We start from the raw sequence: 55,769 nt of genomic DNA, 5'->3' as shown, positions 1-55,769 counted from the left end.
CCCGCACCCACGGACTCCTCGACGCCGCCTACGCCCAGGGCGTGCGCTACTTCGACGCCGCCCGCTCGTACGGCCGCTCCGAGGAGTTCCTCGCCGGCTGGCTGAACACGCGGTCCGACATCGAGGACGTCGTCGTCGGGAGCAAGTGGGGCTACACCTATACGGCGGACTGGCGCACCGACGCCGAGGCGCACGAGATCAAGGACCACAGCCTCGCCACGTACGAGAGGCAGCGCGCCGAGACCGCCGAACTGCTCGGTGACCGGCTCGACCTCTACCAGATCCACTCGGTGACCCCGGACAGCCCGGCCCTCACCGACAAGGAACTGCACGCCAGGCTGGCCGAGGCCGCGGCGCACGGTCTGACCGTCGGCTTCTCCACCAGCGGCCCCGCCCAGGCCGACGCGATCCGCACCGCGCTCGCCGTGACGGTCGACGGCGAGCCGTTGTTCCGAACCGTCCAGTCCACGTACAACGTCCTGGAGACCTCCGCGGGCCCCGCGCTCGCCGAGGCGCACGACGCCGGGCTCACCGTGATCGTCAAGGAGGGCATGGCCAACGGCCGGCTCGCCGACCCGCACGCGCCGGACGCCGTACGCGCCATCGCCGAGGAGGCCGGCCTCGGCTCCGACGCGGTCGCCCTGGCGCTGGTCCTGCGGCAGCCCTGGGCCGGTGTCGTCCTCTCCGGCGCGGCCACCGCCGTCCAGCTCTCCTCGAACCTGCACGCCGCCGTGGTCGACCTCGACGACGAGCAGCAGTCCCGGCTCGACGCGCTGACCGAGGAGCCGGTGGCGTACTGGGAGCGGCGCGGGCAGCTGCCCTGGCACTGAGCCTTCGCAGGCAGACCTGCCGGCGGTGAGCGTCACACGCTTCGAATGAGACATTGGTGTCTCATATGGGTTATGGTTGTCTCATGGCTGTCGACCGTGACCACGTGCTGCGCAGCGCAGCCGCCCTGCTCACCCGGAAATCCACCGCCACCATGGACGAGGTCGCCAAGGCGGCCGGGATCAGCCGGGCCACGCTGCACCGCCAGTTCGCCGGGCGCGACGCCCTCGTTCGGGCGCTGGAGGATCTAGGCATCCGCGAGTGCGAGGCGGCGCTGGACGCGGCTCGGCTCGACGAGGACACCGCCCCGGAGGCCGTACGCCGTCTCGTGGGGGAGATCGAGAGCGCCGCCGGGCTGCTCGCCTTCCTCTACTCCGAGAACCAGCTGTTCGAGGGCGAGGAGCGGCACGAGGGCTGGGCCCGGCTCGACACGCGGATCGCCGCGGTGTTCCGGCGCGGCCAGGAGAGCGGCGAGTTCCGCATCGACCTCACCCCGGTCTGGCTCACCGAAGCCCTCTACGCGCTCATCGCCTCCGGGGCATGGGCCGTGACCGAGGGCCGGGTGGCCGCCAACGACTTCCACCACATGATCGTCGAGCTGCTGCTCGGCGGCGCGCTACGGAGAGAGGAATCATGACCAGCACGGTGCGGCCGGCGTTCGCGGCGGAGACGGAGAAGCGTCCGGGCCGCTGGCTCGCGCTCGCCGTCCTCGTCCTCGCCGTGCTGCTGGTGGCCGTCGACGCGACCGTCCTCGGTCTCGCGACCCCCTACATCAGCGAGGACCTCAAGCCCACCGGTACGCAGCTGTTGTGGATCGGAGACGTCTACTCGTTCGTCATCGCGGGCCTGCTCGTCTCGATGGGCAGCCTCGGTGACCGCATCGGCCGCAAGAAGCTGCTGCTCATCGGCTCGGTCGCGTTCGGCCTCGTATCCGTGCTCAACGCCTACGCGAGCACGCCCGAGTTGATGATCGTGGCGCGGGCACTGCTCGGTGTCGCGGGCGCGACCCTGATGCCCGCCACCCTCGCGCTCATCCGCAACCTCTTCCACGACCCGCGCGAACGCAGCCTCGCCATCGGCATCTGGGGCGCCACCGCCTCGGCCGGCACGGCGGTCGGCCCGGTCGTCGGCGGCTTCCTCCTCGAACACTTCTGGTGGGGCTCCGTCTTCCTCATCAACCTCCCCGTGATGGCGGTCCTCGTCCTCGTCGGCGTGAAGCTGCTGCCCGAGTCCCGCAACCCCGAGCCCGGCCCCTGGGACCTGATGAGCGTCGTGCTGTCGCTCATCGGCATGGTCGGCATCGTGTACGGGATCAAGGAGGCCGCCTCGCACGGCCCGAACGCCACGGCGGGCGCCGCGGGACTGCTCGGCGCGGTCGCGCTCTACGGCTTCGTACGTCGTCAACTCGCGCTTCCCATACCGCTGTTGGACATGCGGCTGTTCCGCAACCGCGGCTTCTCCGGGGCCGTGCTCGCCGATCTGCTGACCATCCTCGGCCTGTCCGGGCTGGTCTTCTTCCTCTCGCAGTTCCTGCAACTCGTGCAGGGCAGGGGGCCGTTGGAGGCGGGCCTTGCCGAACTGCCCGCCGCACTGGGCGCGGTGGCGGCGGGCCTGGTCGCGGGTACGGTCGCACGCCGGTACTCGGTGCGTGCCGTCACCGCCGGCGGGCTCGCCGCGATCGGGCTCGCCCTGGGCGCGCTGACCCTGCTCGACGAGTCGACCGGGTATCCGCTGCTCGGCGGGGCCCTGCTGGTCGTCGGCGTGGGCGCGGGCTTCGCCTTCACCGTGACCGCCGACGTGATCCTCTCCAGCGTGCCCAAGGAACAGGCGGGCGCCGCGTCCGCGGTCTCCGAGACGGCGTACGAACTCGGCGCGGCCCTCGGCATCGCCCTGCTCGGCTCCATCGTCACCGGCGTCTACGCAGGGTTCACGGCCCCGCCGGGCACACCCCCCGAGGTGGCGGCCGCGGCCCACGAGTCCCTCGGCGGCGCGGTGGAGGCGTCCGAGGGGCTGCCCAACGCCGAGCCGCTCCTCGACGCAGCCCGCACGGCCTTCGTCGACGGCATCGCCCTGGCGGCGGGCCTCGGCGCGGCGGTACTGCTGGCGGCGTCGGTGGCGGCGTGGGTACTGCTGCGGGGCCAGAAACTGGGAACCGGGGAGTAGAAGGCACGCCCCTTCAGGGGCGCGGGGCTGTGACATGCGGGGCTGTGACATTGCGCGGCTCCGCCGCGTGGCCGCGACAGGCCACGACGCACCCGCAGCCAACAATCACCCCCGCTCCCAAACCCGCAGGCAGCAGCGCCCTTTAAGCTCGTTTTCGCCCTCACCTGATGGTCTTGGCTCCGTATCCGACGTCGTCCCACACGGCCGAAGGAGCCACCGACCATGACCCGTCGTATCCGTAACCGAAAGACCCTCGTCGGCACCAGCGGCACCCCCTCCGCGGATCCGAGCGACCCCGCGGCAGCACTGTGACCACCGCCGACCCACGCGGTGACGCCACCGACGGGAAGCTCCTCGAAGAGGCGCTCTTCGAGGTCAAGCGGGTGATCGTGGGCCAGGACCGCATGGTGGAACGGATGTTCACCGCGGTCCTGGCTCGGGGCCACTGCCTGCTCCAGGGCGTCCCGGGCGTCGCCAAGACACTCGCCGCGAAGACCCTCGCGCAGGTGGCCGGAGGACGATTCGCCCGGCTGCAGTTCACCCCCGACCTCGTCCCGTCCGACATCACCGGCACCCGGATCTACCGCCCGTCCCAGGAGAAGTTCAGCGTCGAACCCGGCCCGGTCGTCGCCAACTTCGTCCTCGCCGACGAGATCAACCGCGCCCCCGCCAAGGTGCAGTCCGCGCTCCTCGAAGTGATGGGCGAGCACCAGGTGTCCATCGGCGGCACCACCATCCCCGTCCCCCAGCCGTTCCTCGTGCTCGCCACCCAGAACCCCATCGAGTCCGAGGGCGTCTACCAACTCCCCGAGGCCCAGCGCGACCGCTTCCTGCTCAAGGTCGACGTCGCCGTCCCCAGCGAGTCCGAGGAACTCGCGATCCTCTACCGCATGAGCGTCGACCCGCCCAGGGCACGCCCCGTCCTCACCCCCGAGCGGCTCATCGCGCTCCAGCGCACCGCCGACGAGGTGTTCGTGCACCACGCGGTCGCCGAGTACGCCGTACGACTGGTCGTCTCGACCCGTGAACTCGCGGGCCCCGGCAGCCGGTTGGCGCACGGCGCCGGCCCGCGCGCCACACTGGGCCTGGTCGCCGCCGCCCGCGCGCTCGCCCTTTTGCGCGGCCGTGGTTACGTGCTCCCCGAGGACGTGCACGACCTGGCCCACGAGGTCGTCGCCCACCGGCTCGTGCTGTCCTTCGACGCGCTCGCCGACGGCGTCACCGGCGCCGAGATCGTCGACGAGGTACTGGCCGCAGTGGAACAGCCGCGCATCACCCCGCGCCGGGCCGCCACGCGCCCAGAGGGGGCAACGGAGGGCGAAGCGGCATGAGCGGCACCCCGAACCTCAGCGAGCTCACTCCCGAACAGGCCCTGAAACACCTGGAGTTGCTCTTCACCCGCCGCCCCGACGGATTCCTCCAGGGCGACCACCCTGGCCTCGTACCGGGACCCGGCACCGAGGTGTCCGAAACCCGGCCGTACGTCATCGGCGACGACGTACGCCGGATGGACTGGAACGCCACCGCACGCACCACCGTCCCGCACGTCCGCCTCACCCTCGCCGACCGCGAACTCACCACCTGGATCGTGCTCGACGCGTCCGCGAGCATGGACTTCGGCACGGCACGGATGGAGAAACGCGACCTGGCCGTCGGCGCCGCCGCGGCCGTCGCCTTCCTCACCGAACGGGCCGGGAACCGGCTCGGCGCGCAGATCACCGGACCCGGCGGCATCCAGCGGATTCCGCCCCGCACCGGGCGCCACCACCTCCTCACGATCCTGCGGGCCGCCCTGGACCGGCCCCGGGTGGCGGCGGGCGTGTCCGCAGACGCCCCGCACTCCCTGGCCGACGCCCTGCGCTCGCTGCGCACGCTCCCCGGCGGCGGCCTGGTCGCCGTCGTCTCCGACTTCCTGGAGACCGGCTGGGAGCGACCTCTTCGAACGGTCGCCCACCGCCACCAGATCCTGGCCGTCGAGACCGTCGACCCCCGTGAACTGGAGCTGCCGGACGTGGGGTTGCTCGCCGTCGTCGATCCCGAGACGGGCATCAGGCGCGAAATCCCCACCCACTCGCGGAAGTTGCGCGAGCGGTACGCCGAAGCCGCCCTGGAACAGCGGGCGTTGATCAAGGCATCCATCCGCCGGGTGGGCGCGGCCCACCTCCGGCTGCGTACGGACCGCGATTGGGTGCGGGACGTCGTACGCCATGTCGAGGAGCAGCGGCGCAGGTCGGGAGGCGGTGCCGCGTGAACACGTCCGTCGCCCCCATGTCCGTACCCCGGTCCATACGCCCGGATTCCCTGGAGGAGCCATGAGTCCGCTGGAGGTGCCGTGAGTCTTCACTCGCCCGGCTGGCTGCTGCTCCTGGTGCCGCTCGCCCTGCTGGTCGGCGCCTATCTGCTGGTGCAGCGCAGGCGCGGCCGGTACGCGGTCCGGTTCACCAACCTGGAACTGCTGGACAAGGTCGCGCCCCGGCGGCCCGGCTGGCGCCGCCATGTCCCGGCGGCCGCCTTCTGCGGCACGCTCGCGCTGCTCGTCGTGGGCTTCGCCCGGCCGACCACGGAGGTGCAGGTGCCGCGTGAGCGGGCCACGATCGTGGTGGCCTTCGACGTGTCGGCGTCCATGGAGGCCACCGACGTCGAGCCGACCCGCTTCGAGGCCGCCCAGCGTGCCGCGCTCGCCTTCGTCGACCGGCTGCCCGAGCGTTTCAACGCGGGACTCGTACCGTTCAGCGGCTCCGCCACGGTCGCGGTCCCGCCGACCACCGACCGCGGCGCCCTGCGTTCGGCCATCGAACGGCTCACCACCGGCGAGGGCACGGCGATCGGCGAGGCAGTCGTGGCCGCCCGCGACGCCGTCCGCATGCTCGACCGCGAGGCCGAGACCAAGCCGCCGCCCGCGCACATCGTGCTGCTGTCCGACGGCTCCAACACCACGGGCCGGTCCGTCGAGTGGGCTGCCCAGGAGGCGGCCGACGACAAAATCCCGGTCTCGACCATCGCGTACGGCACGGAAAGCGGGACCATTGACCTGCCGTCCGGCGACACGGTGAGCGTCCCGGTCGACGGCCCCGCCCTGCGAGGCCTCGCCTCCGGCACCGGCGGTGACTTCCACGAGGCCGCGACGGGCGAAGAACTCCAGGAGGTGTACGAGGACATCGGCAGCTCCGTCGGGCACCGCACCGAGCAACGCGAGATCTGGCAGTGGTTCGTCGCGGCCGGTCTCCTCACGGCCCTCGCCACCGCGGCCACCTCACTGCTCTGGTTCTCCCGACTCCCCTGATCCGCACCTCTCTCCGGCTTCCGGCACCACCGGGTTCCGCGCCTCGGCCCCTCGGGGTCAGGGTTCCGCGACCAAGGAGGAACGACCGTGTCGTACGACCGATTCCAGGGCCACCCGGGCCCACCGACCCACCCGGGCCCACCACGTCACCCGGACCCACCGAGTCACCCGGGCCCGCCGCGCGGCACGGGCATCCCGGACCACCCGGCTCTCCCGGACGACCCGGCTCTCCCGGACGACCTGGCTCTCCCGGACCGGCTGGGTCTTCCGGACCGGCCTGGCCTGCCGGGCGGTGCGGGCCTCCCCGGCCGCGCGGGGCCTCCGGCGCACCCCAGTCCGACCCGCCCGCTGGGCCCGTCACGCCCCACCGGGCCACCGCGCCCGCCAGGCCCCCTGGGCCCCAACGGCCCCAGGGCGGAAGGCCATTGGGCCGAGGTGGAGCCCGGCGACCCGTACCGCAGCGGGCAGCCACACACCCCCTACCCGGGCCTCGGCGAGCCGCGTGGGCCCTCCTTCCTGCCCGGCCGGCCCCCCTCGGGATTCGGACCGGCCGCGCCGCCGGAGACGCCGTACCCGAGCCCGAGCCCGTACGCGACCCCGACCCCGCAGCCCCCTCCGGCCCCGCCTCCCCGGTCTCCTCGCAAGGTCAGCCCCCTCCTGGCCGCGGTCCTCGCCGCCGTCCTCGCGGGCGGGGCCGCGGGGTACGCGGCCGGGACCGTCAGTGACGAGGAGCCCGCCGCGTCGGCGGCCGGGCAGGACGTCACGGGGCTCGAAGCGGTCGCCGCGCGCGTGCTGCCGAGTGTCGTGTCGATAGAGACGGCGGAGGGACAGGGCTCCGGGTTCGTGTTCGACGAGCGCGGCCGGATCCTCACCAACGCGCATGTGGTGGCGGGGAGTTCGGAGGTGTCGATCGAGCTCCAGGACGGGCGCCGGCTCCGTGCGGACGTGCTCGGCGACGACCCCGCCAACGACGTGGCCGTCCTGGAACCGGAGACCGCCCGTGGGCTGCGCGCCGCCGAACTGGCCGCCGGGGCCCTGACCAGGCCCGGCGTGGGCGACACCGTGCTCGCCATCGGGTCCCCGCTCGGCCTCAGCGGCACCGTCACCTCGGGCATCGTCAGTGCGCTCGACCGGTCCGTGCGGCTCGGTGAGGGCGGTGAACGGCGGCGGGCCCTGCAGACCGACGCGTCGATCAATCCGGGGAACTCCGGCGGGCCGCTCGTCGATGCGGACGGTCGGGTGATCGGCATCAACACGGCCATCGCGACGTTGGACCAGCAGCGCGGCGGTTCGATCGGGATCGGGTTCGCGATTCCGGTGGCGGACGCGCGGGCCGCCGCGCGGGCGATCATCGATGGATGAGCGGTCCGCGGGCCGGCCCGTGCCCGATCGAAGCCACGGGTTCGTTGTGGCCGATCGCGCCCACGATGGGGCCCCCGCTCGAGCGAAGCCGAAAGTGGGGGAGGAGCCGCGAAATGTCACGCCCCGCGCCCCTTGAAGAGGCGCGACTCGGCTCGGCGTTGGAAGGCGGGTGAGGCAGATGAGACTACTGGTCGTCGAGGACGAGGAAGACCTCGTCGTCGCGCTCAAGGTCGGGCTGGTGCGGGCCGGTTACGCGGTGGACACCGCGCCCGACGTCGACACGGCCACGGAGAAGCTGGCCGTCAACGACTACGACCTGATGCTGCTGGACCTCAACCTGCCCGACGGCGACGGCTTCTCGGTCTGCCGTGCCGTACGGGCCACGCCCGGCGGTCCCCGCATCCTGATGCTCACCGCCCGCGACCGTCTCGCCGACCGGGTCCGGGGTCTCGACGAGGGCGCCGACGACTACCTGGTGAAGCCGTTCGCGCTGCCCGAACTCCTGGCCCGCATACGAGCGTTGCTCCGCCGCGAGGACGGCGGAACCGCGGTCGTCGAGGTCGGCGAACTCCGCCTGGACACCGCCCGGTTCGAGGCCTTCAGGGGCGCCCGCCCGCTCCAGCTCACACCCAAGGAGTTCGGCGTCCTGCACTACCTGATGACCCGCCCGGGACGCGTCGTACCGGCCGAGGAACTCCTCGAACACGTCTGGGACGAACACACCGACCCGTTCACCAACACCGTGCGGGTCACGGTCGGTTCGCTCCGCCGGAAGATCACCGGAGAAGAGGAACCGCTCATCGAGACGGTGATCAGACAGGGGTACCGCCTCAAGGAGACACGATGACCGGCAGGACTCGATGACTGGCAGGACACGATGATCGGCACGCTGCGGATCGTCAGGGCGAGGCTCCGCCTCCCGGCGTTCACCCACACCATCCGCTTCCGTCTCACCGTCCTCTACTCCGGCCTCCTCTTCGTCCTCACCGCACTCGTCCTCGGCGGGACGTACCTCGCGGTCGAGCGCAGCGGCGAGGCGCACCCGGTCAGCAAGCAGTTCTCGGCGTCGAAGTACGTGAACGACGAGTACGTCGGCGAGATCCCGGTGGTGAAGGTCCAGGAGGTCGAGGCCGCCGTCAACTACGAGACCCTCGCCAACCTCCGCCGCTTCTCCTTCGCCCTGCTCGGCGGACTCGCCGTCACCAGCCTCGCCATCGGCTGGGTCCTCTCCGGCCGCGCCCTGCGTCCCGTACGCGCCATCTCCCGTACGGCCGCCGAGATCCAGGCCACCGACCTCTCGCAGCGCATCCGCCTCGACGGGCCCAAGGACGAGCTCCGCGACCTCGCCGACACCGTCGACTCCATGCTCGACCGTCTCGACGAGGCCTTCCGTGCCCAGCGCCAGCTCATCGACGACGCCTCCCACGAACTGCGCAGCCCGCTCGCGATCATCCGGGCCAACCTGGACGCGGTCCTGACGGCGGAGGAGTCCGAGGAGGCCGAGCGCGGGGCGGCCGTCCGAAGCGTGGACCGCGCGACGACCCGTATGACCCGCCTGGTCGAGGACCTGCTGGCCACCGCCCGCCGTACGGCACCCGCGCTCGCCGACGCGGACGTCGACCTGGCGGCGGCCGCGGGTGAGGCCTGCGAGGAGTTCGCGCCGCTCGCCGCCGAACGCGGGCTCGTACTGCACCGGCGTCTCACCACGGGCCTGACGGTCATCGGCGACCACGACGCGCTGCGCAGGGCGGTCGGCAACCTGCTCTCCAACGCCGTACGACTCTCGCCGCCGGGCACCGGCATCACGGTCGCCGCGGGCCGGGTGGACGGCTGGCTCTGGGCGTCGGTCCGGGACGAGGGCCCCGGCATCCTCGACGACGACCAGACCCGGGTCTTCGACCGCTTCTGGCGCGCGAAGGGCAACGGCGGTGGCCGCGACCGTCACGCGGGCCTGGGCCTCGCGATCGTCCGCCAGATAGTCGAGTCCCACGGCGGCCAGATCCGCCTCTTCTCAAGAGTCGGCGAGGGCTCGACCTTCGTCCTCTGGTTCCCGTCCCCGGGAGCGGACCACACGAACGCGGCCCCACCGGACGAACAGCCTGTCTGATGCTTGGGCGCCCCTTCAGGAACGCGGCGGGCCCAGCGCCCTGCAGGGGCGCGGGGAACTGCGCGACAAGCCACGACGAACCCGCACGGCACCACCACTCAGGCCCCCACCCCGGAGCCCCCAACAACCAGCGGAGCTAAGCCGCTTCCTTGGCCTTCGTGGCGTACATGTCCACGTACTCCTGCCCCGACAACCGCATGACCTCAGTCATCACCGAGTCGGTCACGGCCCGCAGTACATACCGGTCCCGGTCCATACCCTCGTACCGGGAGAACTCCATCGCCTCACCGAACCGGACAGTGACGCGGCCGGGCCGCGGAAACCCCGCACCGCCGGGCTGGATCTTGTCCGTGCCGATGATGGCGAACGGCACGACGGGGGCGCCGGTCATCATGGCCAGCCGGGCGATGCCGGTGCGGCCGCGGTAGAGCCGGCCGTCGGGGGAGCGGGTGCCCTCCGGGTAGATGCTGAAGACCTTGCCCTCCTCCAGCACGCGCCGGCCGGTCATCAGCGCCGCGACACCGCCACGGCCGCCGTCACGGTCGACCGGGATCATGCCGCAGCCCGTGAAGAACCAGGCCATCAGCCGGCCCTTGATGCCCTTCCCGGTGACGTACTCGTCCTTGCCGATGAAGAAGACCTGCCGGTCGCAGAAGAGCGGCATGATCATCGAGTCGATGAACGTGAGGTGGTTGCCGGCCAGGATGACCGGGCCCGAGCCCGGGATGCGCTCCGCGCCCTCCACCCGTGGGCGGAACATCAGGCGCATGATCGGTCCGAGCACTGCCTTGATGAGCGCGAAGCGGGACAACGTGCCCTCCGGTGTCAAGGGATCGGTATAAGTCTGTGCAGGTGAGGACGATACTCGCGGCCCCCCGGGTCTTGCACATCGGGTTCACCGACTGGATACGCGTTGTTGACCCTTGTTTACCTGCGGTGGCGCCCTGTCGCACGGCTGTCATCCGTACGACACGGTGTGACGAAGTCCGCACCTGTTAGGCCTTCTGGGAAGCCGGGTACCCACCCCGGTCACCTCCACCCACCCGGCCGGTCCGGCGTTTGAGGACACGTCAGTCCAGGACGTTTCCACCGACCCGGCCAACTCACGCACCCCACACGACATCCAGCGTCACCCGCGTGTTCCGTCCAAGGTCTCCCCTCCGTCACCCCCGCGCACCTACGATCGTCCCGCTTTGACAGGTGCAGCGCAGTATGCGGAGGAGCGCACATGGGGACGCAGGAGTCGAACGAGGGACTGAACGGGACCCGCCCGGGACGGCGCGCGCTGCTCGGGGCCGCGGTCCTCGGCGCCGGCGGAGCGGTCCTCGGGGTGCCGGCCACGGCGAGAGCCGACGAGAAGCACGGCGGCGGAGGCTACAGGAGCCTGCCGAAGCCGACGATCATCGGGCACCGCGGGGCCAGCGGCTACCGGCCGGAGCACACGCTCGGCTCGTACCAGCTGGCCCTCGACATGGGCGCGCACGTCATCGAGGCGGGCGACCTGGTCCCCACCAAGGACGGCCACCTCGTCTGCCGTCACGAGCCGGAGATCGGCGGTACGACGGACGTCTCCGCGCATCCCGAGTTCGCGAGCCGCAAGACCACCAAGCTCCTCGACGGGGTGTCCACCACCGGCTGGTTCACCGAGGACTTCACGCTCGCCGAGCTGAAGACGCTGCGCGCCAAGGAGCGCATCCCGGCCAACCGCCCGCACAACACCCTCTACGACGGCCGCTGGGAGATCCCCACTTTCGAGGAGGTGCTGCGCTGGCGCGAGGAGCAGAGCCGCAAGCGCGGCAAGCAGGTCTGGATCTACCCCGAGCTCAAGCACCCCACCTACTTCCGCAGGCTGGGCCTCGGTCTGGAGGAGCGGGTCGCCAAGGTGCTGCGCAGGCACGGCCTGGACAAGAAGAACTCGCCCGTCATCCTCCAGTCCTTCGAACCGACCAGCGTCCAGCGCCTGAACAAGCTGGTCGGCAACCCCCTGGTCGTGCTCCTGTCCGCCGCCAACACCCGCCCCTGGGACTTCGTGGAGACGGGCGACCCGCGTACGGTCGCCGACCTGGTCAAGCCCGCGGGCCTGAAGCAGATCGCCTCCTACGCGCAGGGCATCGGCCCGACCCTGGACCTGATCATCCTGAAGGACGCGAGCGGCAACCTCACGACCCCGACCACCCTGGTCCGGGACGCGCACGCCGAGGGCCTGATCCTGCACCCGTACACGATGCGCAACGAGAACCCCTTCCTGCCCACGAACTTCCGCAAGGGCACCGACGCGGACGGCTACGGAGACCCGTTCGGCGCCTTCAGGACCTACTTCGCGACCGGCATCGACGGGGTCTTCACCGACAACCCCGACACCGGTGTCCTCGCCCGCGAGGACTTCCTGAAGCGCTGAGTCCCGTTGGGTACAGCGCTCGTCAACAGCTGAGCCACCGGCCCCGGTTGGGGTGACAGACGGCCGCCCCGGCAACCTCGTGCCGGGGCGGCCGCGTCGTGCCGCATATGACCCACGACATGCTCGACACGCTGCGTCCACTGCTCGCCGCCGAGGCCTCCGCGGAGGCATATGCCTCGGGGGCGGAGTCCGGCGACCTGGAACAGGCCGTCTGGGTGCGCCTCCTGGAGCGCCTCGGCACGGACGGCCCGCCCGCCGACCCGGCCGGCTGGCTGCGCGGCGCCGTCCGCACCGAGGCCCGCCGCACCCGGCACACCGCGAGCATCGAGCTGCCGTACGCCTCCGAACCCGCCGACGACAGCGGGCCCGGCCCGGAACAGCTCGCGCTCACCGCCGCCCGGCGCCGGGCCCTGCACTCCGCCGTGCGCAAGCTGCCGGGCCGCTGTCCGCGGCTCATGGCCGCGTTGCTGTCCCCGCAGGACCTCACATACCGGGAGATCGCGGGGGAGTTGGGTATCTCACAGGGCAGTCTCGGTCCGGAACGTTCCAGATGCCTGGGTTGTCTGCGCCGAATGCTTACGTCGGAGGTTGCGGCGCACGAACCACGGGGATAGGAGTGAGGGACAACCGGCGGAACAGGTGAGCGGGAGGCATGCACACATGGGCATGAGCGTGACCATCTCGGCGGCGACCGAAAAGGACGCCGAACAGATCCTCAAACTGCAGTTCCTCTGCTACCAGAGCGAGGCCGAGCTGTACGGCGACTACAGCATCGAGCCCCTCACCCAGCCGCTCGACTCCCTCAAGGCGGAGCTCGCGGGCGGCACGGTCCTGGTGGCCCGGCTGGGCGACGAGGTGGTGGCCTCGGTGCGTGCGGCTGTGGATGCGGATGGCACGGCCCGCATCAACAAGTTGATCGTCCATCCCCGGATGCAGCGGCACGGGCTGGGCGGGCGGTTGCTCGACGCGATCGAGTCCCGGCTGTCCGCGGACGGCGGGGCCAAGAGTTTCCAGCTCTTCTCGGGGCACCGCAGCGAGCACAATCTGCGGTTGTACCGGAAGCACGGGTACGAGCCCGTGTCCACGGAGCGGGTGGACGAGCGGCTGAGCCTGGTGACCCTTGCGAAAGGGTCGTCGGCCAGTGTTTTCGTGGCCAGCGCGTAGGTCTGTTTTCGTCCGCGGGGGCGTTGGGGCTGGTCGCGCAGTGCCCCGCGCCCCTGAAGGGGCGCGTCAGGCCCCGCCGTATGTCTATGCAGTGGCTGCCCTGCTGCGGCGCAGCCAGAACAGCGCCGTCACCGGTAGCAGGACCGGGATGAACAGGTACCCCATGCCGTAGTCCGACCAGACCGTGGCGTCGGGGAAGGCCGAGGGGTCGGCCAGGGTCCAGGTGCCCACGGTCAGGACGCCCGCGAGTTCGGCGGCGCAGCACACCAGCGCCGCCTTACGGGCCGTCTCGCCGCCGCGGACGAGCGAGTACGTGATGAAGCCGTAGACCAGTCCGGCCACCGCGGACAGTGAGTAGGCGAGCGGCGCCTTGTCGAACTCCGTCGCGATCTGCAGGGCGGAGCGCGACACGGCGCCGACGACCATCACTCCGTACAGCCAGACCAGCAGGATGCCCGGACCGCCGATGAGCCGCGTCCGCCCAGGCTGCTGCTTCTCGGGCGCCGCCATCTCAGCCTCCCCAGATGTCGTAGAGCCGCACCTGAAGCACGGCGAGGACCACGCCGCCGGCCGCGACCGTGATCGAACCCCAGCGGGTGCGCTCCGCCAGCGACATGAACCCCGCCGCCGGGATGCACGCCAAGGAGCCGAGCAGATACGACACGAAGATCGTCGTGCCCTGCTCCGGCTTCTCGCCGCGGGCCAGCTGGACGATGCCCACCACCAGCTGGACGAGGGCGAGCAGCGTCACCACGGCCATACCGATGAAGTGCCAGTCCTTGGTCGGCTGGTCGCGGTAGGCGGCCCAGCCGCACCAGGCGGCGAGCGCGAGCGCGGCGACGGCGGTCGCGACCGTCAGGGCATCAAGCATGCCGTGACCCTATTACGGGCCAAAAGGCCCGCTGCGATCGCCCCCGGGGTGCCCCGTAGGGTCGAGTGCATGAAGATCCAAGCCGATGCCCTGCTGTTCGACAACGACGGAACGCTCGTCTCGTCTCTGGAGTCGGTGTACCGCTGCTGGACCCGCTGGGCCGAGGAGTACGGGATCACCGCCGAGGAGTTCGCCCGGGTCGAGCTGCACGGCCGCCCCGCCGCCGAGATAGCCGCCGACCTGCTGCCCGCCGACCGGGTGCCCGAGGCCGTCGTACGCATCGAGCAGCTTGAGGTCGAGGACGTCGAAGGCGGTGTCCATCTGCTTCCGGGGACCAGGGCGCTCCTCGACTCCATGCCCGCCGACCGCTGGGCCGTCGTCACGTCCGCCACCCGGCGGCTGGCCGAGGCCCGCCTCGAAGAGGCCGGTATCCGGCCCAAGACCCTGATCGCCGCCGACGACATCACGCGCGGCAAGCCCGACCCCGAGCCGTTCCTGCTCGCCGCCCGCCGGCTCGGCGTGGACCCGGCCCGCTGCGTCGTCTTCGAGGACGCGCCCGCGGGTCTGCGGGCCGGCCGCTCCGCCGGGATGACCACCGTGGCATTGACCACAACACACCAGGCCACCGAGCTGCACGCGGACATCGTCGTCGCTGACCTCTCGGCCGTGTCGGCGCTGGTCACGGACGGGGGAGTGGAGATCTCCGTCGGCGGCTGAGAGGTGTCCACCGCTGTCCGCGATGCGGACAGCGGTTCCCGGTCCCGCGCATACGTCTGCTTTACTTTTCTCATGACCACGACGAGCAGCCGCATCCTTGCGACCGAGGCGACCATGACGCCCGGTGCTCGCTGTATGTGTCGAATGTGCGCCTTCTAGAGGGCCCCCGCACCACCCAGAGCCTCGCGCCCCGAAGCGAGACCGCTCAGGTCTGCCCGTACGACCCTTTCGTACGCGACTGAGCCTGCCCAGCGCACGCAGTTCTGCCGAAGCCCGGCTTTCATCGCCACCGCGAGAACGACCGTGCCGCGCGTTCCGACCGAATGCACCCGTGCCCGGCGCACACCCACGCCCTGCACTCGACAGTGACGGAAACCCCAGTGATTACGACAACAGGCCTGAAGAAGGTCTACCGCTCGCGCGGACGTGAGGTCACCGCCCTGGACGGCGTCGATCTGCACGTCCGCGAAGGCGAGGTGTACGGCGTCATCGGACAGTCCGGCGCCGGCAAGTCCTCCCTCATCCGCTGCGTCAACCTCCTGGAGCGCCCCACCGCCGGCACCGTGACCGTCGCCGGACAGGACCTCACGGCCCTCGCCGGCCGCGGCCCGCGCGCGGGCCGGGAGCTGCGGAAGGCGCGCAGCCACATCGGCATGGTCTTCCAGCACTTCAACCTGCTGTCCTCGCGGACGGTCCAGGACAACGTCGAGCTGCCGCTGGAAATCCTTGGCACGTCAGGGAAGGAACGTTCCCGCAAGGCGCTGGGACTGCTGGACCTCGTCGGCCTCTCCGACAAGGCCAAGTCGTACCCGGCCCAGCTCTCCGGCGGCCAGAAGCAGCGCGTCGGCATCGCCCGCGCCCTGGCCGGCGACCCGAAGGTGCTCCTCTCCGACGAGGCGACCAGCGCGCTGGACCCCGAGACCACCCGCTCCATCCTCCAGCTGCTGCGCGACCTGAACCGGCAGCTGGGCCTGACCGTCCTGCTCATCACGCACGAGATGGACGTCGTCAAGAGCGTCTGCGACTCGGCCGCCCTCATGGAGAACGGCAGGATCGTCGAGTCCGGCACCGTCAGCGAGCTGCTGGCCACCCCCGGCTCCGAGCTGGCCGCCGCGCTCTTCCCGGTGAGCGGCGACGCCTCCGCAGACGACCGCACGGTCATCGACGTCACCTTCCAGGGCGACGCGGCGACCCGGCCGGTCATCTCGCAGCTCTCGCGCACCTACAACATCGACATCTCGATCCTGGGCGCCGCGATGGACACCGTCGGCGGCAAGCAGGTCGGCCGGATGCGCATCGAACTGCCCGGCCGTTACGAGGAGAACGTCGTGCCGATCGGCTTCCTGCGCGAGCAGGGCCTGCAGATCGACGTCGTCGAAAAAGCGGTGCAGGCGCCCGTACTGGTGAAGGAAGGTGCCAAGTGACCTGGGCTGAACTTTCGACGAGGCAGCCGCTGCTGGAGCAGGCCTGTTGGGACACCCTCTACATGGTCGGCTGGTCGACGGTCATCGCCGTCGTCGGCGGTCTGCCGCTGGGCATCCTGCTGGTCCTCACGGACCGGGGCGGCCTGCTGCAGAACACCGTGCTGAACAAGGTCATCGGGCAGGTCGTGAACATCGCCCGCTCGATGCCGTTCATCATCCTCATGGTCGCGCTGATGGGCTTCACCCGCTCGATCACCGGCACGACCATCGGCCGTGAGGCCGCCATCGTGCCGCTCGCGATCGGCGCGATCCCCTTCTTCGCGCGCCTCGTCGAGACGGCGGTCCGCGAAGTGGACGGCGGACTCGTCGAGGCGGTGCAGTCGATGGGCGGCAACACCTGGACCGTCGTCCGCAAGGTGCTCGTCCCCGAGTCGCTGCCGTCGCTGATCTCCAGCACCACCACGACGATCGTCGCGCTCATCGGCTACTCGGCGATGGCCGGCACGGTCGGCGCGGGCGGCCTCGGTGACATCGCCATCCGCTACGGCTACCAGCGCTTCGAGACCGAACTGATGTGGATCACCGTCGGCATCCTCGCCGTGGTCATCTCCCTCATCCAGTTCGCCGGAGACTTCGCCGCCCGCGGGCTGCACCGCCGCGGCGGCCAGTCCGGGTCCGCCCCGAGGCTCAGGTTCCTGAAGGCCGCCACCGCGACCGGCAAGACCGTCTGACACCTACGGGCTCCCACTCCTCACTTCACCCCCGCCGGTCCCAACACCCCTTGGCCCTCACCCCCTTTGTTCTCCCCGCACACCCTCCGCGGGGCCGTCACACCCTCAGGAAAGGCACTTTTCGTGCGTAACACTGCCAAGTTCACCACCGCCGTCCTCGCAGCCGGAGCCCTCACCCTGGGTCTCACCGCCTGCGGTTCGCAGGACTCGGGCGCCGCCGACACGAGCGGCCCGCTGGTCGTCGCCGCGAGCCCGGTCCCGCACGCCGAGATCCTCACCTATGTGAAGGACAACCTGGCGAAGGACGCGGGCCTCGACCTCCAGGTCAAGGAGTTCACCGACTACGTGTTGCCGAACACGGCGACCCAGGACGGCTCCGTCGGTGCCAACTACTTCCAGAACCAGCCGTACCTCGACGACTTCAACAAGAAGAACGGCACCGACATCGTGCCCGTCGTCACGGTCCACCTGGAGCCGCTCGGTCTCTACTCCAGCAAGATCAAGAAGGCCGACGAGCTGAAGAGCGGTGCGACGGTCGCCGTCCCGAACGACACGGTCAACGAGGCGCGGGCGCTCAAGCTCCTGGACGCCAACGGGATCATCACGCTCAAGGACGGCGCGGGCAACGACGCGACCCCCAAGGACATCGCGAAGAACCCGAAGAACCTCAAGTTCAAGGAGCTGGAGGCGGCCCAGACCCCGCGCTCCCTGGACGACGTCGACGCCGCGGTGATCAACGGCAACTACGCCATCGAGTCCGACCTTAAGCCCTCGAAGGACGCCCTCGTCCTGGAGTCCGCGGACAACAACCCGTACGGCAACTTCCTCGCTGTCAAGAAGGGCAACGAGGACGACCCGCGCGTCAAGAAGCTCGCCAAGCTCCTGACCTCTCCCGAGGTCAAGAAGTTCATCGAGGACAAGTACGCCGGCTCCGTCGTCGCGTCGTTCTGAGCCACCCTCCAAGGATCGAGGACGACCACAGATGCGTAAGCCGACAATCCCCGCCGCCGCGGCCGCACTTGCCCTGGGACTCGGGCTCACCGCCTGCGGCTCCGGGTCCGGCTCGGGCGGTGGCGGTTCCGACGGCGCCCTCGTCGTCGGCGCCACCGCCGTCCCGGCGGGCGAGGTCTTGGCATAGGGCGAGGGCCACCCTGCCGAGAAGGCGGGCCTCCATCTGGAGATCAAGGAGTTCGCGACTTCCGAGTGTGTAACGCAGTGTGCCGGTATGGTTACCGCATCAGTCGCGAGCCCTTTGAAGGCACGAACCGGGCACCCCGGGGACACGGTTGTAGTTGGCGCTGACCGGTCTGATGTCGGCGTGGCCTCCTGGAGAGGTTCACGTCGTGGGGCCCTGTCAACGGTCCCGCACTGTGCGGCCCGAAGGGGCCCCGCGGTGAATGCGATCCGTGGCCGTCCTGTCGTAGGGGGCAGCCGGAAGCGCGAATCGATGAGGGCGACGGGCCCGCGTGCTGCGTCGTCCTCGGTCGAGAAGTTGACGGACTACGTCCTGCCCAACTCTGTGAGGCAGGCGGCTGACGCCCCGTGCCCCACGCCAACTACGCGTGGGGCACGGGGCGCTCATTCCCCAATCGGGACGCCGTCCTCCTGGAGTCCGTGAAGAACAACCCGTACGCGAACCTCCTCGCAGTCAAGAAGGGCAACGAGGACGACCCCCGGGTCGAGAAGCTCGCGAAACTCCTGACCTCTCCTGAGGTGACGAAGTTCATCGAGGACAAGTACCGGGGGTCGGTCCTGCCGGTCACCTCCGGCTGACGCCGTCTCGCTCGCACTCATGGGGTCGATTCGTCGACAACGGCGCGGCCCCGTGGTGCAGTTCGGTGCTTTCATGCTGCATGCTGGGCAGTTCAGCAGGCCCGACGGTCCCTGATGGTTATGGAGCGGCGCATGACTAACACCTTCCCCGACATCTCCCTGAGCACGGAGCGGTTGGTGCTGCGCCCTCTTGAGGACGACGACGTTCCGGCCCTCACGGAGATGATGAACGACGAGCAGGTCGTGGCCTGGACCGCCGTTCCGCAGCCCTTCACCGAGGACACCGCCCGCTCCTGGATCAACCGGTACGCGCCCGGCGTGCGCACCTCCGGCCGCGGGCTCGACCTCGCCGTCACCGAGTTCCTCACCCAACGCCTGGTCGGCATCGTCCAGTTGGGCAAGACGAATTGGCATGTCCGCTCCACGGAGCTGTCGTACATCGTCGCCCCCTGGGCGCGCGGCGAGGGATACGCGTCCGAGGCGGCCCTCGCCACGGCCCAATGGCTCTTCGGCGACCAGAAGTTCGAGCGACTGGAGCTGCGCACCGCCGCGGACAACACGGCCTCGCAGCAGGTCGCGCAGAAGATCGGCTGCATCAGCGAGGGCGTCCTGCGCAACGCCTGTATAGCGCGCACCCGTACCGAGGACGGGAGCTGGGTCGCCCTGCGCACCGACTTCATCGTGTGGGGCCTGCTTCCAGAGGACATCGAGGGCATCGCCGAGCAGCTCGCCGACACCGGCGGCTTCAGCTCGTACTCCGACTGGAGCTGACGTCACGGTCGCGCCGGAACCGACGCCGTAGCCGGACGGCCACCGCGCGGAGGACGGCCGCGGACCCGGGCCCCCGTTCCCGGAGGTCACGAGGTACGCTCACGGGGCTCCGCATGCCTGCCTGGCGGCCGCATGCCCATCCGAGACCTGCGAAGACTCCAGGAGACTGACGACGATGGCCGACCGGGTCACGGTGATCGGCTGGGACGGCTCGCCGCTGACCGACGCGGCGCGCTCGGCTCTCGGCGCCGCCACGCTCGTGGCGGGCGCGGGCCATCATCTGGGCCTCCCCGAGGTGCCTGCGGGCGCCGAGCGCATCCGGCTCGGCAGCGTCGCCCTCGCCGCCCGCCGCATCGCCGCCCACCGGGGCACGGCCGTCGTCCTCGCCGACGGAGACCCGGGCTTCTTCGGAGTCGTACGCACCCTGCGCGCCCCCGAGTTCGGCCTGGAGGTCGAAGTCGTCCCGGCGGTGTCGTCCGTGGCCGCCGCCTTCGCCCGCGCGGGTATGCCCTGGGACGACGCACAGGTGGTCGTCGCACACAGGCGCACCCTGCGACGCGCGGTGAATGTGTGCCGCGCCCACACCAAGGTCGCCGTCTTCACCTCGCCCGGAGCCGGCCCCGCCGAGCTGGGTCTGCTCCTCGAAGGAGTCCACCGCACCTTCGTCATCTGCGAGGAACTGGGCACCGCGCGCGAACGCGTCACGATCCTGACCTCCGACAAGGTCGCCGACCACACCTGGCGCGACCCGAACATCGTCATCGTCATGGGCGGGCCCGTCACCTCCTCCGAGGGCGGCGGCTGGATCGCCGGACGCGACCCGGGAACCGGACCGCGCGGCTGGGCCCTGCCCGACGAGGTGTACGGCGGCGACCTCGGCGAGGGCGAGACCGAGGTGCTGCGGGCCGCCCAACTCGCCCGTCTGGGACCGCGCGTCGGCGACCTCGTGTGGGACATCGGCTCCGGCAGCGGCGCCTTCGCCACGGAGGCCGCGCGCTGCGGCGCCGCCGTCATCGCCGTCGACCGCGACCCGAACGCCTGCGCCCGCACCATGGCCACCGCCCGCCGCTTCGGCGTCCAGCTCCAGATCACCCACGGCACCGCGCCCCACATCCTGGAGAACCTGCCCGAACCGGACGTCGTACGTGTCGGGGGCGGCGGCGCCGCGGTGGTCTCCGCCGTCGCCGACCGGCGCCCCCAGCGGATCGTCACGCACGCCGCGACACGCGACGCCGCCGAACTCGTCGGCAGGGACCTGACGGAGCACGGCTACCAGGTCGAGTGCGCCCTTCTGCAGTCCGTCGAGCTGGACACCAGGGCCTGGACGGAGAAGGAGCGGAGCGTCGCGTTCCTGCTCACCGGGCTCCTGCCCGAGCGCGCCCTGTGATCCGGTTGTCGTACCGCGCGCGGTAGGCTGGCCGATCGTTGCACCGCGCTCGGCTTGTCCGGTATTTCGCCGGTCAATGTCCGGAAAACGCACCAGTTTTGGGGTGCGTGTGGTACGGCGGAAAACCGGAGGGCGCGCAACGTGGCGCAGTCCACAGCGGGCCGTGGCGGATCACCCTGTCGCGGTGGCGGGCCGACCGCGACAATGCCTGTTAATGGCTTTGTCGACCGGTCGTTCGTGCCGCCCGGCACGCATGCTCGTTACTTCACTGCGGGCGGTCGGTGCGCCGCTCCGGACGAGCAGGTCGTTGGAGCACTAACCGATGGGCGAGGGGTACGCATGACCGACACCGGCCAGGTCCCGGGCGAGGGGCTGCCGGAGAACCAAGGCATGGTGGAGCAGCCGGGCGTCCCCGCCCCCGGCGCGTACACCTACCTCTCCGACACCACGACCGCCGAAGACGAAGACCTGTTGCTGCTGCCGGGCGCCCAGGGCGCGTGGGGCAACGAAGTGGCCCCGCCGGTCCCGGCGCCGGTCGTCGAGACCGTCCACGAGCCGGGACCGCACGAGACGGCTGGCCGCGACAGCGGCTCGGTCGACCTCAGCGCCGTCCGGATGTCCTCGCCCGCTCCGCAGCCGCCCGTCGCCCGTCGCCCGCTGCACCTCGGCCCGCCCACCCCGGACGGCGCCGGCAGCCCGGTCCGTTCCCTCGCCGACCGCGGCCCGGCGGGAGCACCGGTCCACGCCGTTCCCGTACGACAGGCCGGTCCGCCCACGGTCGGTCCCGAGTACCTCGACGTGCCGCGGGACGAGATCGCGCTGCAGGGCGCGACTCCCTGGGGCGCGCAGGCTCAGGTACGGGTCGCGCCGCCGGTGGCACAGGTCGGCGCCGAGGACATGGCTGCAGAAACGGTCTTCCCCGAGGGCGGGGGAGCGCACGCCGGTGGCACGCCGGACGACGGTCCCGCGCCGGTCGCGGAGGCCGCGCACGCCCCCGACACCGGAGGTGCCCCGCTCGCGGAGGGCGGGGTTCCCGCCGCACAGCCGCCCGCCGAGGCGCCCGCCCCCGAGCCGGCCCAGGCGGAGCAGGCACAGCAGGTGCATCCGGACCTGAGCGCTGCCGAGGTTCCCGAGGCCGGGCCCGCCCCCGTCCAGGCGGTCGCCGTCGCCGTCGCCGACGTCGATGCTTCGGAGCCGGAGGAGGCCGAGCCGGCTCCGGACCCCGCGTACGTTCCTCAGCAGCCGGAAGCCGTGCAGGTTCCCGAAGCCGTGCCCGTTCCCGAAGAGTTCCAGGCACCGGAGGCCGTTGCGCCCGCCCCGGAACCGGTCCAGGTCCAGGACTACGCGCAGGCCCCGCTGCTCGCGGACGGTTCGCTCTTCCCGCAGGCTCCGGAGACGCCCCAGACCTATGAGGTCGCCCAGACCGCCCCCGAGTTCGCGCACGCCCCGGACCTCGCCCAGTTCCCGCAGCCCACGCCGTTCCCCGTGGCGCCCGTCGCCGCGTACGCCTCGCAGCAGCCGGACGACACCGGCTCGCACCCGCCCGAGGCGTACCGGCCTCCGCAGTCGGCCGACGAGGTGCAGCCCGCGTACGCGGAGCAGGACCCGCACCCGCAGGCCGTGTACGAGGAGGAGCAGCAGTTCCAGGACCCGGCGGCGCACTTCGCCGAGGCCGGTCCGCAGGCCGATATTCCGCAGCAGCAACCGCAGTTGACGGAACCCGCGCCCGCCGTGGAAGAGGCCGCCCAGGCCCAGGAAGCCGTCGAGCCGCCGCAGTTCGCGGAGGCGGAGACCGCGGAGGCGCCCGTCGTGGGCGTCGCCGACGTCGACCTCTCGCAGGCGGCCCAGGTGGACACCGCCGCGGAGCCGGAGACACCGGAACCGGCGGCGGTACCCGACCAGGTCGTGGCACCCGAACCGCTCGCGGTCCACGGCGATGAGAGCTTCGACGCACCGACCCACGGCGACCCCATTCACGGCGACCCGACCCACGGCCACGAGCCCCACGACGAAGAGGTCGTCCCCACGGCCGTCCCCGTGGAGGTGGCCGACGCGGAACAGGTGGAACAGGCGGAACAGGGCGTCGTCCAGTTCCTGCCGGTCGAGGGCACCGTCCCGACCACCCCGCACCTGGCGTCGCCCCCGCCGCACGCCATGACCGTGCCGCCGTTGCCGGAGGAGCTCACCGAGCAGCCCGCCGAGGAGACGGCGGCCCCGGTCGCGGCGACCACCGAGCAGCTCGCGACCGCTGAGCAACTCGCGCCCGTCGAGCAGCCCGAGTCCGTGCCCGAAGCCGCGCCCGCGGAGGAGCCCGCACTCGCCCTCCCCACTCCCAGGGAGCCCGAGCCGGTCCCCGAGGCCGAGGCAACTCCCGTACCGCAGGCTCCGGTCGAGGACCAGGACCACCAGGACCAGGGCCAAGACCACGACGCGGAGCCCGTAGCCGCACAGCACGCGGAGGACCTGGACACCAGGGCCGCCGACCAGGAAGAGAGCACGGCCGCCGTGGCAGAGACACGAGAGCCCGTCGGCCCGGCCGCGCCCGGCTACGACGACGCCGAGCGCGAGGCCGTCCTGCGCGTGATGCGCGAGCGCCGGGACATCCGCAACGGCTTCCGCAGCGACCCCATCCCGCACGACGTGCTGCTCCGGGTCCTGGAAGCGGCCCACACGGCCCCGTCCGTCGGCCACTCCCAGCCGTGGGACTTCGTCGTCATCCGCTCGGCGGAGACCCGCCGCACGATGCACGAACTGGCCCAGCGCCAGCGCGAGGCGTACGCCAAGTCGCTGCCCAAGGGCCGCGCGAAGCAGTTCAAGGAACTGAAGATCGAGGCCATCCTCGACACCCCGGTGAACATCGTCGTCACCGCGGACCCGACCCGGGGCGGCCGGCACACGCTCGGCCGTCACACCCAGCCGCAGATGGCGCCGTACTCCTCCGCGCTCGCGGTCGAGAACCTCTGGCTCGCCGCCCGGGCCGAGGGCCTCGGCGTGGGCTGGGTCAGCTTCTTCGACGAGCGGGAGATGGTCCGCGAGCTGGGTCTGCCCGATCACCTTGAGGTCGTCGCCTACCTCTGCGTCGGATACGTCGACGAGTTCCCGGAGGAGCCCGAGCTGCTGCAGGCGGGCTGGTCCAAGCGCCGCCCGCTGTCCTGGGTCGTCCACGAGGAGACGTACGGGCGTCGCGCGCTGCCCGGAGAGGAGCCCCACGACCTGCTTGCCGAGACCGTCTCCAACATCCGCCCGCTGGACGCCAAGGCGCTCGGCGAGGCGTGGGAGCGCCAGAAGCGCATGACCAAGCCGGCCGGGGCGCTGGGCATGCTGGAGATCATCTCCGCCCAGCTCTCGGGCCTCTCCCGGATGTGCCCGCCGCCGATCCCGGAGCCCGCGGCCGTCGCGATCTTCGCCGGTGACCACGGTGTCCACGCCCAGGGCGTCACCCCGTGGCCGCAGGAGGTCACCGGCCAGATGGTGGCCAACATCCTCGGCGGCGGAGCGGTCTGCAACGCCTTCGCCAACCAGGTCGGCGCCGAGGTCTGCGTCGTGGACGTGGGCGTGGCCTCCGACCTGCCCGCGACCCCGGGACTGCTGCCGCGCAAGGTCCGCGCGGGCACGGCCGACATGACGACCGGCCCCGCGCTGACCCGCGAGGAGGTCAAGGCGGCCATCGAGGTGGGCGTCGAGACGGCCCGCGACCTCGTGGCGGCCGGCAACAAGGCCCTGATCACGGGCGAGATGGGCATCGCCAACACCACCGCGTCGGCAGCCCTGATCTCCGTCTTCACCGGCGCCGACCCCGCCGAGGTCACCGGCCGGGGCACCGGCATCAACGACGAGACCCTGGCCCGCAAGACCGACGTCGTACGCCGTGCCCTGGAGCTCCACCAGCCGGACCCGGCCGACCCGATCGGCGTCCTCGCGGCCATCGGCGGCCTGGAGCACGCCGCCCTGGTGGGCCTCCTCCTGGGCGGCGCCTCGCTGCGCACCCCGGTGATCCTGGACGGCGTCAGCGCCGGCGCCGCCGCCCTGGTGGCCCGCGCCATCGCCCCCGAGGTCCTCGCGGCCTGCATCGCCGGCCACCGCAGCGCCGAACCGGGCCACGTCGCCGCCCTCAACAAGCTGGGCCTGCGCCCCCTGGTCGACCTGGACCTCCGCCTCGGCGAGGGCACGGGCGCCTTGCTGGCCCTCCCGGTGGTCCAGAGCGCGGCGCGTGCGATGCACGAGGTGGCGACGTTCGACTCGGCTGGGGTAACCGAAAAGTAGACCGGACCCCCGCACGTGCGGGGGTCCGGGGGCGGAGCCCCCGGTTTCGGGAAGGGGCGGGCTTGGGGAAAGAACCCCCACCCACCCCGACCACCCCGCACCATAAAATCCGCACGTCAGGCCCGCTCCAAGGCTGCAGCGCGCCCACCCGCACCACCCGCATGAGGAGCCGCACCTCCATGGCCGAAAACCCCGCCTACCCCGTAGGCCTCCGCCTCACCGGCCGCCGCGTAGTGGTCCTCGGTGCCGGCCAGGTGGCCCAACGCCGCCTCCCGGCCCTCATCGCGGCGGGCGCGGACATCCACCTCGTGTCCCCGGCCGCCACCCCCTCCGTCGAGGCGATGGCGGACGCGGGCGAGCTGACCTGGACAAGGCGCCCGTACGAGGCCGGCGACCTCGCGGATGCCTGGTACGCCCTGATCGCCACCAGCGACACCGAGGCGAACGCCGCGGCCTCCGCCGAGGCGGAGGCCCACCGCGTGTGGTGCGTGCGTTCGGACGACGCGGACGCGGCCACGGCCTGGACCCCGGCGACCGGCCACAGCGAGGGCGTCACGGTGGCCGTGCTCACGACGAACGCGAAGGGCCGCGACCCCCGCCACACGGCGGCCATCAGGGACGCGGTCGTGGAGGGCCTGCGCGACGGCACCCTGGTCGCGCCTCACCACCGCACCCGCACCCCCGGTGTCGCCCTGGTCGGCGGCGGCCCCGGCGACCCGGACCTGATCACGGTCCGCGGCCGCCGGCTCCTCGCCGAGGCGGACGTGGTCATCGCCGACCGCCTCGGCCCCCGCGACCTCCTCGCCGAACTCCCGCCGCACGTCGAGGTGATCGACGCGGCGAAGATCCCGTACGGCCGTTTCATGGCCCAGGAGGCCATCAACAACGCGCTGATCGAGCACGCCAAGCAGGGCAAGGCGGTCGTCCGTCTGAAGGGCGGCGACCCCTACGTCTACGGCCGTGGCATGGAGGAGGTCCAGGCGCTGGCCGAGGCGGGCATCGCCTGCACGGTCGTCCCCGGCATCTCCAGCTCGATCTCCGTCCCGGGCGCGGCGGGCATCCCGGTCACCCACCGCGGGGTCGCCCACGACTTCACGGTCGTCAGCGGCCACATCGCCCCCGACGACGAACGCTCCCTGGTCGACTGGGCGGCCCTCGCCAGGCTCCGCGGCACCCTGGTCATCCTGATGGGTGTGGACAAGATCGGCGCCATCGCCCGTACGTTGATGGCGAACGGCAAGTCGGCGGACACCCCGGTGGCCGTCGTCCAGGAGGGCACGACCGCCGCGCAGCGCAGGGTCGACGCGACCCTCGCCACGGTCGCCGAGACCGTACTCGCGGAGAACGTGAAGCCTCCGGCGGTCATCGTCATCGGCGAGGTCGTGACCGTGCGCCCGGACAGCTCGCCGAGGGCATCCGAGTAACCCCGGGTAACCCAACCCGTTCCAAGCCGTTGGCACCACACCCAGGACAAGGCAGTATCACCCTGTGGCCGATCTCATCACCGTTGAGGACCCAGCCGACCCCCGCCTGCGCGACTACACGGGCCTGACCGACGTGGAGCTGCGCCGCAAGCGAGAACCCGCCGAGGGCCTGTTCATCGCAGAGGGCGAGAAGGTCATCAGACGGGCCAAGGAAGCCGGTTACGAGATGCGCTCGATGCTGCTCTCCGCCAAGTGGGTCGACGTCATGCGCGACGTCATCGACGAACTGCCGGCCCCGGTGTACGCGGTCAGCCCGGACCTCGCTGAACAGGTCACCGGCTACCACGTGCACCGAGGCGCCCTCGCCTCCATGCAGCGCAAGCCGCTGCCGACCCCGGACGACCTGCTCCAGACGGCCCGCCGGGTCGTCGTGATGGAGTCGGTCAACGACCACACCAACATCGGTGCGATCTTCCGCAGCGCCGCCGCCCTCGGGATGGACGCGGTCCTGCTGTCCCCCGACTGCGCGGACCCGCTCTACCGCCGCTCGGTGAAGGTCTCCATGGGCGCGGTCTTCTCCGTCCCGTACGCCCGTCTGGACACCTGGCCCAAGGGCCTGGAAACGGTCCGCGAGGCGGGCTTCACCCTCCTCGCCCTCACCCCGGACGAGAAGGCCAAGTCCCTGGACGAGGCGGCCCCGCACAAGATGGACCGCGTGGCCCTGATGCTCGGCGCGGAGGGCGACGGCCTGTCCACCCAGGCCCTGGTGGCCGCCGACGAATGGGTCCGCATCCCGATGGCCCACGGCGTCGACTCCCTGAACGTGGGAGCGGCGGCAGCGGTCGCCTTCTACGCGGTGGCGACGGGCAGACCACAGAGCTAGAGGGGCCGCGCTCCTTCAGGGGCGCGGGGCTGTGACACGGTGCTGCTCCGCCGCGTGGGCGTGACCAGCCGCGACGCACCCGCAGCCGGCGAACACGCTCACCCGCCGAGTCGAACCCCGCTCTGCCCGTACGCCTGCTCCTGCCGCACGTCCCCGCCCAGATCCCCGTGCCCAAGTCCCCGGGCGGGCCCCTGGCACCCCTGCGCCGCCGCGATCCCCAACGCCACCAGCAACGTCACCACCACGAACACGAACAACCGCTGCCGCAACAGCCGCGGATTGGCAGGCCGCCGCCCGGTTCCGGTGGTCCGTGGCCCGGAGCGCCCCGTCCCACCGCGGGACGAGCCGGGCCGACTCCCCGTACCGGACCGCGGGGCCGCCGGACGCGCCCCGGACCGTGACGGGCTGCCGTTGCCGCGAGGCGAGGGCGTGCCCTGCGTACGCCGCTGCGTGCGCTGCTCCGGGTAGCTCTCGGTGAGCCGCCCGGTCGGCCGGTCGGCCTCGGCTGTACGGGGCGCGGGCGGGCGGGCGTCGCCCATTCCCTGCGCCTCCCGGGCCGCGATCTCCTTCAGCCGCAGCGACAACTGCAGTGTGCTGGGCCGCTCCTCGGGGTCCTTCGCCAGACAGGCCCGTACGAGAGGGGCCAGCGCGTCCGGCACGCCGTGCAGCTGTGCCTCCTCGTGCACGACTCTGTAGAGCATCACTTCGGAACTGCCGTGTCCGAAGGGCGAGTCCTGGGTCGCCGCGTAGGCCAGCGTCGCCCCCAGGGCGAAGACGTCCGTGGCCGGCGTGACCGCCGCGCCCCGCACCTGCTCGGGCGCCAGGAACCCGGGCGACCCCACCGCCGTACCGACGTGCGTCAGCGTGCTCGCGCCGGTCGCCCAGGCGATGCCGAAGTCGATGATGCGTGGCCCCTTCGGGGACAGCAGGATGTTCGACGGCTTCAGGTCGCGGTGGACGACACCGGCCTCGTGCACGGCGACGAGCCCCTCGGAGAGGGCGGCGCCGACGGCCGCGACCTCGGCCGCGCAGAGCGGGCCCTCGTCGTTGACCTTGTCGTGCAGAGAGGGGCCCGGCACGTACTGCGTCGCGAACCAGGGCCGGTCCGCTTCCAGATCCGCGGCGACCAGCCGCGCGGTGCAACCGCCCCGGATCCGCCGCGCGGCCGACACCTCACGGGCGAACCGCGACCGGAACTCCTGATCCTCCGCCAGGTCCGGCCGGATCACCTTCAGCGCGACCCGCTGGCCACGCCGGTCGGAGCCCAGATAGACAACGCCCATCCCGCCCGCGCCGAGCCGTCGGTGAAGCCTGAACGAGCCGACGACACGCGGGTCCTCGCGCCTCAGGCGCATCATCGCCATGTCCATCCCCGCTGCCCGGTCCGTTTGACGAGCCACAGCTTACGTTTCCGCGGCCGGGTGCGCGCAGAGGCCGCGCCCTCACGGCCCGATCGATTGTCAGTGCCGGGTGGGAAACTTGAGAGGTGGTCAGGGGACGGGGGAGCCGGGCGGCGTTGAGCTGCGCGAATCCCCAACCATCCGTCGCAGAAGGGGGATTGGGCCCGTGAAGGGTGATCGCGTGGAGATAGTGGTCGACGCCGGGGACACGACGCGTACGTACGAGGTGGTGGCGAGCCGGGCGGGCCGCCGGGTGGAGACGGCGGTCCGCAGGGGGGTGGTCGAAGTGAGCGAAGTCACCCGTAGTGGATCAGTGGTCCGCACGGCCCGGTTCATGGCCACCAGGGTGCTCGCGCTCGTCGAGCAGCCGGTCCCGAGGGAGGACAGCTCGGAACAGACCGGACGTCCCCTCCGGGAAACCCCTGAGACCTAGGACCTCTTCTCCACCCAGGGGAGTAGTCCGCAGGTCACCGGTCATCCTCGGGGAGGCCCGGTAATAGGTACGAGGGCATGACGACCCGCACGCCTCCCACGCCTAGATTTGTTGTCAAGCGGCGGGTGCAGCACTCGTCCCCCGAGGTCAGACACCCGCCGCTGCCAGACAACAGAAGCTTTTCGACAGATCTCAACCAACAGATCTCAACCAACAGATCTGATCCAGCAGACCTCAACAGAACGGTCAGGAGAGGGACCATGGCGGACACAGCATCGCGGACCATGATCCGCACGCAGGGACGCAAGGCGTACAGCGCCGCGTTCGGTTCCAGCCGGTCCGGCCGACGCCACCCCCTGGTGGCGACGGCCATGGTCCTCCCTCTGGCCACCCTGCTCGTAGTCGTCTTCGGCGGCTGGGAAGCAGTGGTCACACAGGCGTCGTCCGTGGGCGTGATGCTGGGGCGCTGAGCGGCGCCCCAGGCCCGGAAGAGCGGTCCGGGCGGGGACATCCGGCCATGAAACCCCGTGGGGACGGGGGTGCGGCGGACGGCAAAAATGCGGGCGCAGCTGGGGAGCTGCGCCCGCATTGCTTTGCCTGCGTACGCTCCTGGCAGGACCCGTCGGCGCAGGACCCGAGCGGGCCGTGGCAGTGGGACGCAGGAGTTCAGGGGGGATCCGAGTGACCGCAGACGTGCTGCCCGCGCTCAGGGCGAAGGTGCGGGCCGTCGCGCATCCGGCGGCGGAGCCCTGTGGCTGCGGTTCGGAGACCTCCGTGCTGGCCGACCGGCCCGACGGCACCGTCGTCCGGCATGCCGACACCGTGGCGAAGGCGCACGCCGCCGACACCGACCCCGGTGAGCTCGCGGCACGGATGGCGGTCGCGGCGCATCCCCGGCTCGACGGCATCCTCCTGCCACCGCTGAGGCCGAACGCGGTCGAGTCGCACGGACGCCCGGTCACCTTCTGGCCGTACGGCAGTCCCGTGGACCGGGACGACCCCGACGCCGCCCCCTGGGAGGCGGCCGCCACCCTCCTCGCGCGACTCCACCGGACGCCTCGGTCCGTACTCCCGCCCGGCGTCCCGCCCATGCGCGGCCCGGCCAAGGCGGCCCGCGCCGTCGCCCGCCTCCACGCGGCAGGCCCGCATCCGGCGGCAGCCCCGGTCCTACGGGCCTGGGCCGTCCTGCCCGCCTGGGCGAGGGACGAGGCCCCGACGCCGTACGCGCGCACGCTGTGCCACGGTGACCTGCACCTGGGCCAGCTGGTGCGGACGCGGGGCGGCGACTGGCTGCTCATCGACATCGACGACCTGGGCCTGGGCGAGCCCGCCTGGGACCTGGCCCGCCCCGCGGCCTGGTTCGCCTGCGGACTCCTGCCGCCCGACGAGTGGGCCCGCTTCCTCACCGCGTACCGGACTGCCGACGGTCCGGCCGTCCCCGCGGACAGCGACCCCTGGCCGGCGCTCGACGTCCCGGCCCGCGCCCTGACCGTGCAGACCGCGGCCCTGGCGATCGCCAAGTCGGTCGCGGCGGAGCGCCCGTTGGACGAGGTGGAAACGTCCGTCATCGACGCTTGTGACCGAATGGCCACACACCCGCCGGAGTTGGCGGGAGAATACGCGACGTAGGGTGCAACCGACCGAAGCCGGGCGGAGTCTGTCCTGGCGGAAGCAGTACCGACCGGCGAGGAGTTGAGCCGAGCATGCAGTGTCCGAAGTGTCACGCGCCGATGCACACGTACAACCGCAATGGCGTCCAGATCGAGCAGTGCAGCGGCTGCCGCGGGATATTTCTCGACTACGGCGAGCTTGAGTCGCTGGCCCGCCTGGAGGGCCAGTACTCGCAGCCCGCCCCGCCGCCCCCGGGCGTCCCGCAGGCGTACCCGGCCGCGGGAGCCCCGCAGGCGTACCCTGCGGCCCCCGCACCCGCCTGGGGCGCTCCGCACGGCGGTCACGGTGGCCATGGCGGGCACTACGGCCACAACAAGCGTCACAAGAGCTTCGGCCACATGCTCTTCTCCTCCTGACCGGACCGCTCCCGACCTGGGGAGCGCCCCGGAGGCACGACGAAGCCCCCGACCGTACGAGACGGCCGGGGGCTTCGGCTGGTGCGCGATACTGGGATTGAACCAGTGACCTCTTCCGTGTCAGGGAAGCGCTCTCCCGCTGAGCTAATCGCGCAGGTGGGGCATACAGCTGGTGCGTGGTGCGTGCGCGATACTGGGATTGAACCAGTGACCTCTTCCGTGTCAGGGAAGCGCTCTCCCGCTGAGCTAATCGCGCGGGATCGGATCTCGCCGAACGTACCGGAAGATCCAGTGGACGATACTGGGATTGAACCAGTGACCTCTTCCGTGTCAGGGAAGCGCTCTCCCGCTGAGCTAATCGTCCTTGGAGGTGGAGACGGGATTTGAACCCGTGTAGACGGCTTTGCAGGCCGTTGCCTCGCCTCTCGGCCACTCCACCAGGAGGGCGGGGGTTCGGGAAGATCCCCCACTTCCTGCGAGCGGACGACCAGGTTCGAACTGGCGACCTCAACCTTGGCAAGGTTGCGCTCTACCAACTGAGCTACGTCCGCTTGTCGTTTCCGGTTCGCGTGAGCGTCCCGGCGACGTGTTGAACTCTAGCGGATTCCGGGGCCAGCACAAAAACGCGTTTGTGCAGCGTGCTGCGCTACGCCCGCTCCAGGACACGGCCAGGGCACCCGCGGGTCACCCGCCATAGACTCACAGCCGTGCACGACCTCCCAGCTCTCGCCCGTTTCGGCAACATCGTCGCGACCGGTCTCCTCGACGTCACCGGCGACCCGGCGGCCCTGGACTCCAGTGGCTTCTGGGCCGTCAGCGCCGACTTCGAGGGGCGGCTGGTCTGTGCCCGTTTCGCGGACGTACGACGGGAACTCGTCCCCGCGCCGGTGCCGGGGGAGTGGCGAGGCCCGGCGGTCGGTGACTGGACGTCGTCACTCGACCGCGCCGCGTACACGGCCGGTGTCCGGCGCATCCGGGAGTACATCGCGTCCGGCGACGTGTATCAGGCGAACCTCTGCCGCGTCCTGTCCGCGCCGATCGTGCCCGACGCCGATGTGGACGCGCTGACCGCTCTGCTGGCGCGCGGCAACCCGGCACCGTTTGCCGGAACGATTCGCCTGCCCGGCCACGACGTGGAGATAGCCACCGCTTCTCCCGAGCTCTTCCTCCGGGTGAGCGGGGCGGTGGTCGAGTCGGGCCCGATCAAGGGCACCGGACGGACCGAGGCCGACCTGCTGGAGAAGGACCGCGCCGAGAACGTGATGATCGTGGACCTGGTCCGCAACGACCTGGGCAGGGTGTGCGCCACGGGCAGCGTGACCGTGCCCGACCTGTGCGTCGTCGAGAAGCACCCCGGGCTGGTCCACCTCGTCTCCACCGTCCGCGGCGAACTCCGCGAGGGCGCGGGCTGGCCCGAACTGCTCGCCGCGACCTTCCCGCCCGGCTCGGTGACCGGTGCCCCGAAGTCCAGCGCCCTGCGGATCATCGAGGCCCTGGAGACGGCGCCACGGGGCCCGTACTGCGGCGGCATCGGCTGGGTCGACGCGGACCGCGGCACCGGGGAGCTGGCCGTCGGTATCCGCACCTTCTGGATCGACCGGGCGGAGGGTGTGCTGCGCTTCGGTTCCGGCGCGGGCATCACCTGGGGTTCGGACCCCGAGCGGGAGTGGGAGGAGACCGAACTGAAAGCCGCGCGACTGCTCGCTGTAGCGTCGGGGGTGTACCCAGGGGCGTACGACGCAAGTGAAGGGACCCACAGGTGAAGCTCTGGCTCGACGGCCGGCTGCAGGACAGCGAGTCGGCCCGTGTCTCCGTCTTCGACCACGGGCTGACCGTGGGCGACGGCGTCTTCGAGACCGCGAAGGCGATCGACGGCCGTCCGTTCGCGCTCACCCGCCACCTCGACCGGCTGTCGCGCTCGGCACTCGGCCTCGGGCTGCCCGAGCCCGACCACGACGAGGTGCGCCGGGCCTGCGCGGCCGTCCTGGAAGCCAACCCGATGGCGTTCGGCCGACTGCGGATCACGTACACCGGGGGCCACGGCCCGCTCGGCTCCGACCGCGGGGAGCACGGCCCGACCCTGGTCGTCGCGCTCGGCGAGGCCACCCGGCGCCCGGACTCCACCGCCGTGATCACCGTGCCGTGGACCCGCAACGAGCGCGGCACGCTGACGGGCCTCAAGACGACCTCGTACGCCGAGAACGTCGTTGCCCTCGCCCGCGCGCGCGAACAGGGCGCGTCCGAGGCGCTGTTCGCGAACACGGTCGGACAGCTCTGCGAGGGCACGGGCTCCAACGTCTTCGTCGTCCTCGACGGCGAGATCCACACCCCGCCGGTGGCCTCCGGCTGTCTCGCGGGCATCACCCGGGCCCTCACCGTCGAGTGGACGGGCGCCAGGGAGACCGATCTGCCGCTGGACGTCCTGGAGCGGGCCGACGAGATCTTCCTGACCTCGTCGCTGCGCGATGTGCAGGCCGTGCACCGCGTCGACGGCCGCGAACTGCCGGGCGCCCCGGGCCCAGTGACGGCCAAGGCGATGCGGATCTTCACCGAGCGGGCGGGCGACGACCTCGATCCCTGACAGGACCGGCACCCTTAACCGGATGACGTAGGCCTCGCGGACGGGTACAACACCCCTGATGACCACGACCCTGCGGCCGACCGAGCCGCTTCAGCGCGACGCCGACGGGGCGCTGTCACGGCACTACACGGTGTGCGTGAACAGCCGTCCCGTCGGCCGGATACACCTCGCCGCCCAATCCCTCTCCGGGCCGTCCGTCGCCCGGATCCACGACCTCGGCATCGACGAACCGGACCGCGGACGTGGCCGCGGCACCGTGGCCGCGCTCGCCGCGGAGGAGGTGGCGCGCGGCTGGGGCTGTACGCGCATCGAGGCGTCGGTGCCCGCCACCGCCGCGGCCGCACTGCGGTTGACCACGGCCCTCGGCTACGTGCTGCGCAACCGCCACATGGAGAAGCGACTCGGCGCCACTCCGCCCGAACTGCCCGCCGGCAGCCTGGGACGCCCCATGACGGAGGCCGAGTTCGGGCCCTGGGAGGAGCGGGCGAGGGAACAGTACGCCCTGGACTGGGTCGCCCGCGGGGTGCCAGAGGCCGAGGCCCGCGCCAAGTCCGAGCGCGACCACGCCACTTCGCTGCCGCACGGGCTCAGCAGCGCGGGCATGGACTTCAGCATCCTGGAACACGAGGGAACGCCGGTCGGCGTGCTGTGGCTGGGCGCGCGCGACGGCTGGTCGTTCGTCTACGAGGTCGAGGCCGACGAGCGCTACCGGGGCCGGGGGCACGGCCGCTCGCTGATGCTCCTGGCGGAGGCGCAGACGATCGCCGCCGGACGCCCCGGGATCCGGCTGAACGTCTTCGACGGGAACGCCCCGGCCGAGCGGCTCTACGAGTCACTCGGCTACGAGACGACCACCTTCCACTTCTACAAGAACCTGCTGTAGCCGTAGCTGGGCCTGTAGGCGGCCGCGGTCGTGGAGGTCAGGCCTTCTGCTCGCCCAGCAGCCGGTCCACGATCTCCTCGACGCGCTCGCGCAGCCCCTCCTGGCTCTTGCCGCCGTCGAGCCGCTCGCCGTCGATGACATACGTCGGGATGCCGGTCACGCCGATGGCCTTGCCCTCGGCCTGGTCGGCATCGACGATCAGGATGTGCCGGCCGTCGATGAGAGCGGTGTCGAACTCCTCGGCGTCCAGACCGAGTTCCCCGGCCACCTCGACCAGGAAGGGTTCTCCCTTACGGTCCAGCTCCTGTACGCGCCCGAGCACCGCCTCTACGTACGGCCAGGCCTGCCCCTGTTCCGCGGCCTCCTCGGCGGCCTGGGCGGCGGCGAAGGCGTGCTTGTGCTTCTCCAGCGGGAAGTGCCGCAGCCGCAGCTCCAGCCGGTCGCCGTAGCGGGCGCGCAGCGCGCGCAGGTCGTCCAGGGCGCTACGGCAGTCCGGGCACTGCAGTGCGCACCAGACGTCCAGGACGGGGGCGGCGGGGCGTGCGGGGGAGGAGTCGCTCATGGGCCCCAGTCTCCCAGCCGAGGCTCCCGCGGCCCAACCGGGACCTTCCGCCACCGAGAGCCTTCCGCCCCTGAGTGAACCCCGGACCACTCCTGATCGCGTACGGGGACCCGGGCCCTGAGGAGGACCTGACCCGGAGATGTCCCTGAGGTCTGCCCGGACCATGGCATACCGGGCAGCGGGCGGTGCAGGATGGAAGGGACGAATCTGACCCTGCTCGCCCCAGCCATGTCTGGAGGACCGGATGATTGCCGAGACCGTCTGTTCCGCTGTCGCCGCGGCTGGCCTGGGCATCGCCGCGGTCACCGCGTACCGCAAGCGTTTCCTCATGGCGCTCCGCCTCGCCGCGTACTCGCTGGTCCCCCTAGGTCTGGTGATGACCGGGGCCGTCGAATGGGCGGCGGAGACCGCCTTCAGCCCGATGGCGTGGGCGGGCTTCGGAGTGCTCGGCGGGGCCTGGCTGCTGTTCATGACCTCACGCGCGGTGGAGCGGCGCACCGGCGGGACCCGCAAGGAGCGCAAGGCCGCCGCCCGGGCCGCACAGCGCGAGGCGGTGGCCCCCGCGGCCTCGGCGCCCTCGCTCGGTGCGGCACCGGCCACGCGCCCGGCGACCCGCCCCGCCGCGAAGCCCCGCAAGGCCGGGCAGGGGGAGGACTTCAGCGACATCGAGGCCATCCTGAAGAAGCACGGCATATGAAGCGGCAGTTGATGTGACGCCGCGCGGCGTCACATGTGAAGCGGCGCGGCATGCGGCGCTCTGAAACGACACAGTGACGCGGGCGGTCGCGCGGCGTGCCCGTGCCGGGCAGGCGCCTATCCCAGATCGTGGACCGCCGTGTCACGGATTTCGGCTAACTCCCCCATAATCCGGGCGTGTTGATCGCGTAGGGCCAGTCCGCTGCGCCATCATCGCCGCGAGATGCTGGACACAACACAGAGCGACACCGCTGCCCCTTCCGAGGAGCCGCGGGGTTGTCTCTTCGCGCTTTCCCAGCCACCGCTGATGATCTTCCTTGCGGTGATCGGCTGTCTGCTGCTCATGGCTTCGCTGCACGATCTGCTGCTGCTCTGAGCCGTACGCGGAGTCCCTGGCGCCACCCGCCGAGGACTCCGTCAGCCCGCCGCCTCCTTGCGACGCGCCCGGTAGGCGGCCACATGCAGACGGTTCCCGCAGGTGCGGCTGTCGCAGTAGCGGCGGGAGCGGTTGCGGGAGAGGTCGACGAAGGCGCGTCGGCAGTCCGGTGCCTCACAGCGGCGCAGCCGTTCCTGCTCGCCGGCCACCACGAAGAACGCCAGGGCCATGCCGCAGTCGGCGGCGAGATGGTCGGCGACGGACGCGCCGGGCGCGAAGTAGTGCACGTGCCAGTCGTAGCCGTCGTGATCCGTGAGACGCGGTGTGGTGCCCGCGGCGGCGACCAGCTCGTTGATGAGCGTGGCGGCGGCCCGGGGATCCGGGGCCGCGAAGATCCCGGCGAAACGCCCGCGGATCTTGCGCACCGCCGAGAGATCGAGCTCGGAGAGGGTGCCGACATCGCTGATCTCGTGGTTCTGTACGAAATCGTGCAGGGCCGGGAGGTTCGCGAGCCCGTCCGGCGTGTCGTCCTCCGGTGCGGTGTTCACCAGATCGACCACGGTGTCGAGGGCGCACCGGGTGTCGTGGGTGATCAGCACATTTCGCTCCCTGGCCTGGGGGTCGGGCAGCCGCCCGCCGATGCTGGCCGATGCTAGCCGCTTACCGACCCGGGGGACCGGCTCCGTCCCGGCGGGCGGCCCTCGGGCGCGGGCGGGCGCCATCCGCGCCGAACCGCCACGGACGCGTGAGCAGGCGCATGGGCAGGCTCACGTACAGACACATGCACAGGCGCCGCCACCATGAACATCCATGGTGGCGGCGCCTGTGCATGCGCCATATGCGGTTGTCTGAGCCCGAGCCGTCTCCCCGAGTGGACGGCGCCGGGCGGCTTGGTGCGGAGTCTCGTCCTAGCTTTCGGCCAGGATGTGCGAGAGCTCCGTGTCGAGATCGAAGTGCCGGTGTTCCGTGCCAGGGGGCACGGCGGCGTCTGTTCGCTTCAGGAACGACTCCAGGGCCCGCGCCGGGGCCTCGAGCAGTGCCTCTCCCTCCGGAGAGCTCAGGGCGATGCACACGACGCCCTGACCGTGGCTGCGCGACGGCCAGACGCGGACGTCGCCGGTGCCGGTGGGCCGGTGCAGGCCCTCGGCCAGAAGGTCGCGGGCGAACACCCACTCGACGGTCTCTTCGGCTCCGGTGTGGAAGGTGGCGTGCACGGCGTAGGGATCGGCCGTGTCATACCGCAGTCCTGCGGGAACAGGCAGTGAGGACTCGCTCGACACAACGAGGCGCAGGTGCAGCTCGCAGCTGACCGTGGTGTTCATAAGCGCCAGGGCCTTTCGCTCAGTGTGCGCTCGGGGATTCGCACGTCGGCGAAATCGACATGCCACCTACGGTGCCGTTGTAAACCCCTCTGAGTGTTTTGCGTGTCTTTAGGTACCTCATCCGGCCGAGTGCTCGTTCGCGGACTACCACCATTCCGGTGACCGGTTTCCGTCGGGTAGGGTTTGGCCGTATGAATACGGGGAGTGACGAAACGGAGGAGGCCGTCGCGGCGGCCGACGGAACGAAGAGCGAGCCGGCGCTCGGATCCCGTGCGCCGGAATTCATCAAGGCGCGACGGGCCCTGCACCTGAGCTGGCAGGTGGGCGTGTTCGTCGTGGGTCTCGCGGTCGTCGTGGCCGGCGTGATCATGCTGCCGTTGCCCGGACCGGGCTGGCTGGTGATCTTCGGCGGCATGGCGATCTGGGCGACCGAGTTCGTCTGGGCGCAGCTCGTGCTCCGCTGGACGAAGCGCAAGGTCACCGAGGCGACGCAGAAGGCCCTCGATCCCAAGGTGCGACGCCGCAACATCATCCTGACGTCCATCGGGCTGGTGATCATCGCGGTGCTGGTCGGGATCTACGTCTGGAAGTTCGGCTTCGAGATGCCGTGGAAGATCAAGGAGTAGCAGCCCTCCGCATCCTTCGAAGGCGGTCGGAGGCACCCCCTGACATGGGGTAATCTTCTCCGTGCGCCCGGGCGATTAGCTCAGCGGGAGAGCGCTTCGTTCACACCGAAGAGGTCACTGGTTCGATCCCAGTATCGCCCACCACATCGATTGGCGGCCTGGTCCACGAGTTCTGTGGACCGAGCCGCCAATCGCCGTTTCGGCCGGCGTTCGTCGGGTGTCGAGGGGCCCGCTGCTGCATGTCAGGTGCGGTGCGGTGCGGGTCCGGCCGGACTGGGCGTTCCGGTTTGCGGCTGGCGGGGGGCGCCTTCCCTCGTTTCCCAGGGCGGACGCCTACGTGGATTCCCCCCCGGCGGATGCGTGTCCGGGTTCCCCGTGGCGGGCACTGGCTGGGGCCTCTTGGGGAAGGTGTCCAACTGCGATCCCGCGGAATGGCGCCGGCCCCCGGCTTCTCGGAGAGGGCGCCCGGCTGAGGTGCCGCGGAGCGGACGCCGATCCTGGGCTTCCCGGCGAGGGTGCCGACCTGCTGTTTCATGGAGTGGGGGCTGGGGCTGAGCCTCTCCGAGTGGACGCGCCGGGTCATGGTTTCCGCGGATTGGACGCCCGGTCGGGGTTCCCTGGAACGGATACCTACCCAGGGTTTCCCGGGGATCAGAGTAGGCGTCAGGCCACGCGAGTTCCTCGAGACCGGCCTCCGTCTCGCTCAGGCTGAGGGCGACCGTGTAGCCATCGCGCGGATACTTCCCGCGCTTCGGGCACCGTGATTCCCTGCCCCCGGTGTACGCACAACCAACCCAAGCCGCCCCGCTGTCCCCACCCACACACACTCCTGGCGCCCCGCCCCACACCAAGCCCCATCAGGGGCGCGGGGAACTGCGCGACCAGCCACAACGAACCGGCACCTGAAGGACCACACAAGCCGCCCCCATCTCGGCAACGTGCCTGCTCCAGCCCCCCCGTCTCCCACCTCAGCAACGTCCCGGCTCTAGCCCCCGTCCACTCCTGGGCAACGTGCCTGATCAAGCTCACCGCTCACACCTCAACAACGTGCCTGATCAAGCCCACCGCCCCCACCTCAACAACGTGCCTGATCGAGCCCACGGCTTCCACCTCGGCAACGTGCCTGTTTCAAGCCCACCGCCCCACAACAGCCACCCCCCCCAGCAGCCCCCGAGCACCCTGGTATCAGCCACCCCCGACAGGTCACCAGCCACCTCCACCACCGCCCCGGCCCCCACTCCCACCCTCGGCACCTCTCCATCACCCCCTCCATCGCCCCCATCACTCCCCGTCACCCCACCAACTCCCCTCCCCACCCCCACCGTTCACCCCACCCCCTCCCCAATCCAGCCCGCCAACCCCCGTTCGACCACCCGACCGACCCCACCCCACCAGCGACCCAACCCAACACTCCGGCCAAATCACCCCAGTTCAGGCCGTCGCGCCAGCGACCCCGTTCACGCCGATTCCTGTCCGAATCATTGACGCCCGCTAAGACCCTCCGTACCTTGTGCCAGCAAGCGCTTACTTGAAACGATTCATGACAGCGGACGGCTACGTCGCGGGGAGGCCCGACTGTGGGAGACAACGGGAGTGTTCAGAGGCGGACGGTCCTCAAGACGGCTGGCGCGTCGCTGGCCACGCTGGGGCTGGCCACGACGACGGCCTGCGGGGGAGACAGTGGCGGATCGGGCGACGGGACCGTCGAGATCCGCTTCGCCTGGTGGGGTGCGGAGGAGCGGGCCAAGCGGATCAACCAGACCATCGCGCTCTTCGAGAAGAAGTACCCGAAGATCAAGGTGAAGACGGACTTCCAGGATTACGTGGCCTTTTGGGAGAAGTTCCAGACCCAGGCCGCCGGTGGAAATCCGCCGGACGTATTCCAGAACGCTGTCGCATTCCTGCGGAAGTACGACAAGAGAAGTGTTCTCCTCGATCTCAAGTCCCAAGTGGACGCGGGAAATCTGAGCCTTGAGAACTTCCGCGCCGGAGTCGAGAAGGTCGGCGAGGTGGACGGAAAGCTGCTCGGTATACCCGTCGGCTCCAACACCATGTCGTTGGTCATTGACGAGAAGGTCTTCGCGGCAGTCGGAATCAAGCCCAAGCAGGGCTGGACCTGGGACGAGTACTTCGACGCCCTCGAAAAGATCCGTAACAAGCAGAAGGTGTCCGGAGACACCGGCTACTTCGGGATCATGTACCTCTACGACCTCTATCTCCGGCAGAACGGCAAGGCGTTCTTCACGAAGGACAGTCTCGGCTTCGAGGAGGCCGACCTGACGGAGTGGTGGACGGACGCCTACAACCGCGTCAAGGCCGGGATCATCACCGACCCGAAGAAGGTTGAGCAGAACAAGCCCAAGTCCTCCTTGGCCGCCGGTGACGCGGCCTCCGAGTTCACCTGGGACAACTTCACCGTGCGCTACACCACGGAGGGCGAGAGCACATACGGGCTCGCGCCGATCCCGACGACCGACGGCAAGGAGACCGGGCAGTACCTCTCCTCGCTCATGCTGAGCGGCTTCGCCCGGACCAAGCACCCGAAGGAGGTCGCCCAGTTCATCGACTTCATGGTCCACGACCCCGAGGTCGGCAAGATCATGGGCTACGACCGCGGCATCCTCGCCAGCACCGAGCAGTTCGACGCGTACAAGCCGACCGACGCCCCGAACCAGGCGATCGCGAAGTACGAGGAGGACGTCGCCGCGGCCGGAGTCCTCGGGACCATCACCCCGCACCCGGCCGGCGCCGACACCGTCGAAGCGGCCTTCCTGCGTATCGCCGCCGACATGTCCCAGGGCAAGACCAAGGTCTCCGACGCGGTGAAGCAGTTCTTCTCCGAGGCCGAGTCCGCGCTCGCCGCCTGATGGGAACAGCAGTGACGACGCTCATCAAGGACTCTCCGCCGGATGCCCCGGAGAAGCGTCCCGCTCGCCCCGCCGCCGTCAGGCGGCGGGGCCGCCGGGAAAATCTGGCCGGCTACCTGTTCATGTCCCCGTGGATCGCGGGCTTTCTGCTGCTGACCGCGGGGCCCATGGCCGCCTCGCTCTATTTCGCGTTCACCGACTACAACCTCTTCGACTCCCCGCAGTGGATCGGCTTCGACAACTTCACCAGGATGTTCGACGATCCGCGGTGGCAGAAGTCGGTGGAGGTGACGGCGAAGTACGTCGTCATCGGCACCCCGCTGAAGCTGCTGCTCGCCCTCGGTGTCGCCCTGCTGCTCGCGCAGAGCCGGCGCGGGCAGGCCTTCTACCGGGCGGCGTTCTACGCCCCGTCGCTGATCGGCGCGAGCGTGTCCGTCGGCTTCGTGTGGCGCGCGCTCTTCTCCGACGACGCCGTAGTGGACCGTACGCAGTCGTTCTTCGGGTGGGACGTGGGCGGCTGGGTCGGGGACCCGGACTGGGTGCTCTACAGCCTGGTGGCGCTCACGGTCTGGCAGTTCGGGGCGCCCATGGTGATCTTCCTCGCCGGGCTCAAGCAGGTCCCGAAGGAGTTGTACGAGGCGGCCGAGGTGGACGGCGCCGGGCCGTTCAAGCGGTTCTGGAGCATCACCCTGCCGATGATTTCTCCGGTGCTGTTCTTCAACGTGCTGCTGGAGACCATCCACTCGTTCCAGATCTTCGGTTCGGCGTACGTCGTCTCCAACACCAGCTGCGGACCGGCCGACTCCACGCTCGTCTACACCTGTTACCTGTACCAGAAGGGCTTCAAGGAGGCCCAGATGGGCTTCGCCTCCGCGATGGCCTGGATGCTGCTGCTCGCCGTGGCGCTGGTGACGGCGGTCCTCTTCTGGTCCCAGAAGCGGTGGGTGCACTACGAGGAGGCCTCCCGATGAGCACCACCACGACTCCGACCACGAGCCCGAGTCCGACCCCGGCCGCCCCGCGCAAGTCGCTGGACCTCGGGCGAAAGCGGACCGGGTCGCTCGCCTGGCACCTCGGCGCCCTGCTGGTCCTCGCGGTCGTCCTCTACCCCGTCATCTGGGTCCTCGGCGCCTCGTTCAAGCCCAGCCGGGAGATCATCGGCAGCCTGCAGCTCTTCCCGACCAGCCCGATACTCCAGAACTTCAAGGGGCTCGCCGACGGCATCGCGGACATCTCGATCGCCACGTTCTTCGAGAACTCCCTCTTCTACGCGCTCGGCTCCGTCGTCGGCATCCTGATCTCCTGCTCGCTGACGGCGTACGCCTTCGCGCGCATCCGGTTCGCCGGGCGCAACCTGATGTTCTCGCTGATGATCGGCACGCTGCTGCTGCCGTACCACGTGCTGCTCATCCCGCAGTACGTGATGTTCCAGAAGATGGAGCTCATCAACACCTATGTACCGCTGCTGATCGGCAAGTACCTGGCCACCGAGGCGTTCTTCGTCTTCCTCATGGTGCAGTTCATGCGGAACCTGCCGAAGGAACTGGACGAGGCGGCACGGCTCGACGGCTGCGGGCATCTGCGGATCTACTGGTCGATCGTGCTGCCGCTCTGCCGTCCGGCGCTCATCACCAGCGCGATCTTCACCTTCATCAACGCCTGGAACGACTTCATGGGCCCGCTGATCTACCTCAACGAGCCCGGCAAGTACACCGTCTCGCTGGGCATGATGATGTTCCGCGACCAGGAGGGTGTCGCCAACTACGGCGGAATGATCGCCATGTCGCTGGTGGCGCTGCTGCCCGTGCTGGCCTTCTTCCTCGCCTTCCAGCGGTACCTGATCGACGGCATGGCGACCTCCGGGCTGAAGGGCTGAGCCGGTCATGACCCAGACGCGCACGAAGGCCCGTACGGGCGCCGTTCCCAGGCATGAGCCGGCGTTCGCCGAGCGGTTCGCGCTGTTCGCCGAGTGTCTGCTCACCGGGGTGTGGATCGCGGTGGCCTCGCTGCCCGTGGTCACCTATCCTGCCGCGTTCGCCGCCGGATCCCGGCACCTTCGACGGCGTACGGCCCATCTGGGCGGCGGCTGGCGGGAGTTCGTCGCGGACTACCGGGCGGCCCTGCGCCGCGGGTGGATCGCGGGACTCGCCGGGTGGGCCGCGGCCCTCGCGGTGTGGGTGGACGTCCAGGCCGTGCGTGCCGGGATTCCGGGCGGTCCGGTCGTCGGGGCCGTCGGTCTGTTCGCCCTGATCGGGCTGGTCGTCGCCGGGCTGCGCGCGGCGGCGGTCTGGGAACCCGGCGCCTCCTGGCGGGAGCTGCTCGGGGCCGCCGGACGCCGCACCGTCCTCGACCCCGCCGGGTCGTTCCTGCTGGTCGGCGGAGTGGCCGTGGTGGCCTGCTCCGCCTGGTTCGTCCTGCCGCTGGCGGTCCCCGTGCTGGGGGCCGTCGCGGCGGCGGCCGTCGCCGTGGAGGAGCGCGGCCGACACCGCTGAGCAAACCGTCCAACAGCACCCATCACGCGTACAGGTACACAAGGTCGGCGTCCGGCGCCGCGCCTGCGTCTGTCATGCCCCTGACTTCCCCGCACGGAAAGGAATGGCTGCATCTCATGTCTCCCATCCCCCGTAGGTCCCTCCTCAAGGCGGCAGCCGTCGCCGGAGCCGCCGCCCAGTTCAGCTGGGCCCTGGGCGCCCAGGACGCTCAGGCCGCGCCGAGAGCCGAGGCCGCCGACGCGGACCCGGTGACCCTGGACTGGCTGGAGGACGGCGGCCTCGGCGCCGCCCCCGGCTCGACCGTGGGCGTGCCCTGGCCGAAGGGCGCGTACGAGAAGGAGCAGACGTTCGCGCTGACCGACGGCGACGGCAAGGAGGTGCCCGTCCAGTCCTGGCCGATCGGCTACTGGCCGGACGGCTCGCTGAAGTGGACGGCGCACGCGGTCGGACCGGGGGCGGGGAGCGGCAAGCTCACGCTCGCCGCGGGGTCGCCCGCCGCGCCCGCGAAGAAGGTGACCGTCGACAAGCGCGGCGGCACTATCGATGTGTCGACCGGTGTCATCACCGCGAGGATCGGCAAGAGCGGTTCCACGCTGGTGAAGTCCGTGCTGCGCGGCTCGACGGAGATCGCCAAGGACGGCCGTCTCGTACTGCTGCGGCAGCCCGAGATCGAGGACGGCGACCAGGGCGCGGAGAAGTACGAGCGGTTCGAGAGCGCCATCGCGGAGGTGGAGGTCGAGCAGGACGGGCCCCTCCGTGCCGTCATCCGTATCGACGGCAAGCACCGCAAGGGCAGCCGGAGTTGGCTGCCCTTCTCGGTCCGGCTCTACTTCTACGCGGGCGCCGAGTCGTTCCGCATGGTGCACACGATCACCTTCGACGGCACCCAGGAACCGGGCAAGGCCAGCGGTGACTTCATCCGCGGTATCGGCGTCCGGTTCAAGGTGCCGATGCGCGACGCCGCGTACGACCGGCACATCCGTATCGGCGGCGAGGGCACCGGTCTGCTGCGCGAGGCAGTCAAGGGCATCACCGGTCTGCGCCGGGACCCGGGCACGGCCGTGCGGACGGCCCAGTTCGAGGGCAAGAAGCTGCCCGATCCGTCGACCTGGGACCAGCGGGTCACCACCCGGCTCCAGTACATCCCCGAGTGGGGCGACTACACCCTCTCCCAGCTCTCCGCCGACGGCTTCGGAGTGCGCAAGCGCACCAAGAAGGGGCACGGCTGGATCGGTGCGGGCGGCGGCCGGCGGGCGAGCGGCTTCGGGTACGTCGGCGGCGCGAGCGGTGGACTGGCCTTCGGGCTGCGGGACTTCTGGGAGAAGTTCCCCGCCCAGCTCGACATCCGCAACGCGCAGACCGACGAGGCCGAGGTCACCATGTGGCTCTGGTCGCCCGAGGCACAGCCCATGGACCTGCGCTTCTACCACGACGGCATGGGCCAGGACACGTACCCCGAACAGCTCGAAGGCCTCAACATCACCTACGAGGACTACGAGCCCGAGTTCGGCACGCCCTACGGCATCGCCCGCACCAGCGAACTCCTCTTCTGGGCCCACGAGTCGACGCCGAGCGCCGAGGCGATGGCCGAGCAGGTGGACGCCGTCCGCACGCCGGCGCAGCTCGTCGCCCCGCCCAGGCACCTCATCAAGGCGGGCGTCTTCGGCGGGCTGTTCTCCGAGCCGGACCGCACCACCGCGGCCAAGGCGAAGATCGAGGACCACCTCGACTTCCTCTTCACCTATTACAAGGACCAGGTGGAGATGCGCCGTTGGTACGGCTTCTGGGACTACGGCGACATCATGCACAGCTACGACCCGAGCCGGCACCAGTGGTGCTACGACGTCGGCGGCTACGCCTGGGACAACTCCGAGCTCTCGCCCGACCTGTGGCTCTGGTTCGCGTACATGCGTTCCGGCCGCGCCGACATCTTCCGGTTCGCCGAGGCCATGACCCGGCACACCGGCGAGGTCGACGTCTACCACCTCGGCAAGTGGGCGGGCCTCGGCACCCGCCACGGCGTCCAGCACTACGCGGACAGCGCCAAGCAGCAGCGCATCGCCAACACGACCTACCGGCGCTATTACTACTTCCTCACGGCGGACGAGCGCGTCGGCGACCTGATGCACGCCAACGTCGACTCCGACGAGACGTTCCTCGTCCTCGACCCCATCCGCAAGATCCGCACCGAGCCGTACGAGCCGGACCGCAACGCGCTCTCCATCGGCTTCGGCACCGACTGGAGCGGGCTGGTCTCCGCCTGGCTCACCGAGTGGGAGCGGCGCGGGCCCAAGTGGGAGAAGGCCAAGGCGCGGGTCCTGTCGACGATGGAGACCATCGCCGCCCAGCCCAACGGGTTCGTCCAGGGCAGTGCCCTGTACGACCTGGACACCGGGAAGTTCGCCGTCGCGGACAAGGCCGTGGTCGGCGTCTCGCACCTCTCGGCGATGTTCGGCCTGGTCGAGCTGAACGCCGAACTCCTCGACCAGATCGACATGCCGGAGTTCAAGGAGGCATGGCTCGACTACTGCCGCTACTTCAACGCCACGAAGGCCGAGCAGAAGGCCCGCTACGGCTCCGACTTCGGCTCCCTGCTGCTCTTCCAGGGACACGCGCGCCAGGACGCGTACGCCGCCGTCCAGTTGGGCGACGACGCGCTGGCCGCGCGGGCGTGGCGGCAGTTCTACAACAGTGCCGACGCATGGGACTACAAGGAGTCGACGGACTGGTCCACGAAGGAGGTCGACGGGCCGACCGGCTTGGTTTCGGGACGTGAGGCGCCGTGGGTTTCCACCAACACGACGGCGTTGTACGGGTTGGCGGCTATTCAGAATCTGGCGTTGGTGGGCGACAAGATGCCGTGACGTTCCACTGGGGGCGCGGGGTTCGGCTGCGTGGCCGGTTGTGGCCGGGCGCGCAGTTCCCCGCGCCCCTTTGGGGGCACGCCTGTGTCAGCGCATCCTGCCCAGGACCTCTCGGACTCGGCGGGCGTCGCGTAGGCGCTGTTCGTATGTGGCGCCCAGGGCGAGCAACAGCAGACCGGCCAGCGCCGGAGGTACCCAGCGAGGTACCGCGCCCATCGCCTGGGCGATGTACGGGGCCAGTTCGTGGAGGGCGACCAGGGCGAGGGTGCCGCCGCCGAGGACGAGCAGGGCCTGGAGGCGTTGCCGGGTGCCGACGAGGGTGACCAGGAGTGCCGCCGTGCCGAGCAGCAGCGGGCGCGGCCAGTCGAGGTCGCCCCATGCCGCGAGCAGGCTCGGCAGCAGGGTCACCGACAGGCCGGGCCCGTAGGCCGTCCAGGACGAGGTCTCCGGGTCCCGCCGCCTGCGGACGAACCCGACGACCAGCGCGGGCACGGTCACCGGCAGGGTGTACGCCTCGGGCGAGCCGACCTCCCAGGACGCCAGCCGGACCCAGGTGGCCAGCACGAACAGGGCCGCCGCCGCGTAGCCGACCTGCCTGCGGTCCGACCGGACCGCCGTGCCCGCGGCGATCACGCCGCACAGGGCCAACACGAGTGCGAGCACGGGTGGTTCCATGGCCGCGAGGTCGATCGCCAACAGCGCGGCGACGGCTCCCGTGATCTCGACGGACCGTGTGGGTGTCGCGTCCTTGAGCCGGGCCGCGAGCAGCGCGGCCGTGGCCGGCACCACCAGCACGAGCAGCGCGATGTGGTGCGGCTGCCAGTCCAGCGACGCGCCCGTGGCACAGGCCAGCGCGGCGGCGTACGCGAGGGACGCGGCGGCCGAGACCGCCCGGATCTCGTGCTTCCACCGGACGGCGACCGCAGCGAACAGGGCGGCCAGACCCCCGAGGACGGCGAGCGTGGCGGCTTCGGCGGCCAGGGAGAGTGCGACGAGGTGGAGAGAGGTGACGAGCGCCAGACCGAGGGTGGTCAGGGTGATGGGGGAGGGGCGGGTGTGGGCCGGGGCTCCTGCTGGACGTGCGGGCTCGTTGTCGGCCACGTGTGCGTGACGGCTGTATGCCGCGGCCGTCAGGGCGGCAGCGGTGATCGCGCCCGGCACCAATAGGCCTGCCGCGTAAGGGAGTTCCAGGGTGGCGGGCAGGAGGAGGAGAGCGGCCCAGGCCAGACCGAGCGCCCCGCTCAGGGCGACGGACCGGTGCGGCCCGCCCCGGAACGCCAGGGCCAGGACCGCCGCGACCGCGGCCAGCACCAGCGGAGCCGTTTCCGTGTTCGACGGCCACGGAGTGGAGACCGCCACCGCGTCCCGGGCGTCAGAAGGCGCACCGGACCACACGCGTTCCGCCCAGCCGGCCGGGCCCACCAGAACCACGGTGACGAGGGGCAGGGCCCATGCCACGGCGAGGGCCTGCACACCGGCGGAGGACCACAGCAGGCCACGGCGTACGGACTCCGGCAGCCAGGTGCCGCGTACGGCCAACAACGCGACGCCGCACAACAGATAGCCCGGAACGGTCCACGCGTCGGGCAGCACCGAGCGGAGCACGCCGCCCGCCGCGGCGACGGTGATCAGGCCGCCGGTCAAGGAGAGACCGGGGGCGGCCTGCGCGGTGGGGGCACGCCACGCGGCCCCCAGCGCGATCGCCGCGGCGAGGGCGAGGAGCGCCGCCGCACGGGCGGCGGCGCTCGGACCGGTGGCCTCCCACGAGAGCCAGCCGGCCGCCAGGACACCCCAGGCACCCGTCCCGTACGCGCCGACGACAGCGACGACACGTACGGACCGCACGGACACCGAGAGGGCCACGACCGTGTCGAACGCGGCCGTCACCAGCAGCGCCGCCGTGATCGTGTGATGTCCCGCACCGGCCGCCACCACCCAGAGCAGCAGCGGGAGTTGAGCCGTCGCCATCGCCGCCGGGAGCGGCAGACGCAGGGCGCCGAGCGAGCGCCCGTACGCCGCCCACAGCACGGCCAGGAGCGCGGTCGCGGCGGCCGCGTACCCGGTGCCGTCCACGTCCGCGAGGGCGACCTCGTGCAGGGCGTAGGCGTCGAGCACCGTCAGTACCAGGCCGAGGCCCGCCACCGACTCGGCCGTCGAGCGGAGCCCGCGCTTCAGCAGTGGCACGGGGGCGGCGAGCGCGGCGAAGGTGACCGCGCCGAGGACCGCCGCCCGACCGGCGATGCCCAAGTTCCCCCAGCTGACCAGCGTGAACGCGATCGCCGCGACGGTCAGCAGGACCCCGCCGAGCACGAGCAGCACGTTCTGTACACCGGGAGCCGTGGCCTCCGGGCGCCGGGGGCTGGATACAGGTGCCGACCAGATGGCCGGCGCCCCGGCTCGGGCCGGACCCCAGGCCGGGGCCTGTGCCTCGGCCGACCGGAGCACACCGAGCAGCCAGGACCGACGGGCCAGCAGTTGGGCCCTGCGCGCGTCCAGTTGCCGCAGCTCGTGGTCGAGGATCCGCAACTCCTCGGCCGGTGGCGGAATGTTCGTCATGCTTCGGAGTGTGGTCCGGGTCACGCCGTACGGCATGAGCGCACGTACTCAGGACGTACTCAGATCGGGAAACTTCGGGGTGTGGACGTGCGGGTTTCTCCCCGACCGGGCTGCGGACCGGCAGACTCGGACCATGAAGCGCATGGACTGGACGCATTACCGCTTCCGCAGCCTGTGGACGGTCGCCGCCCCGCTCGGCGAGGTCTACGACGCGCTGGCCGACGCCGAACGCTATCCGCGCTGGTGGCCGCAGGTGCGCGAGGTGACACCCCTCGACGCGATCAGTGGTGTCGTCCGCATCCGCTCGGTGCTGCCGTACGACCTGGTGTTCACCGGGCGCGAGGTGCGCCGCGACCCGGCGGCCGGGGTCCTGGAGATCGCGATGACCGGCGACGTGGACGGCTGGGCGCGGTGGACCCTCGCGGCCGACGGGACCGGCACCCGCGCCCGCTACGACCAGGAGGTCCAGGTGACCAAGCCGCTGCTGAGGCGGTTCGCCGTGCCCGGACGGCCCGCGTTCCGCGCCAACCACGCGCTGATGATGCGGGCCGGGCGGAAGGGGCTGGTCGCGTACCTCCGAGGAGCCCCTTCGCGCGAACCGTGAAGCGGTTTGAAGGAAACGCGAGGAGACCTGTATTGTTCGGTGCGTTCCCGGGCGATTAGCTCAGTGGGAGAGCGCTTCGTTCACACCGAAGAGGTCACTGGTTCGAACCCAGTATCGCCCACCGGGAAAGGCCGGTCCGTCACAGACGGACCGGCTTTTTTGTTCGCTGTCGGTTCGCTACCGGTTCGCCGCCGACGGGATGCGGCTCAAGCCGCCGCCGACAGTTCGGGGCGCAGCGGCCACGCCGGATCGACCGCCTCCTCCGTGCCGCTGCGCGCGAACCACGCCTGGAGGCCACGCGCCTGGGCCGCGTGCCAGAGGGCCTGCAGCGTGTGCAGCTCGGACGCCGAGAGCCGCTCCAGACGTGTCGCGAAACGGCGCCCGACCGCCCGTACGACCTCCAGTGAGGCCAGTGCGTCGGCCGCCGCGTCGTGCGCTCCCGTCAGCTCCACGCCGTAGTGCGCGCAGAGGTCCGTGAGCGTGCGGCGGCCCTTGCGGTAGCGGTCCAGGTGTTTGTCGAGGACCCGCGGATCGAGGACGCGCAACGGCACGGTCTCGAACCAGTGGTCCAGGGAGGACGCCCGGTGCCTGCGCAACTCCCGGTCCAGGAGCGTCAGATCGAAGGGCGCGTTCATCACCACGAGCGGGCGTCCCGCCGCGCTCTGATCTGCCAGTTCCCTGACTATCTCGTCCATCACCGGCGACGGCCAGCGGCCGTTCAGCCGGAGATGCTCATCCGTCAGCCCGTGTATCGCCGTGGCCCCTTCGGGCACCCGCACTCCCGGATTGACCAGCCAGCGGCGCACGCGCGGGCGGCTTCCGGGAGCGTCCTGGACGACGACGGCGGCCGACACGATCCGGTCGGTCTCCACGTCCACACCCGTCGTCTCGGTGTCGAACGCGGTCAAAGGGCCCTCGTACCAGCACGTCATACGCACACAACTCCTCGTTCACCTTCGGCAGTTGACGCGCCGTCCCCTGCCCTTTTTGTGATACCCGGGCTGTTTGCGCCGTACGCCGGAAGGAGACAACAGAGGTACGGGTCTTTGCAGTTCAGCGACCCGCAGCGGGGATTCACCTGATTCGGAAGGCTGTTGGACATGGCGCTCGCGCAGCCCGAGCAGGGCGGGCTGCTGCCCCAGAGGACGGCACCGCATCGCGGCTCACTGGCCACCACGGCATGCATGGAGACACTGCAGGTCGGTTATCTTCACGCGGTCGCGGCGGCCGCGGGCTGTTCCCTGTCCCAGCCCTTTCCGGACAACGGCATCGACTGGCACGTCAGCCACAGCGCCCCCGGGCACACGGTCGACGACGAAGTCACCATCAAGGTGCAGCTCAAGTGCACGTACCAGATCCCGCCGAACCCCCCGGGCCCCGCCTTCTCCTTCACGCTCGACAACGCCCACCTGGAGAAGCTGGCCCGCACCCCGGTCTCGGTGCACAAGATACTGGTCGTGATGCTCGTGCCCAGATCACAGGACGACTGGCTGCGCGCCGGCCACGACCGCCTCGATCTGCGGCACTGCTGCTACTGGATCAACCTCGCCGGACACCGGATCACCGGCCGGCGCAGGACCACCGTGCGGATTCCGACCTCTCGCGTCTTCGACGACCGCGCGCTCTGCGAGATCATGACGCGGGTCGGAACGGGAGGCAGACCGTGACGCACCGCCCAACAGACGAGCCGCTACGCCCCGTCAGGCCCCACCCCGTCGAGACCCCGGGCCTGTGGGACCAGCAACCCCCGCCCGACCAGGTCGACCCGGCCGTCCTCGGCGCGCTCCTGCACCGGCACGGCTGGCAGCGCCGCGGCGGAGCCCCCGGACGGTACGGCCGCTGGACCCCACCAGGGCCCGGCGGCTCCGCCACCAGCCTGCTGGTGCCGGAGAGCCGGGCCTTCCCCGACAGCGAGGACCTGCTCGCCGAAGCCCTCGTCGCGCTGTCCCGCAGCGCCTCGCCCTCCGCCCGTGACGTCCTGGTCGGCCTCGCCGTGCCCAGCGACGAGATCCGCTGGTGGCGCGATGTACCGACGGGTCCCGCCGGCGTCTCGCCCTGGACAGTGGAGGAGCAACTGCGTTCGGCGGCACGGCGGATGCTTCTCGCGGGCGCCCTCGCGGCGCGTGCGCGTGCCGGTTACTACGGCGCCCGCCACCGCAGGCCCGCCGCCTCCTCCCTGGAGAACGTGCTCGTCGGAGCCGCCCCCGGCGGCCGCCGGCTCACCGCCTTCGTCCCGGTCGCCACCGGCCGGCCGCTCGCCGTCCGCCTCCACCAGGCGTTGTACGCGGCCCGCGAGGCCATCGACTACAAGCGCGCGACCGGTGGCATGGACGCGTTCGACGGGGCCGTCGAGGCGGGCGTGAGCCATGAGCTCACGGAGGCGCTGGCGTCCCTGGTGCGCGGCACCGAGGGCGCCCGGATCGCCGTCGAGTGGGCGCCCGCCGCCGGTGTGCCCGAGGGATGCGCGACGCCCGCCGAACCCGTCGAGTTCTCGCCCGGCGACCTGCCCGCACTCCGCGAGGCCGGCGCCCGTTATCTGCGCGAGGAGCCCTCCGTGCCCGTGCGTATCACCGGCGCCGTGGTGCGGATGCGCAGGTCGGGGCCGCGCGGCGACGGGAGCGTACGGCTGCGGGTCATCGCCGGGGCCGAGGTCCCGCACGTACGGATGACGCTCGACGAGGAGGCGTACCGGATCGCGGGGCACGCCCATCTGGTCGGGCTGCCGGTGCGGGTGCACGGGCGGCTGGAGAGCCGGGGCGGATTCCGGCGGCTGACCGGGGCGGCCGGAGTGACACCCGTGCAGGTCGACGAGGCGGAGCGGGACCGGCTGATGAAGTCGCTGCAGGAGACCGCCGAGATCGCGGCCTTCTTCGAGGAGGCGTGCGGCGGGGACTGACTCGTTCCTCGCGGAGGCGTCCGCGCGCGTGGGACGAGGGGAGGGCGGGGGGAGAGGGAACCGTTTCGCGAGGGGCACCCAGGGCTCGGTAGGATCGCCGCAGGCATGGCAGTGCAATGCCTGTAAGTGTCTTCAGTCAGGAGAGTCCGGTGTCAGACGTCCGTGTGATCATCCAACGCGATTCCGAGCGGGAAGAGCGCGTGGTGACGACGGGCACTACGGCGGCCGAGCTCTTCGCCGGTGAGCGCACCATCGTCGCGGCCCGCGTGGCGGGCGAGCTCAAGGACCTCGCGTACGAGGTGAAGGACGGCGAGACCGTCGAGAGCGTGGAGATCTCCTCCGAGGACGGTCTCAACATCCTGCGCCACTCCGCAGCGCACGTCATGGCGCAGGCCGTGCAGGAGCTGTTCCCCGAGGCCAAGCTGGGTATCGGCCCGCCGGTCAAGGACGGTTTCTACTACGACTTCGACGTGGAGAAGCCCTTCACGCCCGAGGATCTCAAGGCCGTCGAGAAGAAGATGCAGGAGATCCAGAAGCGGGGGCAGAGGTTCTCCCGTCGTGTGGTCACCGACGAGGCGGCTCGCGAGGAGCTCGCTTCGGAGCCGTACAAGCTCGAACTGATCGGGATCAAGGGCTCCGCCTCGACCGACGACGGCGCGGACGTCGAGGTCGGTGCCGGCGAACTCACCATCTACGACAACCTCGACGCCAAGACCGGCGACCTGTGCTGGAAGGACCTCTGCCGCGGTCCCCACCTGCCGACCACCCGGAACATCCCGGCGTTCAAGCTGATGCGCAACGCCGCCGCGTACTGGCGGGGCAGCGAGAAGAACCCGATGCTCCAGCGCATCTACGGCACCGCGTGGCCGTCGAAGGACGAGCTGAAGGCGCACCTGGAGTTCCTCGCCGAGGCCGAGAAGCGCGACCACCGCAAGCTCGGCAGCGAGCTGGACCTGTTCTCCATCCCGGAGCAGATCGGCTCCGGCCTCGCCGTCTTCCACCCCAAGGGCGGCGTCGTCCGCCGGGTCATGGAGGACTACTCGCGGCGCCGCCACGAGGAAGAGGGCTACGAGTTCGTCTACACCCCCCACGCGACGAAGGGGAAGCTCTTCGAGACGTCCGGGCACCTGGACTGGTACGCCGACGGCATGTACCCGCCCATGCAGCTCGACGAGGGCGTGGACTACTACCTCAAGCCCATGAACTGCCCGATGCACAACCTGATCTTCGACGCGCGCGGCCGCTCCTACCGTGAACTGCCGCTGCGCCTCTTCGAGTTCGGGACCGTGTACCGGTACGAGAAGTCGGGCGTCGTGCACGGTCTGACCCGTGCCCGGGGCTTCACGCAGGACGACGCGCACATCTACTGCACCAAGGAGCAGATGGCGGAGGAGCTCGACAAGACGCTCACCTTCGTCCTCGGCCTGCTGCGGGACTACGGCCTGACCGACTTCTACCTGGAGCTGTCCACCAAGGACCCGGAGAAGTTCGTCGGCTCCGACGAGATCTGGGAGGAGGCCACCGAGACGCTGCGGCAGGTGGCCGAGAAGCAGGGCCTCCCGCTGGTCCCGGACCCGGGCGGCGCCGCGTTCTACGGGCCGAAGATCTCCGTCCAGACCAAGGACGCGATCGGCCGGACCTGGCAGATGTCGACCGTCCAGCTCGACTTCAACCTGCCGGAGCGCTTCGACCTGGAGTACACGGGCCCCGACGGCACCAAGCAGCGGCCGGTGATGATCCACCGCGCTCTGTTCGGGTCGATCGAGCGCTTCTTCGCGGTCCTTCTTGAGCACTACGCGGGCGCGTTCCCGGCGTGGCTGGCGCCCGTCCAGGCGGTCGGCATCCCGATCGGCGACGCGCACGTGGACTACCTGCAGAAGTTCGCCGCCGAGGCGAAGAAGCAGGGCCTGCGGGTCGAGGTCGACTCGTCCTCCGACCGTATGCAGAAGAAGATCCGCAACGCCCAGAAGCAGAAGGTGCCCTTCATGGTCATCGCGGGCGACGAGGACATGGCGGGCGGCTCCGTCTCCTTCCGCTACCGCGACGGCTCCCAGGAGAACGGCATCCCGCTCGACGAGGCCATCGCGAAGATCGCGAAGGTGGTCGAGGAGCGGGTGCAGGTCTGATCGCGCAGGCGGGTCCCATCCCCGTACGCGAGCGCCCGGCCGTACGGTCCTGAAGGCGCCCGGAGGCCCCCGGAGAGCTCAGCTCTCCGGGGCCTCCCGCGGTTCATGAGGGGGGCGGCGGGGCGTTCGTCCGGCACGGGGGCCGCTGCCCGGCGTTCGTCCTCGCTGGAGAACACCTGCAGCAGCCACGCCGAGAACGACCCCGTCACCGTGCCGAGCAGCGCCGGCCCGCAGGCCATCAGGCCCACCGCGATCACGCGTCCGGCCGCCGTCACGGGGGTCACGTCGCCGTATCCCACGGTCGCGAGCGTGGAGGAGGTCCACCACACCGCGTCCCCGAAGGTACGGATCGTCGCGCCCGGCGCCGCGGGCTCCTGCTGGCACACGGCGAGCGCGCCCGCGAAGCCGAGCAGGGACACCGAGAGACCCGCGTACGTGATCACGCGCGCGTGCAGCGAGAGCCGCGGGCGTCCCCGCCGGCGCTGGACCGCCTCGTAGACCCTGACCACGCGCACCGGACGCAGCAGGGGCAGGGCCAGGACGACCGTGTCCAGCCAGTGCGTCCGTACGAAGCGGTGGCCCTGGCCGCTCAGCCGCCGGTGCACGGCGTAGTCGACGGCGAACACCGCCCAGCTCGCCAGGGTCACCGCGAGACACACGTCCCGCCACGGGCCGGGCAGGCCGTGGGCGAGGACATGGATCGCGTACGCCGTGAGAAAGAGCATCGAGGCCAGCGCGAGCGGGACCTCGGCGCGGTGCTCCCAGCGGGCCGTGCGGCTGTCGTCGTCCATCGGCTCAGCTTGGCCGGAGGCCCTTTCACGTGGTACCCGGCGACACGCCGCGAACGGGCGAAGCCATATGCTGCACCACATGACGAGTGAGCCGGAGCAGCAGATCGGAGTCGGCACA

52 protein-coding genes, 7 tRNA genes and 1 pseudogene (2 of these 60 only partly in view) are annotated in these 55,769 nt (G+C 70.9%); 45 read left to right on the top strand and 15 right to left on the bottom strand.

The window, feature by feature from the left end:
- From ACH4YP_RS24410 to ACH4YP_RS24370, 9 genes are all read left to right on the top strand, one after another.
- Positions 1-830, top strand: partial view of an aldo/keto reductase gene (locus tag ACH4YP_RS24410; protein ID WP_361063848.1) — the 3' portion only. 142 nt of this gene lie to the left of the window's left edge; only the last 830 of its 972 coding nucleotides appear in the window; its start codon lies beyond the left edge, outside the window; it ends in the stop codon at positions 828-830.
- An 83-nt stretch (positions 831-913) separates the two neighbouring features.
- Entirely contained in the window at positions 914-1,465 is a 552-nt protein-coding gene (locus ACH4YP_RS24405; RefSeq protein WP_398492437.1) for a TetR/AcrR family transcriptional regulator, read from the top strand.
- Complete coding sequence (locus ACH4YP_RS24400) at positions 1,462-2,991, top strand: MFS transporter (protein WP_361063854.1); 1,530 nt, start codon at positions 1,462-1,464, stop codon at positions 2,989-2,991. Before ACH4YP_RS24405 ends, ACH4YP_RS24400 begins: the two co-directional genes overlap by 4 nt.
- Before the next feature lie 308 nt (positions 2,992-3,299).
- Entirely contained in the window at positions 3,300-4,322 is a 1,023-nt protein-coding gene (locus ACH4YP_RS24395) for a MoxR family ATPase (protein ID WP_361063857.1), read from the top strand.
- A complete protein-coding gene (locus tag ACH4YP_RS24390) occupies positions 4,319-5,242 on the top strand; it encodes a DUF58 domain-containing protein (RefSeq protein ID WP_398492434.1) in 924 nt (307 codons plus the stop codon). The genes ACH4YP_RS24395 and ACH4YP_RS24390 overlap by 4 nt, the downstream gene beginning before the upstream one ends.
- A gap of 81 nt (positions 5,243-5,323) precedes the next feature.
- Positions 5,324-6,274 carry a VWA domain-containing protein gene (locus tag ACH4YP_RS24385; RefSeq protein ID WP_361063863.1) on the top strand — a complete coding sequence of 317 codons (951 nt, stop codon included), beginning with the start codon at positions 5,324-5,326 and terminating at the stop codon, positions 6,272-6,274.
- Between the two features lie 87 nt (positions 6,275-6,361).
- Positions 6,362-7,636, top strand: a complete 1,275-nt coding sequence (locus ACH4YP_RS24380; protein ID WP_398492432.1) for a S1C family serine protease — start codon at positions 6,362-6,364, stop codon at positions 7,634-7,636.
- Between the two features lie 178 nt (positions 7,637-7,814).
- A complete protein-coding gene (locus ACH4YP_RS24375) occupies positions 7,815-8,483 on the top strand; it encodes a response regulator transcription factor (protein WP_361063867.1) in 669 nt (222 codons plus the stop codon).
- A 30-nt stretch (positions 8,484-8,513) separates the two neighbouring features.
- Positions 8,514-9,743, top strand: a complete 1,230-nt coding sequence (locus ACH4YP_RS24370; RefSeq protein ID WP_361063870.1) for a HAMP domain-containing sensor histidine kinase — start codon at positions 8,514-8,516, stop codon at positions 9,741-9,743.
- Between the two features lie 136 nt (positions 9,744-9,879).
- Here the strand turns inward: ACH4YP_RS24370 and ACH4YP_RS24365 are convergent, their stop codons facing one another.
- On the bottom strand, positions 9,880-10,554 hold the full coding sequence (locus ACH4YP_RS24365; protein ID WP_361063906.1) for a lysophospholipid acyltransferase family protein: 675 nt from the start codon (positions 10,552-10,554) through the stop codon (positions 9,880-9,882).
- A 417-nt stretch (positions 10,555-10,971) separates the two neighbouring features.
- On the opposite strand from ACH4YP_RS24365, the gene ACH4YP_RS24360 reads away from it, so the two are divergent.
- The 3 genes from ACH4YP_RS24360 (at position 10,972) to ACH4YP_RS24350 (ending at position 13,305) form a co-directional block, all read left to right on the top strand.
- Entirely contained in the window at positions 10,972-12,141 is a 1,170-nt protein-coding gene (locus ACH4YP_RS24360; protein ID WP_361063873.1) for a glycerophosphodiester phosphodiesterase, read from the top strand.
- A gap of 107 nt (positions 12,142-12,248) precedes the next feature.
- Positions 12,249-12,755, top strand: coding sequence for a sigma-70 family RNA polymerase sigma factor (locus ACH4YP_RS24355; RefSeq protein WP_361063876.1), 507 nt, complete (start codon positions 12,249-12,251; stop codon positions 12,753-12,755).
- 46 nt (positions 12,756-12,801) lie between these two features.
- Positions 12,802-13,305, top strand: a complete 504-nt coding sequence (locus tag ACH4YP_RS24350; RefSeq protein WP_361063879.1) for a GNAT family N-acetyltransferase — start codon at positions 12,802-12,804, stop codon at positions 13,303-13,305.
- Positions 13,306-13,389: 84 nt separating this feature from the next.
- Here ACH4YP_RS24350 and ACH4YP_RS24345 read toward each other — a convergent pair whose 3' ends face one another.
- Together ACH4YP_RS24345 and ACH4YP_RS24340 are read right to left on the bottom strand one after the other, a co-directional pair.
- Entirely contained in the window at positions 13,390-13,815 is a 426-nt protein-coding gene (locus ACH4YP_RS24345; protein ID WP_361063882.1) for a hypothetical protein, read from the bottom strand.
- Position 13,816: 1 nt separating this feature from the next.
- On the bottom strand, positions 13,817-14,176 hold the full coding sequence (locus ACH4YP_RS24340) for a hypothetical protein (RefSeq protein WP_398492430.1): 360 nt from the start codon (positions 14,174-14,176) through the stop codon (positions 13,817-13,819).
- Positions 14,177-14,245: 69 nt separating this feature from the next.
- Here ACH4YP_RS24340 and ACH4YP_RS24335 point away from each other — a divergent pair, with 69 nt between their 5' ends.
- The 11 genes from ACH4YP_RS24335 (at position 14,246) to ACH4YP_RS24285 (ending at position 27,549) form a co-directional block, all read left to right on the top strand.
- Entirely contained in the window at positions 14,246-14,893 is a 648-nt protein-coding gene (locus ACH4YP_RS24335) for an HAD family hydrolase (RefSeq protein ID WP_398492429.1), read from the top strand.
- 380 nt (positions 14,894-15,273) lie between these two features.
- Positions 15,274-16,317 (top strand): ATP-binding cassette domain-containing protein, encoded by a 1,044-nt coding sequence (locus ACH4YP_RS24330; protein WP_361063889.1) that lies wholly within the window; start codon positions 15,274-15,276, stop codon positions 16,315-16,317.
- A 62-nt stretch (positions 16,318-16,379) separates the two neighbouring features.
- Entirely contained in the window at positions 16,380-17,048 is a 669-nt protein-coding gene (locus tag ACH4YP_RS24325) for a methionine ABC transporter permease (RefSeq protein WP_398492608.1), read from the top strand.
- 123 nt (positions 17,049-17,171) lie between these two features.
- The gene (locus tag ACH4YP_RS24320; RefSeq protein WP_398492427.1) at positions 17,172-17,999 is read left to right on the top strand and encodes a MetQ/NlpA family ABC transporter substrate-binding protein; all 828 of its coding nucleotides are present in this window, start codon (positions 17,172-17,174) and stop codon (positions 17,997-17,999) included.
- A 31-nt stretch (positions 18,000-18,030) separates the two neighbouring features.
- Positions 18,031-18,186 (top strand): hypothetical protein, encoded by a 156-nt coding sequence (locus tag ACH4YP_RS24315; RefSeq protein ID WP_398492425.1) that lies wholly within the window; start codon positions 18,031-18,033, stop codon positions 18,184-18,186.
- Positions 18,187-18,590: 404 nt separating this feature from the next.
- Positions 18,591-18,821, top strand: a complete 231-nt coding sequence (locus tag ACH4YP_RS24310; protein ID WP_398492424.1) for a MetQ/NlpA family ABC transporter substrate-binding protein — start codon at positions 18,591-18,593, stop codon at positions 18,819-18,821.
- A 132-nt stretch (positions 18,822-18,953) separates the two neighbouring features.
- The gene (locus ACH4YP_RS24305; protein ID WP_398492422.1) at positions 18,954-19,592 is read left to right on the top strand and encodes a GNAT family N-acetyltransferase; all 639 of its coding nucleotides are present in this window, start codon (positions 18,954-18,956) and stop codon (positions 19,590-19,592) included.
- A gap of 175 nt (positions 19,593-19,767) precedes the next feature.
- Complete coding sequence (cbiE, locus tag ACH4YP_RS24300; protein WP_361067513.1) at positions 19,768-20,979, top strand: precorrin-6y C5,15-methyltransferase (decarboxylating) subunit CbiE; 1,212 nt, start codon at positions 19,768-19,770, stop codon at positions 20,977-20,979.
- 339 nt (positions 20,980-21,318) lie between these two features.
- Positions 21,319-25,242: a nicotinate-nucleotide--dimethylbenzimidazole phosphoribosyltransferase gene (gene cobT, locus ACH4YP_RS24295; RefSeq protein WP_398492419.1), complete on the top strand. Its 3,924-nt coding sequence runs from the start codon at positions 21,319-21,321 to the stop codon at positions 25,240-25,242.
- Between the two features lie 179 nt (positions 25,243-25,421).
- Positions 25,422-26,666 carry a uroporphyrinogen-III C-methyltransferase gene (gene cobA / locus ACH4YP_RS24290; protein WP_398492417.1) on the top strand — a complete coding sequence of 415 codons (1,245 nt, stop codon included), beginning with the start codon at positions 25,422-25,424 and terminating at the stop codon, positions 26,664-26,666.
- A 64-nt stretch (positions 26,667-26,730) separates the two neighbouring features.
- On the top strand, positions 26,731-27,549 hold the full coding sequence (locus ACH4YP_RS24285) for an RNA methyltransferase (protein WP_361067521.1): 819 nt from the start codon (positions 26,731-26,733) through the stop codon (positions 27,547-27,549).
- Between the two features lie 98 nt (positions 27,550-27,647).
- Here the strand turns inward: ACH4YP_RS24285 and ACH4YP_RS24280 are convergent, their stop codons facing one another.
- Positions 27,648-28,919, bottom strand: a complete 1,272-nt coding sequence (locus tag ACH4YP_RS24280) for a protein kinase (RefSeq protein ID WP_361067559.1) — start codon at positions 28,917-28,919, stop codon at positions 27,648-27,650.
- A gap of 196 nt (positions 28,920-29,115) precedes the next feature.
- Between ACH4YP_RS24280 and ACH4YP_RS24275 the strand changes: the two genes are divergently transcribed.
- The 4 genes from ACH4YP_RS24275 to ACH4YP_RS24260 all read left to right on the top strand — a co-directional run bounded on the left by ACH4YP_RS24275 (position 29,116) and on the right by ACH4YP_RS24260 (position 31,409).
- The gene (locus ACH4YP_RS24275) at positions 29,116-29,382 is read left to right on the top strand and encodes a hypothetical protein (protein ID WP_055511046.1); all 267 of its coding nucleotides are present in this window, start codon (positions 29,116-29,118) and stop codon (positions 29,380-29,382) included.
- Between the two features lie 260 nt (positions 29,383-29,642).
- Positions 29,643-29,852 carry a hypothetical protein gene (locus ACH4YP_RS24270; protein ID WP_055618075.1) on the top strand — a complete coding sequence of 70 codons (210 nt, stop codon included), beginning with the start codon at positions 29,643-29,645 and terminating at the stop codon, positions 29,850-29,852.
- A 211-nt stretch (positions 29,853-30,063) separates the two neighbouring features.
- Positions 30,064-31,011, top strand: a complete 948-nt coding sequence (locus ACH4YP_RS24265; RefSeq protein WP_361067527.1) for an aminoglycoside phosphotransferase family protein — start codon at positions 30,064-30,066, stop codon at positions 31,009-31,011.
- A 74-nt stretch (positions 31,012-31,085) separates the two neighbouring features.
- Positions 31,086-31,409, top strand: a complete 324-nt coding sequence (locus ACH4YP_RS24260; RefSeq protein ID WP_307526551.1) for a zf-TFIIB domain-containing protein — start codon at positions 31,086-31,088, stop codon at positions 31,407-31,409.
- 79 nt (positions 31,410-31,488) lie between these two features.
- Here ACH4YP_RS24260 and ACH4YP_RS24255 read toward each other — a convergent pair.
- From ACH4YP_RS24255 to ACH4YP_RS24235, 5 genes are all read right to left on the bottom strand, one after another.
- Positions 31,489-31,563: transfer RNA gene (locus ACH4YP_RS24255), tRNA-Val, on the bottom strand.
- A 30-nt stretch (positions 31,564-31,593) separates the two neighbouring features.
- A tRNA-Val gene (locus ACH4YP_RS24250) sits at positions 31,594-31,665 on the bottom strand.
- A 36-nt stretch (positions 31,666-31,701) separates the two neighbouring features.
- Positions 31,702-31,773: transfer RNA gene (locus ACH4YP_RS24245), tRNA-Val, on the bottom strand.
- A 1-nt stretch (position 31,774) separates the two neighbouring features.
- Positions 31,775-31,848: transfer RNA gene (locus ACH4YP_RS24240), tRNA-Cys, on the bottom strand.
- Between the two features lie 39 nt (positions 31,849-31,887).
- Positions 31,888-31,960: transfer RNA gene (locus ACH4YP_RS24235), tRNA-Gly, on the bottom strand.
- A gap of 156 nt (positions 31,961-32,116) precedes the next feature.
- On the opposite strand from ACH4YP_RS24235, the gene ACH4YP_RS24230 reads away from it, so the two are divergent.
- Genes ACH4YP_RS24230 through ACH4YP_RS24220 form a run of 3 tightly spaced genes read left to right on the top strand, consistent with a single transcriptional unit; the run spans position 32,117 to position 34,873 of the window.
- Positions 32,117-33,172, top strand: a complete 1,056-nt coding sequence (locus ACH4YP_RS24230) for a chorismate-binding protein (RefSeq protein ID WP_398492415.1) — start codon at positions 32,117-32,119, stop codon at positions 33,170-33,172.
- Positions 33,169-33,990, top strand: coding sequence for an aminodeoxychorismate lyase (locus tag ACH4YP_RS24225; protein WP_361067533.1), 822 nt, complete (start codon positions 33,169-33,171; stop codon positions 33,988-33,990). The genes ACH4YP_RS24230 and ACH4YP_RS24225 overlap by 4 nt, the downstream gene beginning before the upstream one ends.
- A gap of 58 nt (positions 33,991-34,048) precedes the next feature.
- Complete coding sequence (locus tag ACH4YP_RS24220; RefSeq protein WP_361067536.1) at positions 34,049-34,873, top strand: GNAT family N-acetyltransferase; 825 nt, start codon at positions 34,049-34,051, stop codon at positions 34,871-34,873.
- Positions 34,874-34,910: 37 nt separating this feature from the next.
- Here ACH4YP_RS24220 and ACH4YP_RS24215 read toward each other — a convergent pair whose 3' ends face one another.
- A complete protein-coding gene (locus ACH4YP_RS24215) occupies positions 34,911-35,435 on the bottom strand; it encodes a DsbA family protein (protein ID WP_398492413.1) in 525 nt (174 codons plus the stop codon).
- A gap of 244 nt (positions 35,436-35,679) precedes the next feature.
- Here ACH4YP_RS24215 and ACH4YP_RS24210 point away from each other — a divergent pair, with 244 nt between their 5' ends.
- Both ACH4YP_RS24210 and ACH4YP_RS24205 read left to right on the top strand, forming a co-directional pair.
- A complete protein-coding gene (locus ACH4YP_RS24210; protein WP_361067541.1) occupies positions 35,680-36,132 on the top strand; it encodes a hypothetical protein in 453 nt (150 codons plus the stop codon).
- A 222-nt stretch (positions 36,133-36,354) separates the two neighbouring features.
- A complete protein-coding gene (locus tag ACH4YP_RS24205; protein ID WP_169802000.1) occupies positions 36,355-36,507 on the top strand; it encodes a hypothetical protein in 153 nt (50 codons plus the stop codon).
- Positions 36,508-36,548: 41 nt separating this feature from the next.
- On the opposite strand, the gene ACH4YP_RS24200 is transcribed toward ACH4YP_RS24205, so the two are convergent.
- Complete coding sequence (locus ACH4YP_RS24200; RefSeq protein ID WP_361067544.1) at positions 36,549-37,106, bottom strand: CGNR zinc finger domain-containing protein; 558 nt, start codon at positions 37,104-37,106, stop codon at positions 36,549-36,551.
- A 309-nt stretch (positions 37,107-37,415) separates the two neighbouring features.
- Positions 37,416-37,829, bottom strand: coding sequence for an SsgA family sporulation/cell division regulator (locus ACH4YP_RS24195; protein WP_003959770.1), 414 nt, complete (start codon positions 37,827-37,829; stop codon positions 37,416-37,418).
- A gap of 191 nt (positions 37,830-38,020) precedes the next feature.
- On the opposite strand from ACH4YP_RS24195, the gene ACH4YP_RS24190 reads away from it, so the two are divergent.
- From ACH4YP_RS24190 to ACH4YP_RS24160, 7 genes are all read left to right on the top strand, one after another.
- Positions 38,021-38,455, top strand: coding sequence for a TIGR02611 family protein (locus ACH4YP_RS24190; RefSeq protein WP_361067562.1), 435 nt, complete (start codon positions 38,021-38,023; stop codon positions 38,453-38,455).
- 69 nt (positions 38,456-38,524) lie between these two features.
- Positions 38,525-38,599: transfer RNA gene (locus tag ACH4YP_RS24185), tRNA-Val, on the top strand.
- Between the two features lie 1,433 nt (positions 38,600-40,032).
- Positions 40,033-41,322: an ABC transporter substrate-binding protein gene (locus tag ACH4YP_RS24180; RefSeq protein ID WP_398492410.1), complete on the top strand. Its 1,290-nt coding sequence runs from the start codon at positions 40,033-40,035 to the stop codon at positions 41,320-41,322.
- The gene (locus ACH4YP_RS24175) at positions 41,322-42,293 is read left to right on the top strand and encodes a carbohydrate ABC transporter permease (RefSeq protein ID WP_398492408.1); all 972 of its coding nucleotides are present in this window, start codon (positions 41,322-41,324) and stop codon (positions 42,291-42,293) included. The genes ACH4YP_RS24180 and ACH4YP_RS24175 overlap by 1 nt, the downstream gene beginning before the upstream one ends.
- On the top strand, positions 42,290-43,198 hold the full coding sequence (locus ACH4YP_RS24170; RefSeq protein WP_398492406.1) for a carbohydrate ABC transporter permease: 909 nt from the start codon (positions 42,290-42,292) through the stop codon (positions 43,196-43,198). Before ACH4YP_RS24175 ends, ACH4YP_RS24170 begins: the two co-directional genes overlap by 4 nt.
- Positions 43,199-43,205: 7 nt before the next feature.
- Positions 43,206-43,814 carry a hypothetical protein gene (locus tag ACH4YP_RS24165; RefSeq protein WP_398492404.1) on the top strand — a complete coding sequence of 203 codons (609 nt, stop codon included), beginning with the start codon at positions 43,206-43,208 and terminating at the stop codon, positions 43,812-43,814.
- 116 nt (positions 43,815-43,930) lie between these two features.
- Positions 43,931-46,678, top strand: a complete 2,748-nt coding sequence (locus tag ACH4YP_RS24160) for a Tat pathway signal sequence domain protein (protein ID WP_398492402.1) — start codon at positions 43,931-43,933, stop codon at positions 46,676-46,678.
- 87 nt (positions 46,679-46,765) lie between these two features.
- On the opposite strand, the gene ACH4YP_RS24155 is transcribed toward ACH4YP_RS24160, so the two are convergent.
- On the bottom strand, positions 46,766-49,270 hold the full coding sequence (locus tag ACH4YP_RS24155) for an SCO7613 C-terminal domain-containing membrane protein (RefSeq protein WP_398492400.1): 2,505 nt from the start codon (positions 49,268-49,270) through the stop codon (positions 46,766-46,768).
- Between the two features lie 106 nt (positions 49,271-49,376).
- On the opposite strand from ACH4YP_RS24155, the gene ACH4YP_RS24150 reads away from it, so the two are divergent.
- Positions 49,377-49,838: an SRPBCC family protein gene (locus ACH4YP_RS24150; RefSeq protein ID WP_361067754.1), complete on the top strand. Its 462-nt coding sequence runs from the start codon at positions 49,377-49,379 to the stop codon at positions 49,836-49,838.
- A gap of 49 nt (positions 49,839-49,887) precedes the next feature.
- Positions 49,888-49,959, top strand: a tRNA-Val gene (locus tag ACH4YP_RS24145).
- Positions 49,960-50,044: 85 nt separating this feature from the next.
- On the opposite strand, the gene ACH4YP_RS24140 is transcribed toward ACH4YP_RS24145, so the two are convergent.
- Positions 50,045-50,770 (bottom strand): 3'-5' exonuclease, encoded by a 726-nt coding sequence (locus ACH4YP_RS24140; protein WP_361067751.1) that lies wholly within the window; start codon positions 50,768-50,770, stop codon positions 50,045-50,047.
- Between the two features lie 168 nt (positions 50,771-50,938).
- Between ACH4YP_RS24140 and ACH4YP_RS24135 the strand changes: the two genes are divergently transcribed.
- From ACH4YP_RS24135 to thrS, 3 genes are all read left to right on the top strand, one after another.
- Positions 50,939-51,505 (top strand): DUF4365 domain-containing protein, encoded by a 567-nt coding sequence (locus ACH4YP_RS24135; RefSeq protein ID WP_143635449.1) that lies wholly within the window; start codon positions 50,939-50,941, stop codon positions 51,503-51,505.
- Positions 51,502-52,734: a hypothetical protein gene (locus ACH4YP_RS24130; RefSeq protein ID WP_398492398.1), complete on the top strand. Its 1,233-nt coding sequence runs from the start codon at positions 51,502-51,504 to the stop codon at positions 52,732-52,734. The genes ACH4YP_RS24135 and ACH4YP_RS24130 overlap by 4 nt, the downstream gene beginning before the upstream one ends.
- A 149-nt stretch (positions 52,735-52,883) precedes the next feature.
- Positions 52,884-54,860: a threonine--tRNA ligase gene (gene thrS / locus ACH4YP_RS24125; protein WP_361067743.1), complete on the top strand. Its 1,977-nt coding sequence runs from the start codon at positions 52,884-52,886 to the stop codon at positions 54,858-54,860.
- A 149-nt stretch (positions 54,861-55,009) separates the two neighbouring features.
- On the opposite strand, the pseudogene ACH4YP_RS24120 reads toward thrS, so the two are convergent.
- Positions 55,010-55,651, bottom strand: a pseudogene (locus tag ACH4YP_RS24120) (potassium channel family protein); the annotation flags it as partial.
- 67 nt (positions 55,652-55,718) lie between these two features.
- Between ACH4YP_RS24120 and ACH4YP_RS24115 the strand changes: the two are divergent.
- Positions 55,719-55,769: the 5' portion of an HIT domain-containing protein gene (locus tag ACH4YP_RS24115; protein WP_327394906.1), read on the top strand. Its footprint extends 510 nt past the window's final position; only the first 51 of its 561 coding nucleotides appear in the window; the start codon lies at positions 55,719-55,721; its stop codon lies off the right edge, out of view.

Source organism: Streptomyces sp. NPDC020747 (genome assembly GCF_044334695.1).
GTDB lineage: Bacteria > Actinomycetota > Actinomycetes > Streptomycetales > Streptomycetaceae > Streptomyces.
This window is presented reverse-complemented; position numbering and strand designations above follow the sequence as displayed.

What these genes read in the sequence shown, in the direction of transcription:
- ACH4YP_RS24370 (WP_361063870.1), top strand. Translation starts at nt 8,514, where the DNA reads ATGATCGGCACGCTGCGGATCGTCAGGGCGAGGCTCCGCCTCCCGGCG.
- ACH4YP_RS24350 (WP_361063879.1), top strand. Translation starts at nt 12,802, where the DNA reads ATGGGCATGAGCGTGACCATCTCGGCGGCGACCGAAAAGGACGCCGAA.
- ACH4YP_RS24155 (WP_398492400.1), bottom strand. Translation starts at nt 49,270, where the DNA reads ATGCCGTACGGCGTGACCCGGACCACACTCCGAAGCATGACGAACATT.
- ACH4YP_RS24345 (WP_361063882.1), bottom strand. Translation starts at nt 13,815, where the DNA reads ATGGCGGCGCCCGAGAAGCAGCAGCCTGGGCGGACGCGGCTCATCGGC.
- ACH4YP_RS24390 (WP_398492434.1), top strand. Translation starts at nt 4,319, where the DNA reads ATGAGCGGCACCCCGAACCTCAGCGAGCTCACTCCCGAACAGGCCCTG.
- ACH4YP_RS24260 (WP_307526551.1), top strand. Translation starts at nt 31,086, where the DNA reads ATGCAGTGTCCGAAGTGTCACGCGCCGATGCACACGTACAACCGCAAT.
- ACH4YP_RS24140 (WP_361067751.1), bottom strand. Translation starts at nt 50,770, where the DNA reads ATGACGTGCTGGTACGAGGGCCCTTTGACCGCGTTCGACACCGAGACG.
- ACH4YP_RS24405 (WP_398492437.1), top strand. Translation starts at nt 914, where the DNA reads ATGGCTGTCGACCGTGACCACGTGCTGCGCAGCGCAGCCGCCCTGCTC.
- ACH4YP_RS24360 (WP_361063873.1), top strand. Translation starts at nt 10,972, where the DNA reads ATGGGGACGCAGGAGTCGAACGAGGGACTGAACGGGACCCGCCCGGGA.
- ACH4YP_RS24195 (WP_003959770.1), bottom strand. Translation starts at nt 37,829, where the DNA reads ATGAACACCACGGTCAGCTGCGAGCTGCACCTGCGCCTCGTTGTGTCG.
- ACH4YP_RS24335 (WP_398492429.1), top strand. Translation starts at nt 14,246, where the DNA reads ATGAAGATCCAAGCCGATGCCCTGCTGTTCGACAACGACGGAACGCTC.
- ACH4YP_RS24270 (WP_055618075.1), top strand. Translation starts at nt 29,643, where the DNA reads ATGGCGGACACAGCATCGCGGACCATGATCCGCACGCAGGGACGCAAG.
- ACH4YP_RS24315 (WP_398492425.1), top strand. Translation starts at nt 18,031, where the DNA reads ATGCGTAAGCCGACAATCCCCGCCGCCGCGGCCGCACTTGCCCTGGGA.
- cobT (WP_398492419.1), top strand. Translation starts at nt 21,319, where the DNA reads ATGACCGACACCGGCCAGGTCCCGGGCGAGGGGCTGCCGGAGAACCAA.
- ACH4YP_RS24325 (WP_398492608.1), top strand. Translation starts at nt 16,380, where the DNA reads ATGGTCGGCTGGTCGACGGTCATCGCCGTCGTCGGCGGTCTGCCGCTG.
- ACH4YP_RS24165 (WP_398492404.1), top strand. Translation starts at nt 43,206, where the DNA reads ATGACCCAGACGCGCACGAAGGCCCGTACGGGCGCCGTTCCCAGGCAT.
- ACH4YP_RS24280 (WP_361067559.1), bottom strand. Translation starts at nt 28,919, where the DNA reads ATGGACATGGCGATGATGCGCCTGAGGCGCGAGGACCCGCGTGTCGTC.
- ACH4YP_RS24205 (WP_169802000.1), top strand. Translation starts at nt 36,355, where the DNA reads ATGCTGGACACAACACAGAGCGACACCGCTGCCCCTTCCGAGGAGCCG.
- cbiE (WP_361067513.1), top strand. Translation starts at nt 19,768, where the DNA reads ATGGCCGACCGGGTCACGGTGATCGGCTGGGACGGCTCGCCGCTGACC.
- ACH4YP_RS24210 (WP_361067541.1), top strand. Translation starts at nt 35,680, where the DNA reads ATGATTGCCGAGACCGTCTGTTCCGCTGTCGCCGCGGCTGGCCTGGGC.
- ACH4YP_RS24150 (WP_361067754.1), top strand. Translation starts at nt 49,377, where the DNA reads ATGGACTGGACGCATTACCGCTTCCGCAGCCTGTGGACGGTCGCCGCC.
- ACH4YP_RS24170 (WP_398492406.1), top strand. Translation starts at nt 42,290, where the DNA reads ATGAGCACCACCACGACTCCGACCACGAGCCCGAGTCCGACCCCGGCC.
- ACH4YP_RS24375 (WP_361063867.1), top strand. Translation starts at nt 7,815, where the DNA reads ATGAGACTACTGGTCGTCGAGGACGAGGAAGACCTCGTCGTCGCGCTC.
- ACH4YP_RS24340 (WP_398492430.1), bottom strand. Translation starts at nt 14,176, where the DNA reads ATGCTTGATGCCCTGACGGTCGCGACCGCCGTCGCCGCGCTCGCGCTC.
- ACH4YP_RS24135 (WP_143635449.1), top strand. Translation starts at nt 50,939, where the DNA reads ATGGCGCTCGCGCAGCCCGAGCAGGGCGGGCTGCTGCCCCAGAGGACG.
- cobA (WP_398492417.1), top strand. Translation starts at nt 25,422, where the DNA reads ATGGCCGAAAACCCCGCCTACCCCGTAGGCCTCCGCCTCACCGGCCGC.
- ACH4YP_RS24215 (WP_398492413.1), bottom strand. Translation starts at nt 35,435, where the DNA reads ATGAGCGACTCCTCCCCCGCACGCCCCGCCGCCCCCGTCCTGGACGTC.
- ACH4YP_RS24220 (WP_361067536.1), top strand. Translation starts at nt 34,049, where the DNA reads ATGACCACGACCCTGCGGCCGACCGAGCCGCTTCAGCGCGACGCCGAC.
- ACH4YP_RS24400 (WP_361063854.1), top strand. Translation starts at nt 1,462, where the DNA reads ATGACCAGCACGGTGCGGCCGGCGTTCGCGGCGGAGACGGAGAAGCGT.
- ACH4YP_RS24175 (WP_398492408.1), top strand. Translation starts at nt 41,322, where the DNA reads ATGGGAACAGCAGTGACGACGCTCATCAAGGACTCTCCGCCGGATGCC.
- ACH4YP_RS24355 (WP_361063876.1), top strand. Translation starts at nt 12,249, where the DNA reads ATGACCCACGACATGCTCGACACGCTGCGTCCACTGCTCGCCGCCGAG.
- ACH4YP_RS24160 (WP_398492402.1), top strand. Translation starts at nt 43,931, where the DNA reads ATGTCTCCCATCCCCCGTAGGTCCCTCCTCAAGGCGGCAGCCGTCGCC.
- ACH4YP_RS24190 (WP_361067562.1), top strand. Translation starts at nt 38,021, where the DNA reads ATGAATACGGGGAGTGACGAAACGGAGGAGGCCGTCGCGGCGGCCGAC.
- ACH4YP_RS24305 (WP_398492422.1), top strand. Translation starts at nt 18,954, where the DNA reads ATGACTAACACCTTCCCCGACATCTCCCTGAGCACGGAGCGGTTGGTG.